The organism is Blautia sp. AF19-10LB, from assembly GCF_003461245.1.
GTDB classification, from domain to species: Bacteria; Bacillota; Clostridia; order Lachnospirales; family Lachnospiraceae; genus Blautia_A; species Blautia_A intestinihominis.
In genome coordinates this window covers 1-57671 of sequence record NZ_QTWS01000023.1, presented here as the reverse complement: position 1 = coordinate 57671, position 57671 = coordinate 1, and the positions used below count along the sequence as shown (strand labels likewise).

Here is a 57671-nt window from a genome sequence, read left to right as displayed (position 1 = left end):
TGTCATTCCCTGTCGGCGATTTTCCGCTACAGCCTGAACATGACGGATGAACTTTCTACCATTCAGAATGAGATGGACCATGTCCGCAATTATCTTTATGTCATGGACGTGCGGAATGGATCTTCGGTGGCATATGAATACCAGATCGACAATGCAACACTGAAGGACAGACTTCCAAGGATCTGCCTTCAGCCGGTGGTGGAGAATGCGCTTACACACGGACTCAGAAATACCAGGCGAAAAGACAAGAAGCTTCTGATCCGCTCCGAGCATATCGGAGAAAATCTTGTGGTCACAATCTCAGATAATGGTACAGGAATGGATGCGGAGGCCATGAATATACTTCTTGAGAAAAATGACCGGAAACGTGTGGAGGCAGGCGTTTCCATCGGAATCCTGAATGTAAATGCACGATTGAAACAGTTATTTGGACCGGAATATGGGCTGTGGATCGAAAGTCAGGCCGGAGAGGGGACAACGGTCACGATCACAGTTCCGATCGTTTCCAGTGAGGAAGAGAATGGGGAAAATATAACAGGAGGTGCCCATTGTGAAAAAGATGAAATATAAAGTACTGGCAGCGGATGATGAGTACTGGAGCAGGGAAAATCTCCGAAGTCTGATCTCATGGGAGGACTATTCTATTGAATTTCTGGATCCTGCCTGTGACGGCGAAGAAGTACTGGAACGTATTGAAGAAGAAAAACCGGATATTATCCTGACAGACATCAATATGCCGTTCTTAAGCGGTCTGGAACTTCTGCAGAAGCTTCAGACAGAACATCCGGAGATCATTACGATCGCAGTGAGCGGATACGATGATTTTGACAAAGTAAAAGGTGTTTTTGTCTCAGGGGGACTGGACTATATTCTCAAACCGGTAGGAAAAGAGGAACTTGTAAAGATCCTCACCAAAGCTCTTGGAATCCTGGAAGAAAGAGAGATGGCGCGAAAACACAAAGAAACAAACCAGATCCAGGAACACAAAATCTCCTCTTTTCTGGAGGACAGTGAATATTCTGCACTGCTGTCAGGAAAGTTGTACGGACAGTTCACAGCACAGCCGCACGTTTCTTCGACAAAAGAATTTTCCGGTGTGGCAGCCCTGCTGGTGAAATTTTATAATATTGCGGAGATCGCAGAGAAGTTTGAATACGATAATCTGCAGATGTCGTTAAGCATCAAGACAAGGCTCAGAAATCTGACCGGCTGCAATGCCGAGGCCATTATTTTTAACAACTGCAATAAAATGAGTGAATTTCTTATCTTTACTTCCTATAGAATCAACTCACTCAGGATCCTGGCAGAAAACATCCTTGAAGAATTTCCGCTGGATGAGTATGGCCCTGTTTCTGTGATCCTTCATGAACAGACAGGATCTCTGGACGACATTGGAAGTATGTACAGAGATATGGTTGCCGTTCTGGTGACACGGCCTTTTACACACAGTCATTGTATTCTGGCATGTTCGCAGGAGGAAGGCAGTCAGTCCGTAGGAAAAACGGTGTCCCATCGAATTGAAGAAGAAGTGTACCATCTTTTGAATACGGGACAGAAGAGTGAGACGGCAAAACTGATCTTTCGAACCTGTGATTTTAAACACTGTGACAATGGAGAATGGTCCTTCCTTGATGTCAAACAGTATGTAAGGAGGATCACGGGAATTCTTTACCGTTACGTACAGGAACAGCATCCAGAGCTCACCGCGCAGGCAGAAGAAGCGATGGATGACATTGATTATTATATGAAATGTCTGGATGCACCTTCCGTTATGGCATCGCTCAGGATCCTGCTGGACAGCCTGTGGGAAAACAATCCGGACAAAAACAGCACGGATTCTGCGGGAAGTCAGGTAGAGCAGATCCGTCAGTATATACTGACTTCTTACCATGAGAATATCACATTGACGGCACTTGCTGCAGCGTATCATATGGATGCGAGCTATCTTTCCAGGATGTTCAGCCAGACTTACGGAGAGACCATCATTGCCTGTCTTACCAGAGTCCGGATGGAACAGGCGATCCGTCTGATGGAGGATGAAGAGAAGAAACTGGAGACGATCTCTTTCCTGGTCGGTTATGATGATTACAACTATTTCAGCCGTGTTTTCCGCAAAAAAGTAGGAGTAAGTCCGAGAGAGTACCGCAATAATATGTACAAATAGGTCAAAAATGTGCAACAAAAAAATCCAAATATGTCCTAACTGAACAAAGCCAGAGTATGTTTTAATAAAATCACAACGAAGCCGGATACGGACGAAAAACATACTCTGGCTCAAAAATTTTAAGGAGGGTTTTTACAAGATGAAAAAAAGAATGAAAAAATTGGTTGCTATCGCAGCAACAGCAGCAATGGTTGCTTCTGTACCAGCAAGTGCAGTGACAACTTACGCAGCAGGAGATGACATTACAATTGGTGTTTCTATCTGGAGTTCCACAGACGTACTTGGAAGCCAGTGCAAAAAGATCATCGACAAAGCGGCAGCAGCACTGGATGTAAACGTAATGTATGTAGACCAGGGACATGTATCAGAGCAGGTTACAGCTTCTGTTGAACAGCTCTGTGCAGCAGGATGCGACGGTATCGTGATCTGTAACTCCGCTGATTCAGAAATGACTTCTGCGATCCAGACATGCGAAGCAAACCAGGTTTACCTGACACAGTTCTTCCGTATCATTTCCGAAGAAAACAGCCCGGAAGTATACCAGACAGCATGCAATTCCCCATACTATCTTGGTGCAGTACACGAAGATGAGGTTACAAACGGATATACACTTGTAAATCTGCTTCTTGAAAATGGCGACAGAAACATCGGACTGGAAGCATGGACCGTTGGTGATGCTACATTCCAGCAGAGATGGACAGGATACAAGAAAGCAGTTGATGAATGGAACGAAGCAAACCCGGATGATCAGGCAACTATGACAGAGCCTGTATATGCAAATACTTCTTCTGAAGAAGGCGCTGCAGCAGCTCTTTCTCTGTACAACTCCAATCCTGATATGGATGCCCTGATCGTTGCAGGCGGCGGCGGTGACCCACTGGTTGGTTCCATCGGTGCTCTGGCAAACGAAGGACTTACAGGCAAAATCGATGTTGTTTCCACAGACTTCCTTGATGACCTGAAAGAACAGCTCGAATCTGGCGGAATGTTTGCAGAATCAGGCGGACATTTCTGTGACCCGTTATTTGCATTCCTTATGACTTACAATGCAGTAAAAGGCAACTATACAAAAGACGAAGGTTCCTTCGGATATGAGATCGAATTCCCATACCTGTATGTATCTTCTCCAGACGACTATGAAAACTATCAGAAATACTTCGTTGACGATGATCCGTACACAGACGAAGAAATCGTTGAGATGGCTGGATACAGCTTCGATGATCTGAACAAAGCAGCAACATCACTTTCCATCGACGACGTTATTTCCCGTCACAGCAACTAAATGACACGACTCCAAAAATCTGCTGCCTTCTTTCCAGGAGGCAGCAATTTAAAAAGAAGCAGTAATATGCGCCCGCCAAAAGCAAAAGACCAACCGTAAGGAGTGTTGGCCTCCTGCTTCTGGCGGGCGAAGAAATGAATAGGAGAATGGTTATGAAAAAACTCAAACAAAGCCAGTATTATGGAATTGGCATTCTGGTACTTATGCTTGTAGTTTTCTGGGCAGTGTTCAAGGTACTTGCTCCAACTACCTTCGGTTCCCCGGACAAACTGGCAACTTATATGAAATCAGCCCTGATCTATGCAGTAGGCGGCTGCGGTCTTTATTTTATCTGCGTTATGGGACCTTTTGATATGAGTGTTGGTGCAAATATCGTACTTTCCTCTATTATTGCATGCAACGCAAGCGTGAAATTCGGCTATGCCGGTCTTGTCATCGCGCCTCTGATCTGCGGTACGATCATCGGTCTGATCAACGGAATCGTCTATATCAAATTACATATTTCTTCCCTGATCGTTACCTGTGCGCTTTCACTGATCTATGAAGCACTGAGCGTTTATGCGACGAATGGAAAGAATGTAATCCTCGCAACAGAATACAGAGCTTTTGGTGATTATCCGGTAAACCTGATCCTTGCGCTGATCGCATATTGTCTCTGTGCATTTATTCTGAAATATACCAAGATCGGTACTTATACCTATGCGATCGGAAGCAACGAAGTTGTTGCAAAGAACATGGGTGTAAATGTTTCCAAATATAAGATCGTGGCATTTACACTTGCCGGATTTTTCTTCGGACTTCAGGCAATCCTGACGATCAGCTTTGGTACTTCCATGACATCTGCTTCCAACCTTTCTTCTATGAGCCGTAACTTTACTCCTCTGATGGGAACTTTCTTCGGACTGGCATTTAAGAAATATGGTCACCCGGTAGTGGCAATTGTAATTGGTGAGATGATCATTCAGCTTATGTTCAATGGATTTGTTGCACTTGGTGCTCCGACTACGATCCAGAATGTGGTTACCGGAGCTGCCCTGCTTCTGATCGTTGCACTGACGACCAAGCCGGTCAAAGGTCTTGTAGTGAAATAGGAGGACGATTATGGGTGAGATATTATTAAGAGCAGAAAATATTGATAAACATTTTGGCATCACACATGCCCTGGACAACGTTTCCTTTACCTTCGAAAAAGGCGAGATCCATGCACTGATCGGTGAAAATGGTTCCGGTAAATCCACACTTACTTCCTGTCTGACAGGTATCTATCAGAAGGATTCCGGTAAATTTATCCTGGAAGGCAAGGAGATCACAGCTACAAACCAGGTAGAGGCAAATCATCAGGGAGTTGCGATCATCGTACAGGAGATCGGAACACTTTCCGGTCTGACCGTAGCAGAAAACATTTTTCTTGGAAACGAAGATAAATTTACAAGACACGGCATCAAGAACACAGCAGCCATGAACAAACAGGCACAGGAATATCTGGACAGCTATGGCTTCAACTACATTGATGCGACCAAAGTTATCGACGATTATAACTTCGAGGACAGAAAGCTGGTTGAGATCGTAAAGGCAACTTATTTCAATCCGAAGGTTCTGGTAGTTGATGAGACAACGACAGCACTTGGACAGAAAGGCCGTGAGGAACTGTTCAAAGTAATGCACAGAGTTCGTGATACAGGAAACTGCGTGATCTTTATTTCTCATGATCTGGAAGAAGTCATCGAGCAGTCTGATAACATCAGTGTTCTCCGCGACGGTGTAAAGATCGGTTCCATCAGCAAACAGGAAGCGACACCGGACAGACTGAAGGCCCTTATGGTTGGACGTGAGATCGGTGATAACTATTACCGTACCGATTATGGCGAAGAAATTTCAAAAGAAGTTGTTCTTTCCGCAAAGAATGTTACTGTCAAAGGCCAGATCGAAGATCTGAACCTGGAACTTCACAAGGGAGAGATCCTTGGAATCGGCGGACTTTCTGAATGCGGTATGCACGAAGTAGGAAAAGCACTTTTTGGTGCATCTTATTTCCGTCAGGGAACTGTAACTTTGGGAGACGGTACTCCGATCAATTCTATTCCGGATGCGATCAAACACAGCATTGCCTATGCATCCAAGGACAGAGATAATGAATCCCTTGTCATTAACGATACGATCGGAAACAATATCTGTCTGCCATCCCTGGAAGATCTCAAGACAAACGGGCTTCTCCGCGGTAAGGCAATGAAAGAGTTTGCCAATAAATATGCAAAACAGATGAGTACCAAAATGACGGGAGTTGACCAGTTTGTTTCCGCACTTTCCGGTGGTAATAAACAGAAGGTTGTTCTTGCACGCTGGGTCGGCAAGGATTCAGATCTGATCATCCTTGATTCCCCTACCCGTGGTATTGATGTCAAGGTAAAAGCAGATATCTATGCCATGATGAACGATATGAGAAAAAATGGAAAATCCATCATAATGATCTCAGAGGAGATCATGGAGCTTCTTGGTATGGCTGACCGTATCCTTATCATGAAAGACGGTAAGATCAATGGTGAATTTTTCCGCTCTCCGGATCTGAAAGATACAGATCTGATTGACAATATGATTTAAGGGGGTAAAAAAATGGATACAACAAAAAAATCATCTGAACAAGTACCATTTCTGGAACGTCCCATTGTGCGTACGATCCTTCCTATCGCGGGATTTGTTATTATCTGTGTATTATTTGCAGTTCTGACTGACGGAAGACTGTTTCAGCCGAAAAACCTTTCACTGCTCCTCAGCCAGTCTTATATGCTTCTGATCTCATCGATCGGTGTATTTATGGTCATGACCATGGGTGGTCTTGACTTTTCACAGGGCTCCATGCTTGGTGTGGCTTCCATCGTAGTATGCTGGCTGTCTCATTACAACATGGTCCTGGCAGCACTTGGTGGAATTGTAACCGGCGGTCTGATCGGACTGATCAATGGATACTTTAATGTAAAGAGAAAGATCACAAGTTTTATCGTTACGATCTGTACCATGTATCTGTTCCGTGGAGTCTGCGCTTATGCAACAACAAATTCTCCGGTTTATGCAGTAAGTGATATTTCCAAATACAATACACTGCCATTTATGCTGACCTTCACAGTTATCATCTTTGTAGCTGCATATCTTATCTTTACATACACAGGTCTTGGATACAGACTCAAAGCGATCGGTGCAGGAGAGACTGCAGCGAGATATGCAGGTATCCGCGTAGAACGCACCAAGATTCTTATTTTCATGGCAGCAGGATGCATCACAGGCCTGGCAGCATTTGTAAATGCGATCAAGGTTGGATCTGTAACATCCACAGCAGGAAACCAGCTTGAGACACAGATCATGATCGCTCTGGTACTTGGTGGAATGCCTGTCAATGGTGGTGCAAAAGTAAAATTCTACAATATCATACTTGGTGTTATGACTTACAAAGTTCTTTCCAGTGGGCTGGTCATGCTGATGATGCCGACACAGCTTCAGCAGCTGATCCTTGGTGTGATCTTCCTGATCGAAGTTGCACTGTTCAGTGACAGAAAGACTGGTATGATCGTTAAATAAGCGGTTTTATGAAAATTTAATACTTCAATATCTTTGCCTGACAGTATATGTGTGGTAAAATGGTCACAATATCTACCGATGTATATGGAGAAATGCTATGGACAAAAATGAATTTCTTGATATTTTACGTAGTCAGCTTTCCGGACAGATGCCGGAGGGACAGATCAATACACATATCCAGTATTATCGCAATTATATTGAAGAGAGGATGCAGTCAGGCAACAGTGAGTCTGAGGTGATGAGAGAACTGGGAGATCCCAGACTGATCGCAAGGACGCTTCTGGATACAGAGACGGGGGCGAATGCACCGTATTCGGACGCAGGTTCTGCTTATGAACAGAAATCCGGCAGTGAGCGTGTGAAACAGAAGTCATTCAAACTGGACTTTTCGACCTGGTATGGCAAGCTGCTCGCGATCCTGATCGCAGCGATCGTTCTGGTCATCCTGTTTGTATTACTTGGAATCCTTATTCCGATCATGGTGATCGCAGGAATCATTATTTATCTGGTGCGTTTTCGCCCCAGACAATAACTTACAAATTTACAGATAGGCAGTAAAATGGAGAAAAAATAAAATTTCCGTTTTACTGCCTGTTTTTTGGGTAAAAATCCAACTTGTCTGAAAATAGCACAACTGGTATAGTATATATCAAAAGATTTACTTGACAATACGAGACATAAAAAAGGGGTGGAGAGATGTTAAAGATTTTTCTGGCAGAAGATGAGGTGATCGTTCGGGAAACGATCAAGAGGATGATCCCATGGGAGAATCTGGGGTTTGAACTTGTTGGCGAGGCTGCGGATGGAGAGATGGCACTGCCGCTTCTGCTCCGACAGAAGCCGGATCTTCTGATCACGGACATCAAGATGCCGTTCATGGACGGGCTGACACTGGCAAAAGTGGCAAAGAAAGAAATCCCGGGACTCAAGGTTGTGATCCTGAGCGGCTATGATGATTTCAATTATGCGAAACAGGCGATCAACATCGGAGTGGAGGATTATCTGCTCAAACCGATCACAAAGAATGCACTGATTGAACGGCTTACCGAGATCCGAAGCCGTTATGAGCATGAAAAGACGCAGAAAGAATACTACGAGAAGTTCCACAGAGAAATGCAGGCATATGAGAAGAACAGCAGCCGGGATTTCTTTGAGGCACTTGTAAGTGGTTCTATGGATATGATGGAGATCTATCGAAGGTCTGAGAAACTGGGGCTGGACATTGTGGCAGAAGCCTACAATGTTCTGATCTTTACGATGAACTGCGAGGAAGATTTTTCCGGACAGAGAGAAGGTTATTCCGAGTGGGAGGCAGAATCGCTGGAACTGCTGGAGGAATTTTTCTCCGAAAATACTTCGGCAATGCTGTTCCGCTGCAATATTTTTTCCTATGGTGTCCTGATAAAAGGACAGAAAGAGACTATCGGAGAAAATACCAGAAGCTGTGTGAGCGAGATCCAGAGGATCCTTGACCGCAAAGAACAAAAAAGACAGTGGTTTGTTGCGGCCGGCGAGCCGGTGGAGCGCTTAAGCCAGATCCAGAAAAGCTATTACAGCGCATCGAGAGCTTTTTCACAGAGATATCTGTATGATGAAAATATCCTGTACTATGATGAGATGGCATCCATGGAGAAAAAGAATGTAACAGAGGATGACAGCACCTATCTCCAGAAAGTAGATGTCAATGCACTGAATCCTGTGATCCTGCAGAAATTCCTGAGCAACGGACTTCTGGAAGAAACAGAAAACTTTGTAAAGGATTATTTTTATGCGATCGGGCAGGAACCGCTGGAGTCACTTGTTTTTCGTAACTATGTGACGTTGAATGTTCGCTTTTCTGTTATGTCTTTCCTCAAGGAGATCGGATGTGACACCAGAACTCTGGAGCAGGAAGACACAGAAGATGTGCTTTCAGAAAGCAGTAAAAGCCTGGAGAATGCGATTGCCTATGCGAAAAAAATAATCTCCCAGGCGATCGCGCTCCGCGATCAGAATTCCGGAAACAAAAACCGCAGCATTCTGAAGACAGCGGTTGATTTTATCGACAGTCACTATATGGAAGAGGATATGTCCCTGAATAAAGCGGCAAACGCTGCAAATGTCAGCGCGAACCATTTCAGTGCCCTGTTCAGCCAGAACATGGGTCAGACATTCATCGAATATCTCACGAATCTGCGCATGAACAAAGCCAAGGAATACCTGCGGTGCACGAGCATGCGATCCAGTGAGATCGCGGGTGAGATTGGTTACAAAGATGCACACTATTTCAGCTACCTGTTCAAAAAGACACAGGGAATGACACCAAGCGACTACCGTAAAGCGCGGGAGGATAAGGCATGAGGTCAGGTACAAAGAAGCGGATGGAACTGGAAGAACGTATGCGAAAAGTCCTTTTCAGTACTATGATCCCAATGGCGTGTCTGATGATCATTCTGCTTTTTATTTTCTGGCAGTATACAGGACAGTACAATAAGCTTTCGGAGAACCTGGCGGTCAGCAGTGAATTCAATCTCCGTTTTAAGGATGATCTGGATCTGGAAATGTACTATATCGCGATCGGTTCCAAGGAGAGCAGCGATCTGGAGGATGTTCTTGAGCAGGTGGAAGATGCGCAGGAGATCATGCAGAAACTGCGAAGGAATACTTATAATAATAATGGGGTTAAATCCCTGAACAGCCTTGATTCGTACCTGGAGAATCTCAGGCAGAGAATGCTCCAGCTTGTAGAGATCAAGGAATATGACAAGCGGATGGAATTCATGGACAGTAACATCCGTATCATCACAGGTCTGATCATGCAGGAGATGCAGAATTATATCTATAATGAATCCATGTATCTTGTACAAGTAGAAAAAAGCCTGACACATAGAGTGAAGCTCCTGATCTCCGGGATGGCGGTGCTTCTGATCGCGACACTTGGGATTCTTATGCGGCGTTCCTTCCGTCTGACAGATGGGATCATCCATCCGGTAAATATTATGCTTGATAAGGTCAAAAAAGTCGGCAGAGGCAAATTCGACATGATCCCGATCGAGGCTGAAATAGAGGAGATTGAGGAACTGGATGAGGGAATCAACAAGATGGCACGCAAGATCAGTGCTCTTCTGGAAAATGTCCGTCAGGAAAAAGAAATGCAGCACCTGACAGAATTACAGCTGATCCAGGCACAGGTAAATCCGCACTTTCTGTACAATACCCTGGACACGATTGTCTGGCTGATCGAGGGCGGGATGACAGACGATGCGGTGGAGATGATCTCCAGCCTTTCTATTTTTTTCCGTACTTCACTTTCCAAAGGAAACGATATCATCCCGCTCTCGGAAGAAGAACGTCATACATTGAGTTATCTGGAGATCCAGCAGTACCGCTACCGGGATATCCTGGAATTTGAGATCAATATACCAAAAGAACTCAGCGGGATCCCGGTTCCGAAGCTTTCCATCCAGCCGCTGGCTGAGAATGCACTTTATCACGGGATCAAGAACCGCCGCGGCAAAGGCAAAATCCTGATCGAAGGAAGGGAAGAAGAGGATGCACTTGTCCTTACGGTCAGCGACAACGGTCAGGGAATGACACCGGAGCGCCTTCATGAAGTACAGGAGGCGATCCGGACCGGGGAACGTGCCGGATTTGGTCTTGCGGCGGTTGCGGAACGAATCGCACTGTACTACGGACCGGGTTATGGAATGAAGATTTTCTCCGAAGAAGGCAAGGGAACTACTGTAGAAATACGCCTTGGAAAAAATATTCAACCAAAATCGTAAAAAAATCAACTTCCGGGATATCGTTGTATAAAAACGAATAAAAGAGTACCCTTTTTTCCGAAAATAATCCATGGAGTTTTTTTCTGAAATTGCTATAATAAAACCATCTTAAAAAACGCGAAAAACAAATGTAAAGGGAGGATTACAAAATGAAGAAAAAAATGGTGACCGCACTCTTAGCAGTATCTATGTTAGCAGGACTTTCTGCAGTGAACGTTATGGCAGCGGATGATGGCGGCGACACGATCACAGTTGGTTTTTCACAGGTAGGTGCAGAATCTGACTGGCGTACTGCAAACACAGAGTCCATGAAATCCACTTTCTCAGAAGAGAACGGATATGAGCTGATCTTTGACGATGCGCAGCAGAAACAGGAAAATCAGCTGACAGCGATCCGTAACTTTATCCAGCAGGAAGTTGACTATATCGTACTTGCACCTGTAACTGAGACAGGTTGGGACACAGTACTTCAGGAAGCAAAAGACGCAGGAATCCCGGTTATCATCGTTGACCGTATGGTAGATGTATCTGACGACAGCCTCTACACCGCATGGGTAGGATCAAACTTCAAACTGGAAGGTCAGAAAGCAATGGCATGGCTGGATGCATATCTGGAAGCCAAAGGTCGTGGCGACGAAGAGATCAACCTTGTTGATATCCAGGGAACCATCGGAGCATCTGCTCAGATCGGACGTACCGAAGGATTTGACGAAGCTGTAGAAGCTCATGACAACTGGACAACACTTGCTCAGCAGTCTGGTGAATTTACACAGGCAAAAGGACAGGAAGTTATGGAATCTATCCTGAAACAGAGCGGTGATGATATCGATGTTGTATACTGTGAGAATGATAACGAAGCATTTGGTGCAATCGATGCGATCAAAGCAGCAGGATATGAAGTAGGCGGCGAAGAAGGACAGATTCTTGTAATGTCCTTCGATACAACAAACGCAGGTCTTACCCAGACACTTTCCGGAGAGATCACATGCGATACAGAGTGTAACCCACTTCACGGACCGCGTGTAGAAGAGATCATCCAGAAACTGGAAGCAGGCGAAGATGTTGACAAACAGGCATATGTAGATGAAGTTGCATTCGCAGCAGACGATACCGTAACAAAGGTTACTATCGATGGAACAGATTATGACATTACTCCGATCACTCAGGAAATCATCGACGGACGTGCATATTAATTATCAGTAAACTGAAATTTCCAACTGAAACGGATTATAAGAAATGAGCCCGGGGCGTGGAACAGGATCCAGATGAGATGGATTTTATGGGCCACGCCCCTTTTGCGCTCAAAAACAGGGAAAATCAAGGAAAAATAAGGGAATGGAGGAAAGAAAATGGAACAGAATATTGTTTTGGAAATGCGTGACATAAGTAAAAATTTCACCGGTGTCCGTGCTCTTTCCCATGTGGATTTTACACTTCGAAAAGGTGAGATCCATGCACTGATGGGAGAAAACGGAGCCGGAAAATCAACACTGATCAAAGTTCTGACCGGTGTACATGAATTCGAAAGCGGTTCCATTCATATGAATGGTGAAAATAAAGAAATTATCAATCACTCTCCACAGGAGGCACAGGCCAATGGCATCAGTACCGTGTATCAGGAAGTAAACCTCTGTCCGAACCTGACGGTGGCAGAAAATCTGTTTATCGGCCGTGAGCCTCGCAATAAGCTGGGAATGATTAACTGGAAAGAAATGAATGCACGTTCTGCGAAGCTTCTGGAAAGCCTGAACATCAATGTTCCGCCAACTCAGATGCTGGACGAGTGTTCGGTGGCGATTCAGCAGATGATCGCGATCGCACGTGCGGTTGATATGAAATGTAAGGTTCTGATTCTGGACGAGCCGACTTCCTCTCTGGATGATGAAGAAGTTGAGAAACTGTTCGTTCTGATGCGCCGACTCCGTGAGGAAGGCGTAGGAATCGTCTTTGTAACACATTTTCTGGAGCAGGTATATGCAGTCTGTGACAGGATCACAGTCCTTCGAAACGGTGAACTGGTAGGCGAATATGAAACAAAGGATCTTCCACGAGTTATGCTGGTTGCGAAGATGATGGGTAAAGATTTTGATGACCTGGCAGATATCAAGGGCGATCACAAAGATAAGAAAGCCTTCTCAGATACACCGGTAATCGAGGCGAGCGGACTTGGACATAAAGGAACGATCAAGCCGTTTGATCTCAAGATCAACAAAGGTGAGGTTATCGGACTTACCGGACTTCTTGGTTCTGGACGTTCCGAACTGGTTCGTTCCATCTACGGTGCGGACAAAGCCGACAGCGGTACACTCAAAGTAAATGGAAAAGAAGCAAAGATAGGCAGTCCTCTGGATGCCATGAAACTTGGTATGGCATATCTTCCAGAAGACCGTAAGGCAGAAGGAATCATCGCAGATCTTTCTGTAAGAGAAAATATCATCATCGCACTTCAGGCGAAGAAAGGTATGTTCCATCCGTTAAGCCGTAAAGAAATGGAAGAAGCAGCAGACAAATACATCGAAATGCTCCAGATCAAAACAGCGAGCCGCGAGACTCCTATCAAGAGTCTTTCCGGTGGTAATCAGCAGAAAGTTATCCTTGGCCGCTGGCTTCTGACAAATCCGGAATACCTGATCCTGGATGAGCCGACACGAGGCATTGATATCGGTACCAAGACAGAGATCCAGAAGATCGTTCTGGATCTGGCAGACCAGGGAATGGCAGTAACTTTCATTTCCTCAGAAGTAGAAGAAATGCTCCGTACCTGTTCAAGAATGGCAGTCCTTCGAGATGGCGAAAAAGTTGGAGAACTGGAAGAGAGCGAGCTTTCACAGGCTAACATCATGAAAGCGATTGCAGGAGGTGACGAGAAATGAGTAACAGCAAATTAAAAAAGATCACAAGCGCGAGACTTTTTCTTCCTATCGTGTGTCTGATCGCAGTTCTTCTGATCAATGTGATCAAGACTCCGGACTTCTTTAATATCACAATTCGAAATGGTGTCCTTTATGGATATGTTATCGACGTTATCAACCGTGCATCTGAGCTGGTAATCCTTGCAGTCGGCATGACACTTGTCACAGCGGCATCCGGTGGACAGGATATCAGTGTCGGTGCAGTCATGGCAGTTGCTGCAGCAGTTTGCTGCCAGATCTTATCCGGCGGTGCATCTTCTGTAACAGCATATCAGAATTCACTTGTTCTTGCAGTTATCGCAGCACTTCTTGCATCAGCACTGTGCGGTGCATTCAATGGACTTCTGGTAGCGAAGCTTAACATTCAGCCGATGGTTGCAACCCTGATCCTTTATACAGCAGGCCGTGGTATTGCACAGCTTGTCACAAATGGTCAGATCACCTACATCCGTGTGGAATCTTTCCAGATGGCAGGTGGATATATCGGTAAATCACCGGTTCCGACTCCGGTACTCTTTGCAATCGTAACAGTAGTGATCGTAGCAATTATCCTTAAGAAAACAGCTCTTGGACTTTATATTGAGAGTGTAGGTATCAATGGAAAAGCAGCACGACTGGTAGGCCTTAATTCTACCATGATCAAGTTCCTGACCTATGTGATCTGTGGTGTCCTTGCCGGAATCGCCGGACTGGTAGCATCCAGCCGTATCTATTCCGCAGATGCAAATAACATCGGTCTGAACCTTGAGATGGATGCCATCCTTGCAGTTGCACTTGGCGGCAACTTCCTCGGTGGTGGTAAATTCAGCCTGATCGGTTCCGTGATCGGAGCTTATACCATTCAGGCACTGACAACAACTCTGTATGCAATGAATGTAAAAGCCGATCAGCTTCCTGTTTACAAAGCAATCGTCGTTATCATCATCGTTACCTTACAGAGTGATGTATTCAAGAAATTTGTAGAAAGCCACAGAAGCAAAAAAGTTTCCGTTGCAGCAGAGGGAGGTCAGAAATAATGAAACAGAAAAAGAAAATGACAAGTACCGGATTTCTGCTGCTGATCACGATCGTCCTGTTCTTTGTAATGTATGCAGCAGGTATGGTGATTTTTGCAGATAAAGGTTTTGCAAAACCACAGATGTTTCTGAATCTTTTTGTATCCAATGCAGGTCTTCTCGTTATTTCCTGTGGTCTGACGATCGTTATGATCACCGGTGGTATTGATATCTCCGTTGGTTCTGTAACAGCTCTTGTCTGCATGGTAATGGCAGACCTTATGGAAAACAAAGGCGTGAGTGCATATGTAGCAGTCCTTGCTGCACTTCTGATCGGCCTTGCTTTTGGTATCGTACAGGGATTTCTGGTAACTTACATGGGAATCCAGCCATTTATCGTAACACTTGCCGGCATGTTCTTCGGACGTGGTATGACAGCGATCATCAGTACAGACATGATCTCCATCAAAAACGAAGTATTCCTGAAATGGGCAAACTACCGTTTCTACATGCCATTTGGTTCTACAAACAAAAAAGGTAAATTTATCCCGGCGTACATCCCGCCGACAGTAGTGATCGCAATCATCGTAGTTCTCATTATCGCAGTGCTTCTGAAATATTTCAAATTCGGACGTAAACTGTATGCGATCGGTGGAAACAGACAGAGTGCCCTGATGATGGGACTTGATGTCAAGAAAACAATGTTCCGTGCTTATGTACTGGATGGCTTTCTTGCAGGACTTGGCGGATTCCTTTTCTGCCTCAACAGCTGTGCAGGCTTCGTAGAGCAGGCAAAAGGTCTTGAGATGGATGCGATCTCCTCAGCCGTTATCGGTGGAACACTTCTTTCCGGTGGTGTTGGAACTCCGATCGGTTCCATGTTTGGTGTACTGATCAAAGGAACGATCTCCAGTCTGATCACTGCACAGGGTACTTTATCAAGCTGGTGGGTACGAATCGTACTTTCCGCACTGCTCTGCTTCTTCATCGTGATCCAGTCTGTACTGGCATCTGCTAAGAAGAAAAAATAACAGGTTAATAATAAGATATAAGAAAAAATATATGGAGGTTTTTGAAGCATGATCACAGGTAAAAATTACAAATTCTGGTTTTGCACAGGTTCACAGGATCTTTACGGAGATGAGTGCTTAAGAAAAGTAGCAGAGCACTCCAGGATCATCGTAGAAGAACTGAACAAATCCGGCGTTCTTCCATTCGAATTGGTATGGAAACCGACACTGATCACAAACGAACTGATCCGTAAAACATTCAACGAGGCAAATGACGACGACGAATGCGCTGGTGTTATCACATGGATGCATACCTTCTCACCGGCAAAATCCTGGATCCTTGGTCTGAAAGAATACAGAAAACCGCTGTGCCATCTGCACACACAGTTTAATGAAGAAATCCCATATGACACGATCGACATGGATTTCATGAATGAGAACCAGTCTGCTCATGGTGGAAGAGAGTATGGACATATCGTTACCCGTATGGGAATCGAGAGAAAAGTCATCGTCGGACACTGGGCTGACAAGAAAGTACAGGAGAGACTGGCATCCTGGATGCGTACCGCAGTCGGAATCATGGAGAGCAGCCATATCCGTGTATGCCGTGTCGCTGATAACATGAGAAACGTAGCTGTTACCGAGGGCGATAAAGTAGAGGCACAGATCAAATTCGGATGGGAAGTTGACGCTTATCCGGTCAATGAAGTATGCGATTATGTGAAGGATGTTTCCAAAGGCGATATTGATGTTTTGGTTGAAGAATATTATAATAAATATGATATTCTTCTTGAGGGCAGAGACCCGGAAGAATTCAAACGTCATGTAGCAGTACAGGCAGCAATTGAGATCGGATTTGAGAGATTTCTGGAAGAAAAGAATTACCAGGCAGTTGTTACTCATTTCGGTGATCTTGGCGGCTTACAGCAGCTTCCGGGACTGGCAATGCAGCGCCTTATGGAGAAGGGATATGGATTCGGCGCAGAAGGTGACTGGAAGACAGCAGCAATGGTACGTCTGATGAAGATCATGACTGCAGACGTGAAGGATGCGAAGGGAACTTCTTTCATGGAAGATTATACATACAATCTTGTTCCAGGTAAGGAAGGCATTCTTCAGTCACATATGCTGGAAGTCTGCCCGACCATCGCTGATGGCAAGATCGGCATCAAGGTATGCCCGCTTTCCATGGGTGACAGAGAAGACCCGGCAAGACTTGTATTTACATCCAAGACAGGCCCGGCGATCGCAACTTCTCTGGTGGATCTTGGCGACAGATTCCGTCTGATCATCAATGATGTTGAGTGCAAGAAGACAGAGAAACCGATGCCGAAACTTCCGGTAGGAAGCGCATTCTGGACTCCACAGCCGGATCTGGCAACAGGAGCAGAGGCATGGATCCTCGCAGGCGGCGCTCATCATACTGCATTTTCTTATGACCTGACTGCTGAACAGATGGGTGACTGGGCAGCAGCAATGGGAATCGAAGCTGTCTACATTGACAAAGACACAACCATCCGCAACTTCAAGAATGAGCTGAGATGGAATGAACTCGCATTCAGAAAGTAAGGCGGATGTGGTAAACACAAAAGTCGGGAGGATTTACAATGAGTGTAAACGAAGCAAAGACAGCTATTTTAAATAACAAAACAGCACTTGGAATAGAGTTCGGATCTACCAGGATCAAAGCGGTTCTGGTAGATGACAAATATAATCCGATTGCATCCGGAAGCTATGAGTGGGAGAACCGTTATGAAAATGGAGTATGGACCTACTCTCTGGATGATATCAGAAACGGTCTGCAGGGAAGCTACAGCGATCTGGTAAAGGATGTTCAGGAGAAATATGGAGTAGAGCTGACAAGTGTCGGTGCACTTGGAATCAGTGCCATGATGCATGGATATATGCCATTTGATAAAGGTGGAAAGCTTCTGGTTCCGTTCCGTACCTGGAGAAACAATATCACAGGAGAAGCTTCTGAGAAACTTCTGGAGCTTTTCCAGTACAATATCCCGCAGAGATGGAGCATCGCACATCTGTATCAGGCGATCCTGAACGGAGAAGAGCATGTGAAGGATATCGACTACATGTGCACACTGGAAGCTTATGTACACCGTATGCTGACAGGAAAACGTGTTCTTGGTATCGGTGATGCAGCAGGAATGTTCCCTGTTGATTCTGAGACAAAAGATTACAACCAGGAAATGGTTGAGAAATTTGACAAACTGGTAGAGCCTTACGGATTCCAGTGGAAACTCCGTGACATCATGCCGGAAGTCCTGGTCGCAGGACAGGATGCCGGAACCCTGACAGAAGAGGGCGCGAAGTTCCTTGATCCGTCAGGCAGGCTCAAAGCCGGAATCCCGATGTGCCCGCCGGAAGGTGACGCAGGAACCGGTATGGTAGCTACCAACAGCGTAAAACAGCGCACAGGAAACGTATCCGCAGGTACTTCCGTGTTTGCAATGATCGTTCTGGAAAAGGCACTTTCCAAACCATACAAAGAGATCGATATGGTAACTACACCGGCCGGTGATGCTGTTGCCATGGCACATTCCAACAACTGTACTTCTGACCTGAATGCATGGGTAAATGTATTTAAGGAATTTGCAGAAGCAATGGGAATGGAAGTGGATATGAACAAACTGTTCGGAACCCTTTACAACAAAGCACTGGAAGGTGATCCGGACTGCGGCGGACTTCTGTCCTACTGCTATTTCTCCGGAGAGCATATGACAGGATTCGAAGAAGGACGTCCGTTATTCGTTCGTTCTCCTGAAAGTAAATTCACACTTGCAAACTTTATGAGGACCAATCTTTACACCTGCCTTGGAGCAATGCGCGTGGGCTTAAACATCCTGATCGACCAGGAGCATGTCAAGATCGACAGACTCTTAGGACACGGCGGACTGTTCAAGACCAAAGGCGTCGGACAGCAGATCCTTGCGGACGCAGTGAATGCACCGGTATCTGTTATGTCAACCGCAGGTGAGGGCGGTGCATGGGGAATCGCACTTCTGGCTGCTTATCTTGTTGATAAGAAAGACGGAGAGACTCTGGATGAATTCCTGGACAACCGTGTATTTGCCGGAAATGAAGGAAGCACCCTCGATCCGAAACCGGAAGGTGTAGAAGGATTCAATAAGTTTATGGACAGATATCTCAAAGGCCTGCCGATCGAACGGGCAGCAGTAGAGTCCAAGATCTGGTAAGAATAAAAAGATAAAACGTAAGCTGCTGGAAACAACGGCTTACGTTTTGTGCAAAGGAGAGAAAATAATGCTTGAGAAATTAAAAGAAGAAGTATACAAAGCCAATATGGATCTTCCGAAATACGGACTGGTCACATTCACCTGGGGAAATGTCAGCGGCATTGACCGTGAAAAGGGATTGTTTGTCATCAAACCGAGCGGGGTAGATTATGATAAGCTCAGACCGGAAGATATGGTAGTTGTAGACCTTCAGGGAAACAAAGTAGAGGGTGAATATAATCCATCTTCCGATACAGCAACACATGTCGTTCTCTATAATGAATTCCCGAATATCGGAGGAATCGTACATACCCATTCTCCGTGGGCAACAAGCTGGGCACAGGCAGGAAGATCCATTCCATGCTACGGAACCACTCATGCAGACTACATCTACGGTGAAGTTCCATGTGTACGCAACCTGACAAAAGAAGAGATTGATGAAGCTTATGAGAAAAACACCGGCGTCCTGATCGCAGAATATTTCAAAAACAGCGACTACGAAGCAGTACCTGCAGTCCTCTGCAAGAACCACGGACCATTCACCTGGGGCAAGGATGCCCATGAAGCAGTCCACAACGCAGTTGTTCTTGAAGAAGTAGCCAAGATGGCATGCCGCTGCGAACAGATTAACCCACAGGTAAAACCGGCACCACAGGAATTACAGGATAAGCATTATTACCGCAAACATGGTGCAAATGCTTATTATGGACAGATTAAGAAATAAATAACCAGATAAAGCGAACGAGCTGACATGTCGTGTAGAATGCCAGCTCGTTTTTGTATCTGTTATGTGCACAAACAGAAACTTAAAAATCCTTTCCGGTAAATACCGCAACCGTTCTCGGGCGCATGATGAAGCTGTGGTCGATGCGCGGGTCTTCGCCGTCCGGGTAGCAGTAACGGCCGTTTTCGTCGCCGTAAGTGTTGACGCTTAAGTGCCATGCACCGTGTCCTTTGAGACTTGGAAGGGTGATCGTTACATCCTCCCAGTAGGTGTTGACTGCCACGTAAACGAGGTCGTCCCTGCCTTTTTCTTTGTCATAGCCGGTGAAGCTTACGCAGAAGGTGCGGGCATCTCTCGGGATATCCACTTCGTCTGCGTTGATGTTGTGAGTGTGGATAGGGTCCATGCCACAGACGGAATCCGGGAGCTTCTTGTGGATAACTGTGTGCTGCTTGCGGAATGCGATCATAAATTTGAAGAATTCAAAGAGATCGCGGTTTTTGTCAAGCATGCGCCAGTCGAGCCAGGAGATCCTGCTGTCCTGACAGTAGCTGTTGTTGTTTCCGTATTTGGTATTTCCAAATTCATCGCCGGAGAGGAACATCGGCGTTCCACGGCTGCACATCAGGACTGCACAGGCGTTGCGGATCATGCGGTAGCGGAGTGCGAGAACTTCCGGATCATCGGTTTCGCCCTCGGCACCGCAGTTCCAGCTTCGGTTATCATTGGCACCGTCCGCATTGTCCCATCCGTTTGCCTCATTGTGCTTATCATTGTAAGCATAGAGGTCATAAAGTGTAAATCCGTCATGACAGGTAAGGAAATTGACGCAGGAATTGTAACCGGCGTAATTGCTCTTGTTATTTCCATAGAAACCACCATAAAGGTCACCGGAACCGGAAATGCTCCAGGCGGCATCCCACGCCTGCCAGCAGTCGCCTTTAAGGAAGCTTCGCAGAGAGTCACGGTAACGGCCGTTCCATTCAGCCCATCGTCCGCTCGCCGGGAAACTTCCAACCTGATAAAGACCGCCCGCATCCCATGCTTCCGCGATCAGCTTGACATTGCTTAAGATCGGGTCATCAGCGAGGGTACGCAGAAGCGGCGGATTGTTCATCGGAGAACCGTCTTCATTTCGTCCAAGGATGCTGGCGAGGTCGAAGCGGAAGCCGTCAACACGGTAATTGATGGTCCAGTAACGCAGGCATTCCAGAATCAGCTGCTGAACGACAGGATGGTTGCAGTTCAGAGTGTTTCCACAGCCGCTGAAATTGTAGTAATTTCCGTCCGGCGTCAGCATGTAGTAAATGTTATTGTCGAATCCCTTGAAACTGAAGGAAGGTCCCTTCTCGTTGCCCTCTGCGGTATGGTTGAATACAACGTCGAGGATGACTTCAATCCCGTTTGCATGAAGTTCACGGATCAGTGTCTTGAGCTCTGTACCTTCTCTGTTGTGCTCGTTGGCAGAAGAGTAGCTGCTGTTCGGAGCAAAAAAGCTCACAGTATTGTAGCCCCAGCATTCGAGTAACTGTGTTCCGTCGACCGTCCTTGCGTTCATGGTCTCATCGAACTCAAAGATCGGCATCAGCTCGACCGCATTGATACCGAGTTCCTTGAGATAGGGGATCTTTTCCATCAGTCCGGCAAAAGTGCCTCGATGCTGAACCCCGGAAGAAGGATGGTGTGTGAAGTTTCTTACATGCAGTTCGTAGATGATAAGGTCGCAGAGCTCCTTCTTGGACTGCGGAACATCGCCCCAGTCGAAGGTGTCCTTGACCACTCGTGCATGGTAGGTATGGTCCCAGCGGATCCCCCAGGTCCTCTGACCGGCAACAGCCTTGGCGTAAGGGTCGAGAAGAACATTGTTTTTGTCGAATAAGAGTCCTTTTTCCGGACAGTATGGTCCGTCCACGCGGTAAGCGTACTCGAATTCGTCAATGTTCAGTCCATATACGATCATGGAATAGACATCGCCGATCTTGTAAGCCTCAGGGAAAGGAAGAACGGCAAAAGGCTCCTCCTGTGCACGGTGGAAGAGAAGGAGTTCGCAGGAAGTTCCTCCGCAGGTGTGAATGGTAAAGTTCACGCCGTTCTGAAGCGGGGTAGCTCCATTCAGGTCAAAAATACCCGGCCGTACCGGAAAACCGTCGATTTCAGCCATAGGTGTTGATTCAAGCGGGTGGTCAGATACAAATTTATGGTGATAAGATTTCATGATGTTTTCTCCGTTCCTGTAGTATAAAAGTGGATCAGCAGCTTACTCCTGGAAAAGTTTCTCACATTTCTGGATGATCTGCTGATTTCTTGTCTCGTAGTCGACATGAAGTGGATGAATCTTGCCGGAAGCATACATTTCCATGCCCTGAAGCACACCTTCTTCACTGTCAGGCAGAAGTGTGCCGCCGTATTCTTTGAGGAAAGATCTGGCTCCATTGACATCACAGGCTGCGACAGGAAGTCCGAGCACATCTGCCTCCGGGACGACCAGAACCTGTCCCTCATAGAAAGAGGAGAGGATAAAAAAGTCGCAGCGTTTCAGTACTGGCATCGGATTACTCATGGATTTAAGAAGTACGATGTGCCGTCCGGATTCCAGGCTTCTGGCAAGACGGCGAAGGCTTTCGTACAGGTCACCCATTCCGCCAATGATGATAAGCCATGTCTTTGGATGGCTGTGCCAGAAGGTGTCAAAGGCACGGATCAGGCGTTCCTGACCTTTCTCCGGGGCGTATCTTCCGATGTTGATAAATTTCGTACCGGAGCAGTCCAGGATTTTCTGGAGTTTCCTAAGAGAGACATTGGACTGGGTTTCCGGGTCAAAGGTCAGTGGAAGTTCTGCTCTGGAGCGGATATTTTCGACATCCATGTAGTTGGCGATCACCTGTATATTGTCTGTGCGTCCACCGATGCGCTCCACGGCAGGACGGATATCCTCGCCGACTGGCACAACATGGTCATAAGTGGCATAGGCATGACGAAGAAGTGGCAGGCTTGGATTTCCCTTGGCCTGGATCTCACGTTCCATGTCGTTATGCACCCAGATCGTTCTGGTGCAGGGAGCCTGTTCAAAGAGTGCGATCATGTAATTCTCGTAGCCGTCATAGTGAACGACCTGGTCAAAGGCTGCGTTTCCGAAATGTTTCTGCCATTCCCGGCGGTATGCTTTCTCAAGCCGTTTCCGGATGCCAAAAGAAGTGATCCCCCATTTCAGATACAGGATCTGTGCCACAGCGGTGAGGACATCGAGGTTCATTTCTGTGGCGAGAGGGTAGTAATGGTATCCCTCCGGCATTCCATTAAGCCGTTCCGGATGCTCCTTGAGGGACGGGGAACGGTAGGAAATATAATAGTCGCAGGCATCCGTATCGAGATGGCGGAGCATGCTGAAGTATGCGGTCGTGATCCCGTTTGGCTTGAGGCTGCCGGCGTAGAGAAGGACTTTTTTCTTCGTTGTGACCGGCATTTTGTGTTCCTGACACAGATATTTGCCGAGAAGTACGTGGCGGCAGATATTGCGTGTCGCTTTCTGTCGGTCAAAGGTACAGTATTTGTCAAGAAATTCTCTGTCAGCACCGCCGCCCGGTTCCTGAAGTTCAGACAGGACTTCCTCCGGTGTTACTGCGATCGGGAACGGGTAGGAGCGGATGTCTTCGTACATGCCACGGTGTCCCATATAATCCTCAAGGTCATAGGCAAAGAGGATGATCTTACGACCAGTATTTGCAAAGTCGTACATGACGCTGGAATAATCTGTGATCAGTACGTCGCAGGCATTCAGTACATCGTAGGTGTCAAGTTCTGACGGGAACGGGCGGATGTGCCTGTAATTGTCGAGATCGAGCCCTTTCTGCACAAGTGGATGCAGCTTGAGAAGAAGAATCTGATCGTCCTGCATGCCCTTATCAATTACCTCAAGATAACTGCGTACCTGCTCTACGTAGGTATCGCCTTCTACATCATCGGTACGTCCGCGGAAGGTCGGCATATAGACGCTGAGCTGACATCCCTGGTAGCCCAGGACTTCCTTGAGGAGCCTGCCGTGTTCCTGGTCGAAGAAAATAGAATTTCGCGGATAGCCCTCGCGGAGAATCGTTCCCCGATAAAGTTCTTTGAGGTTAAAAGCTCCGGACATTTTTTCTTCCATATATAAATTAGGAAAAACGAGATAGTCGGACATCAGGAGATTTCGCATGATATTTCCCATGTCATAGCGTTCTTCCTCGTTGTCCTGTCCCATGCGTTTGAGCGGGGTACCGTGCCAGACGTTGAGATAAACCTGGCCTTTTTTCTTGATATAACGTCCCGGGAAGGTGGTGTCGTTGATGAGGTAGCCGGCCTTTGCCAGATGGTAATAGTAGTCCGGGGTGCTCATATGAACAATCTTATCCACGGAAATGTGATAATGAGCGAGTTTTTTCTCAATCTGTTCACGGGAGCTCTTCTGAACTGCCAGGACTTTTCGGAATTTGCGGTATTCCGGACGGGAAAGTTCTGTAAAGATCGCAAGAATATTGCTTTCCAGGGAAATCCCGCTTCTGGAAGCAAGGAGGATCTCACGGCGGTCGATCGGCACCTTTTCATAAAAGGTATTATAAAAAGGATACCAGGTACCGCTTTTGAGCTTGCGTATCACTTTATTTTTGAATGAATTGTTTGAATCTGCCATAATATTTTACCCTGTAAAAAAATTTATAGTTATCAATGGACTGTTTATATACAGTGTTTTTATATTTTATCACGAATAAATAAACATGAACAGGGATTAATATAAAAAGCCTTCCTCGGGGCGAATAACAGGGCAGATTTCACGAAAGTTATTGCTTTTTTGGCTGGATTATATTATAATCGTACTTGTAAAAAGAATTTACCCTTCAAAAATTTTTTTTACATAACCCCTTATTTAATTATTTATACTCCCCTGGAAATCCCTGGTAGCTCCCCTACCGGGGATTTCCTTTTATATAATAAATTTTGCTGCAAAACCTGCATAATTTTTGCCTTAGGAAGACATACTACCTGATGTAATAAGAAATAAAGATTGTTACTGTTCACAGTAACATGAACTACAGGAGGAATTTTCAAATGGCAAAAAATTATGAAAATGAGAACAAAACAAGCAACTACAGCACTGACAAAGCAACTTCAAAAAATGCGATGGGCAGCCAGGACAGCAGCAAAAATGCTTCCAGAAATTCTTCAAAAAATGCGTCCCGCAATAAGACATCTAACGCATATAATAAAGAACAGGATGACTATTCCGACAGATACTAAAGCGAAAACTTCAGGCAAATTTTCTCCCTTCTTCTTATGTAAAAAATAAAGAGCAGGCTTCGCCAGATAGGCGGAGCCTGTTCTGCGTTATGTGGTGCCAGGGATGGACAGCGGGAGGTTCCGGAAAGCAGGATCCTACATATAATATAAATAAAAAAGGAAGAATCATATGTTTCCTATCGAAACCATTTCTGCAAAAATGCTGGATTATTATGTGGACCGTCCGGACACACTGATCATAGATCTCCGGGAACCGGAGAGTTACCGAAAGAGCCATATCAGAGGAGCGGTAAACATTCCTTATGAAGAATTAAGCGAAAGTCCGCCGCTTCCGAAAGAAAAACTTCTTATCTTTTACTGCGACAGGGGCGGGGCAAGTATGGCTGCGGCACGTGATTATGTGCGGCGGGGATACAGAACAAGATCCGTTATAGGAGGATTTGGGGCATACAGGGGAAGAAATCGCACGTTTTCCGGATAAACAGGAATCCTCTGACTATGGAAAGAGCTTAGCCAGAGGATCTTTTGAAATAAGGCTACCGCAATCCCACTGGCTTTAGACGGTGGGTTAAGGTAGCCAAAAGTAAAAAAATGTTATATACTTGAGATATGCCAAAGGCACAAAGTTATTATCAAATATATGGAAACGGATAAAGATCATATCCATTATATGATAGAAACATAACCGACAATGTCTGTCAGGAAGATTGTGGATCTGATGAAAAGTTATACAACATATTATATTTGGAAGAGATATCCGGATTATCTGCGCAAACATTTTTGGAAAGAACATACATTTTGGACAGATGGGTATTTTGTATGTAGTGTAGGAAATGTATCAGAAGAAATGCTAAAAAATATATCGATGGTCAGGGATGAGAAAGAAGGTGGCAGTAAATGTTAAAAGCATATAAATATAGAATATATCCTAATATGGAGCAGAGAGTACAGATAGCAAAAACATTTGGCTGCTGCCGTTTTGTCTATAACCGTACATTGGCATATCGGAAAGAAATGTACGAAAAAGAGAAAAAGTCTGTCAGCAAAACAGACTGCAATAATTACTGTAACAGAGAATTAAAGAAAGAAAATGAATGGCTGAAGGAAGTAGATAAATTTGCACTGACGAATGCCATTTATAATATGGATTCTGCATATCAGAAATTTTTCAAAGAACATGCAGGTTATCCGAAGTTTAAGAGCAAACATGACAGTCACAGATCATACACAACAAATTTTACAAATGGCAATATAGCAGCAGATTTTGAGAGAAATAAAGTAAAACTGCCTAAACTAAAGGAAGTAAAAGCAAAGCTGCATAGAAACTTTAGCGGGCAGATAAAGTCAGCAGCCGTATCTCAGGTACCAAGTGGAAAGTACTATGTATCATTATTGGTGGAAACGGAACATGAGGAACTGCAGCATACCAGTCATAGTATAGGTTTAGACTTGGGAATTAAAGATTTATGTATTACTTCTGCTGGAAAGAAATACATAAATCCCCAAATTATCAGGAAACATGAGAAGAAACTGATAAAATTGCAAAGGCAGTTAGCACATAAAGAAAAGAGAAGCCAAAATTACTATAAGATCAGGAAAAAGATAGCGTTATGCCATGAGAAGATAACAAATACCAGAAAAGATTATCTGCACAAGATCTCACATGAGCTCATCAGCGAAAACCAAGTGATAGTTTCAGAAGATCTACAGATAAAAAATATGGTAAAAAATCATCATCTGGCAAAATCTATAAGTGATGTATCGTGGTATGAGCTGACAAGGCAGTTAGAATATAAGGCAAAGTGGAATGGAAGGGAATATGTAAAAACAGATACATTTTATGCAAGCAGCCAGTTGTGCTCTGCATGTGGATATCAAAATACAGAGACGAAAGATCTGTCAGTAAGGGAATGGATATGTCCTGTTTGCGGGACGAAGCATGACAGAGATATTAATGCTGCAAAGAATATATTGGCAGAGGGATTAAGAAAAACAGCATAAGAAAATCAAATAATAGGGCAGGAATTGCCCGAATTAACGCCTGTGGAGTTAGTAGGTTACGAGGACGATGAAGCAGGAAGCCCATTGGCTTTAGACAATGGGTAATTCACAGTAGAATAAAAGAATGATATACTGGAAAAAAACTGATAGGAGAAACTTGCTATGAAATATATGTTTGCATCAGATGTACATGGTTCCGCCTTTTACTGCCGTAAAATGCTGGAAGCATACAGAGAAGAGGGCGCAGAGCGTCTGGTTCTGCTGGGCGACCTGCTCTATCACGGACCAAGAAACGATCTTCCGAAGGAATATGCTCCGAAGGAAGTGATCGCAATGCTCAACGAAATGAAAAATGAGATCTATGCAGTTCGAGGCAACTGTGAGGCAGAAGTAGACCAGATGGTACTGAATTTCCCGGTGATGGCAGATTACTGCATTCTGGCGATCGACGGGCTGACTTTTTATGCCACACATGGACATGTCTATAACGAAAACAACCTTCCGCCGTTCCGTGAAGGGGACATCCTGATCCACGGACATACACATGTGCTCAAGGCAGAGCAGAGAGAGGGCTACATCCTTCTGAATCCGGGTTCTGTTTCCATTCCGAAGGAAGGAAATCCGCCGACCTACGCAGTACTGGAAGACAAAGTATTCACAATTAAAGATTTTGATGGAAATATCATCAAGGAAATGAGGCTTGCATGAAATATATGGAACTGATCGCACCCTGTCACTTTGGTATGGAAGCGGTTCTGAAACGTGAGATCCTGGATCTGGGATATGAGATCAGCAAAGTAGAAGACGGAAAAGTTACTTTTCTGGCAGATGCAGAGGGCATCGCACAGGCAAACATGTTCCTCCGCACCACAGAGCGTATCCTTCTCAAGACAGGAGAGTTCAAGGCAGTGACTTTTGACGAACTGTTTGAGAAGACCAAGGCGATCCCGTGGGAAGAATATATCCCGAAGGATGGTAAATTCTGGGTGGCAAAGGCAAACTCCGTAAAAAGTGCTCTGTTCAGCCCGTCTGATATCCAGTCGATCATGAAAAAGGCGATCGTAGAACGACTCAAGAGCGTCTATGGGATCTCCTGGTTCCCGGAAGATGGAGCAAGTTTCCCGATTCGTGTTGCTTTTATGAAGGATGTGGCAACAATTGGGATCGACACTTCCGGCGTCTCCCTGCACAAACGAGGATACCGTCAGATGACCGTCAAGGCGCCGATCACAGAGACACTGGCTTCCGCGCTGATCATGTTGACTCCGTGGAACAAAGACAGGATCCTTGTCGATCCTTTCTGCGGAAGTGGAACTTTCCCGATCGAGGCTGCGATGATGGCAGCAGACATGGCACCGGGAATGAACCGTTCTTTCCTTGCAGAAGACTGGAAGCATCTGGTTCCACGTAAATGCTGGTATGATGCTCTGGAAGAAGCGCAGGACCGTGTAAATCTCGATATTGAGACAGACATCCAGGGTTACGATATCGATCCGGAAGCCCTCAAGGCAGCACGTTCCAATGCAAAGATGGCAGGAGTGGACAAGCTGATCCATTTCCAGCAGAGAGCAGTCAGGGATCTGAGCCATCCGAAGCCGTATGGATTTATCATCACGAACCCGCCATATGGCGAGCGTCTGGAAGAAAAAGAAGCCCTTCCGGCACTTTACAGAGAGATCGGAGAGAGTTTCAGCCGTCTGGACAAGTGGTCCATGTACCTGATCACATCCTACGATCATACAGAAAACGATATTGGCAAAAAAGCGGACAAAAACCGTAAGATCTATAATGGTATGCTGAAGACTTACTACTATCAGTTCCTTGGTCCGAAGCCGCCGAAGAGGAGAAAAGATTCATGAAAAAAGTGATTTTTGCAACAGGAAATGAAGGCAAGATGAAAGAGATACGTGAGATCCTCGGAGATCTTGACATCGAACTTCTTTCCTTAAAAGATGCCGGAATTCACGCCGACATCGTAGAAGATGGAAAAACATTCGAAGAAAACGCCCAGATCAAGGCAAAAGCGATCCGCGACCTGACAGGAGAGATCGTTCTTGCAGACGATTCTGGTCTGGAGATCGACTATCTCAACAAAGAGCCGGGAATCTATTCTGCGCGATATATGGGAGAGGATACCTCCTATCATATCAAGAACGCCAAACTGATCGAACGCCTCGAAGGAGTCCCGGATGAAAAAAGAACCGCCAGATTCGTCTGTGCGATCGCAGCGGCTTTTCCTGATGGAAGCGTCAAGACCGTAAGAGAGGCAATGGAGGGCAGGATCGGCTACGAAGAAAGCGGAGCCAACGGCTTCGGCTACGACCCGATCTTTTATCTCCCGGAGTACGGCTGCACCTCAGCAGAACTCTCCATGGAAGAAAAAAACAAGATCAGCCACAGAGGGAAGGCTCTGCGCGCCATCAAGGACGCACTCCGATGAAAATCCTCGTAGTCAGCGACACCCACGGCAGAGACGAAAACTTCGAACAGGCAGTCATGCAGGAAGCTCCCTTCGACATGCTGATCCACTGCGGTGACGTAGAAGGCAGAGAAATCTTCATAGAAGCCCTCACCGAGTGCCCCTGCCATATCGTTTCAGGAAACAACGACTTCTTCTCAGACCTTCCAAGAGAAGAAATAGTAGAAGCAGGCAACAACCGGATCTTCGTCACCCACGGCCACTACTACGGCGTTTCCATGGATATCACAGGTGTCATCGACGAAGCCAAAGACCGCGGCTGTAACGCCGTCTTCTTCGGCCACACCCACAAACCCCTTTTGGAAACCATAGACGGTGTCCTAGCCCTAAATCCCGGAAGCCTGACCTACCCCCGCCAAAGAGGCCGGCGGCCAAGCTACGCCATCGTAAACCTAGACCAAACCGGTCACCTAACCGCCGAACTAAAACACCTATAACAATTATTTAATAAGCTAAACAAAACTGTACAAAAGAAAGCCCATAAATAAGACCGCAACGCACCTCTTATTTATGGGCTTTCGCCACCAACAATCTGAAAAAAGACCAGATTCCCCTTGCCCACACGGCAACCAGGAATCCGGTCTTTCTTCTACACATTACAAATCTGAAACCCCAAGGCTCATGCTTCCAAAAAAGCCCAGGGTGTGCAGAGGGACTGGCGAAGTCCCTTTGCGAAATATCCCCACGCAGTGGGAAACTGGATCATAAGGCTTCCAAGCCTTATAAAAAATGCGGATAACAGGACTTGAACCTGCACGTCGTTCAACACCAGAACCTAAATCTGGCGCGTCTGCCAATTCCGCCATATCCGCAGGATAGGATAGCATCCAAACTTCCTAATAAAATAATAAAAAACACTATCTAAACGATAGTGTTTCAAGTGAGACATCGGGGATTCGAACCCCGGACAACTTGATTAAAAGTCAAGTGCTCTACCAACTGAGCTAATATCCCATAATATAAGACTGGGCTAGCTGGATTCGAACCAGCGAATGCAGCAGTCAAAGTGCTGTGCCTTACCGCTTGGCGATAGCCCAAAGGCGAAAGGGTGGATACAGGGATTCGAACCCTGGGCCTCCAGAGCCACAATCTGGCGCGCTAACCAACTGCGCTATACCCACCACAGCGTGCCTGAAGGGATTCGAACCCCCGACCCACGGCTTAGAAGGCCGTTGCTCTATCCAGCTGAGCTACAGACACATTTCTCTGCTTCGCTTACAGAGAAGCGGGTGATGGGAATCGAACCCACGTATCCAGCTTGGAAGGCTGGTGTTCTACCATTGAACTACACCCGCAATTCGCTGAAACGGTAAAAGTTGTTTACAGCATCGGGGTGACAGGATTCGAACCTGCGGCCTCCTGGTCCCAAACCAGGCGCTCTAGCCAAGCTGAGCCACACCCCGTTAACGGTATTTAGTTGTTTGCGTTTTTGCTATGTCGCTCAACGCAAGACATATTATATATTAGGCATATCCAAATGTCAACAACTTTTTTGAAAAAAATTGAAAAAAATTTTAAAAATGCCGCAAAGTCTTATTTTATGCGGGTTTCCGGGCAAAAAAATTACGTTAAATACGCTTCTGGTTGGAAAAATCACAAGAAAATGATAAAATATGATACAATGATACAACAAAAAATAATTTCAGAAAAAACAAAACATCAACCATGTTTTTACACAATCCATACTTAATTTTATAGAAGGAGACCTAAAATGAACGTACAGGAATTTCAGAACAAATTAAAAGAAATACAGACCATCGCCAAAGCAAATGGCAATTCCCTTACCACGATCCAGATCCGCGATACCTTCGCAGGAATGGAACTCGACAAGACACAGCTCCTTGGAGTACTCAAATATTTAACCTCCCAGGGAATCCAGATCGAAGGAATGGAAGACAGTGCCACAGAGGAAACCAAAGAGCCGGAACGAAAGATAATCCCGCTGACCCCGGAAGAAGAAACTTACCTCAGGAATTATCTTGAAGAACTTCCGGAACTTTCCATAGATACTGCCCAGGCTTTTGCCGCACTTGCAAACGGAGATCAGGATGCGCTGCAGTCCCTTACTTCTTATTATATGAAAGAAACAGCGAAGATGGCAGCAGACATGAATGCAGAGGAGATTTTTCTTGCAGATCTGATCCAGGAGGCAAATCTGGCACTGATCCAGGCGCTTGGAAGCGCCGGAAACGAAGTCAGAGATGAAAAATGGCTCATGAATGAAGTCCGTAAAGGGATCATCGCAGTTCTGGAAGAACAGACCCAGAGAAAATTCGCAGACGACAGCCTGGTAGCCCGTGTAGAGAAGCTTGAAAGTGCAGTCCGCGAACTGAATGACGATGAAGATGATAAGAATGCTTTCAGCATTGATGAGCTTGCGATCATTCTTGACATGAAAGTAGATGAGATCCGCGATATCCTCCGCCTGACCGGTGACGATAAATAAAAAAGTTTTCCCCTAGATGCGCACAGTTAGTTGAGAAAAACAATCGCCGCGATAACGCCCATAACTGTTGAAATATGTCGATTTTTATGATACTATAAACAACATATGGGAGGTATTTTTATGCAGATTAGAGAATCAGCGGAGGATTATCTGGAAGCGATTCTGGTTTTATCCAAAAAAGGCGGCGGGGTGCGCTCTGTTGACATTGCATCTATGCTGGGAGTTTCCAAACCGAGCGTAAGCCATGCAATGAAATTATTAAGAGAAGACGGTTATATCGCAATGGACCGTTATGGCACAGTCACATTGATGGACAAGGGTTCAGAGATCGCACACAGGATTTATGAGAGACATACTGTTTTGACCAAGATGCTTGAGGGACTTGGTGTTTCACCGGAGGTTGCAAGGGCAGATGCCTGCAAGATGGAGCATGATGTCAGCGACGAGAGCTTCGAGAAGATCAAGGAGCATCTGACAGCCAAGGGCGAGATCTGACAGTATATGAAATACAATAACGAAATACAGAAGGTCATCACGATCAGAGTTTTCTGAAAGTGATGACCTTTTTTGTTGCGTGGAAATAACGGTGAGATTATTTATGCGGCAGGATTTTTCTGCGGGAGCTGTGCAAGGATGATCGCACCGAACATCAGCACACAGCCAAAAATCTCACGGCCGCTTAAGTTTTGTCCAAGGATCAGCCAGCCGGCGAGCACGGAAATGCAGGATTCCAGGCTGAGGATCAGGGAGGCTACGGTCGGGTTCATGCCTTTCTGACCGACGATCTGCAGGGTGTAGGCAACTCCGCAGGACATAACTCCGGCATAGAGGATCGGAACTTTGGCTGCAAGGATGCCTGCGAGATCCGGACTTTCAAAGAGCAAGGCAGGGAGCCCGGAGAGGATACCGCAGACCAGGAACTGGATGCAGGACATTTTTACGCCGTCTACCAGAGGTGAGAAATGGTCGATCACCAGGATATGCAGGGAAAAAAGTACTGCACAGATCAGCACGAGCAGCTCTCCCTTGCCAATGGCAAATCCCTCGCCCGGTGTCAGGCAGAGAAGGTACAGACCGCATAAGGAAAGGATTACGGCGATCCAGATAAACGGGCTGCATTTTTTCTTAAGGAAGATACCGATGACCGGAACGATGATGATGTAGCAGGCGGTGATGAATCCGGCTTTGCCGACGGTGGTGTATTTGATACCGAATTGCTGGAAGTTGCTTGCAAGGCAGAGCAGGATACCGCAGCAGATACCGCCGGTGATCAGAGTTTTGCGGTCAGAAGGTGTCTGCTCACTGGCAGATCTGGTCTTACCAAGTCCCCAGATGACAGGCAGCAGTGCGATCGCACCGATGATATTTCGAACGGCATTGAAGGTAAAGCCTCCAATATAGTCCATGCTGACGCTCTGTGCGACAAAAGCCACACCCCAGATGGTGGCGGTCAGCAAAAGCAAAAGCGAATTCCTGACCGGAACAGATTCTTTTTTCATAATATTTCTCCTCGTAGTGTAAGATACTTACGAATCACTCCGATGCTCTGCATCTTCCGCGATTCTGCAAATATTCGGAATCCGTAGATTTACTGCGTAAATCACTACTTCCTCATATTTGGCGGGTTTCAAATGGATATGCCCTTTCATGCAAGCATGAAAGTCATATCCGTTTGAAACCCTGGTATCACTAGTATACTGCATAACTATGCATTGATAAAGAGTGAAAATAAAAAAATAAGAGCTCCGCATGTGCAGAGCCCTTATGAATAATTATAACTATTTAGATGAAGATATATTTCAGTACAAATAATACGGCGAGAACGTACATCAATGCACTGATCTTCTTTTCTTTGGCTTTGCCGGTGATCAGGTTGATCACTACGTAGGAGATAACTCCCATGGAGATACCTTCGGAAATACTGTACATGAATGGCATTGCGATGATCGCGATAAAGCACGGGATCGCTTCTGTCATGTCACTGAAATCAATCTTAGTGACAGAGGTCAGCATCAGGTAACCTACGACGATCAGAGCCGGTGCTGTCGCAAAGGAAGGAATTGCCAGGAAGATCGGGGAAAGCAGAAGAGAAAGTGCAAACAGGATACCTGCTACTATGGAGGTGAGTCCTGTACGTCCGCCTTCTGCAACACCGGAGGCACTTTCGACAAAGGTGGTAACAGTGGAAGTACCGCACATAGCACCTACAGTTGTTCCGACAGCGTCAGAGAGCAGGGCACCTTTGATATTCGGAAGCTTGCCGTCCTTATCGAGCATGTCAGCTTTGGAAGCCACACCGATCAGGGTTCCAAGAGTATCAAACATATCTACAAACAGGAATGCAAACATGATGACTACGAAATCCAGTGAAAATACAATGGAAAAATCCATCTTCATAAAGGTCGGAGCCATGCTTGGCACAGAGATTCCGCTTGAAAAATCAGGAAGCAGGCTGTAATATCCGAGGTCAGCATTCGGTACATACAGATGTGTAAGCTGACAGATGATCCCGAGAACCCAGGTGATCAGGATGCCCCAGAGGATGCTGCCTTTAACGTCCTTGGCAAGAAGGATGGCTGTAACCAGGATACCGATCAGCGCAAGGAGAACAGTGATGCCCTGTGAGGAAAAAGTTCCTTCTGCAACAGAGGATTTGAAGGAAAAGATGCTTACCAGTGTAGAGTCATTTCCAACAACGATCTTGGCGTTCTGGAGTCCGATAAATGCGATAAAGAGGCCGATACCTACAGATACGGCGTGTTTCAGGTTCATCGGAATGGAGTTGAAGATCGCTTCACGAACATTGGTGAGGGAAAGCAGGATAAAGATGATACCCTCTGCAAATACTGCTGCAAGTGCCTGCTGCCAGGAATATCCCATACCAAGGACTACGGTGTAGGTAAAGTATGCGTTCAGACCCATTCCAGGAGCAAGAACGAATGGATAGTTGGACAGAAGTGCCATCAGACAGCTTGCGATAAATGCGGACAGTGCGGTTGCTGTAAAGACAGATCCGCGGTCCATGCCGGATGCAGACAGGATATTCGGGTTGACAGCCAGGATATAGGCCATTGTCATAAAGGTTGTGATTCCTGCCATGACCTCAGTTTTGACGTCTGTGTGGTTTTCTTTGAGGTGGAAAAGTTTGTCGAGATTCATATAAGTACCCCCTTCGTATGGTGCACAGCCTGTGCACTAAAAGATTTTGTTTCCGGAAACATATTTTCCGGTGATGCATCTGTCATCCGAAAGATAGATCAGTCTCTCAAGTCTTTCACGTGCCGCCAGTGGCTGAGGATGACGGAGACCCCGATCATCCAGGATCAGAGCATCAAACTCATAGTCTTCCAAAAAAGTTCCGACCTTTCCAAAGAAAGCTCCACCGCCCATGGTTGCCATATAGAAAGCTTCTTCCAGGGAAAGCGGCTTCAGGGAATCATCCACAAGCCTCCATCGAAGCTTGGATACCTGAATGGCATCGGCGATCGCGCGGAGCATGGACAGGGAATGACCACCCGCAATATCCGTGCCAAGTCCGATGTGAAGATCTTCTTCGAGATAACGCCGTACGGGGGCGATGCCGGAAGAAAGATTCGTGTTGGACTGAGGACAGTGGGCGACAAAAACTCCCCGATTTTTCATAAGGGCGATCTCAGCATCTGAACTGTAGACACAGTGTGCCATGATCGCAGGGCAGTCAGGACTGCCAAAAAGACCAAACTGATCGTATGCCTCTCCATAAAAAGAAGTATTAGGGCACAGTTCGTGTACCCAGGCAATTTCACTCTGGTTCTCGGAAAGATGCGACTGTACCGGAAGACGGTAAGTACTCTGGAGTTCTGCCAGCGCATTCATAAGCTCATCTGTGCAGGAAGGGGTGAAACGTGGTGTGAGAATCGGCTTGACGTTCTCATATTTTCCGGCAGTGTCAGTGAGCCAGCGGACAGTATCTCCCGCAGAAACAACAGCGCTTTTTTCCTGAAGGTCAGCGGTTCCATTGCGGTCCATATTGACCTTTCCGATATAGGTTTTGAGACCTGTTTTTTCCATGAGATCCATCAGAAGTTCGGTTGCCTCTACATGCAGGGTTGCAAAGATGGAAGCACGTGTCGTGGCACTCTGGCGCAGATCCTCTGCAAAGATAGAATAGGCTTTCTCGGCGTAACTGAGATCTGCATAGCGGGCTTCCTCCGGGAAAGTAACCTGATTCAGCCATTCCAGCAGTTCCAGATCCATATACATGCCGTGAAATGCATACTGCGGAGCGTGAAGGTGGAGATCGTTCATTCCCGGAATGATAAGCTGATCGCCCACATCTTCAACAGGAATTCCTTCAAACTGAGCCGGAAGCTCCGGGAAAACACCGACAGTACGTCCGTCCTGACAGACGATAAATGCATTCTCAAGGCAGGTCAGGTTCTGTGAGTCTGTGCTGAAACATACCGTTCCTCTGATGGCAAAAGTGGTTGGTTTCATATAAGCTACCTCCTTTTTGGTCTGGAACCTTCCGGGCAAAAAAAATACCGGATATTTTGCCCGAAAAGTTACTGTAAACAAAGTAAACAGTAACACTTATAGGCAACTATTACGGTAGTTGGTAGAGACGTCCAACCAATTATGGACCTATATAAGTTTTACACTATTGTTTATGAAATTATTATAAAATAGGAAGTGTTTTCTGTCAAATATAAAATGAAAACTTCTATGTATAATATTGTACAAAAAAATTGCATAAAATTTGGTATAAAAAATCCGGCAGTCTGAAAACAGACCGCCGGAAAATAAAAGCTATGATTATTTGTTGTTTTTGTTCTTTTCAACTTCCAGTAATTTCATTGCACGAACTTTGAGCGGAAGACCGAACAGAGTGATGAATCCGTCTGCATCGTGGTGGTCATACATGTCACCTGTTGTGAAGGATGCAAGAGATTCGTTGTACAGGCTGTATGGAGAAGTTGTACCAGCTTTGATGATGTTTCCTTTGTAAAGTTTGAATTTAACTTCACCGGTTACATATTTCTGAGTGGACTCTACGAATGCCTGGAGTGCCTCGCGGAGTGGTGTGAACCATTTTCCTTCGTATACGACCTGAGCGAACTGGCTGCCGATCTTTTTCTTGGCTTCCATGGTGTCACGGTCAAGGATCAGTTCCTCGAGCTGCTCATGAGCTGCCATCAGGATAGTTCCGCCAGGAGTCTCATATACACCACGGGATTTCATACCAACAACACGGTTTTCTACGATATCAACGATACCGATACCGTTCTCGCCGCCAAGACGGTTGAGCTCTGTGATGATCTCGGAAACTTTCATTGCTTTGCCGTTGAGAGTCTTCGGAACACCTTCCTCAAATGTCATGGTTACTTCTGTTTCTTTATCTGGTGCTTTTTCAGGAGTTACACTTAAAACGAGCATGTCGTCATAGTTCGGAGCCTGGGAAGGATCTTCGAGTTCAAGTCCTTCATGGCTGATATGCCATAAGTTACGGTCACGGCTGTAGCTGTGGCTTGCATCGAATGGAAGGTTGATTCCATGAGCCTGGCAGAATGCGAGCTCATCATCACGGGACTGCATGGTCCATACATCTGTCATTCTCCAAGGAGCGATGATCTTGATGTCCGGAGCAAGTGCTTTGATACCAAGTTCGAAACGGATCTGGTCGTTACCTTTACCGGTAGCACCGTGGCAGATAGCAACAGCGTTTTCTTTACGTGCGATCTCAACGAGTTTCTTGGCGATCGCCGGACGGGCCATGGAAGTTCCGAGCAGATATTTGTGTTCGTATACAGCGCCTGCCTGTACGCATGGCATGATGTAGTTGTCGCTGAAATCATCAACGATGTCTTCGATGTATAATTTGGAAGCTCCGGAAAGTTTCGCTCTCTCATCCAGACCATCCAGTTCGTTTCCCTGTCCGCAGTTTACACAGCAGCAGACAACTTCGTAATCAAATGTTTCTTTCAGCCACGGGATCAGTGCTGTGGTATCAAGACCACCTGAGTATGCAAGTACAACTTTTTCTTTCATAATGTATTCCTCCTGAAAATTTAATGTCCTGCACTTGGCAGATACATGAATATTTGATATTATAAAAGGTAAAGATTCCTGCGCTTTAGTGTGATTGTATGATAAAGCAGTGAATCTTAAGCCCTGTCGTGTTTCGACAAGAGTTAATATACAACAATTTTTATAAATATGCAATACCAATATGCAAAAAAATAAAAGAAATTTTTGCATAAAAATGCATCATTAAATAGGAAATAACATATAAAAATACATAAAATCGCGGAATGCGGATGCGAAAATGGTAAAATTTTGTATTGCATATTATGCAGTATAGATGTATAATCAATACAGTTTATACGGAGAATGTCCCGCGAAGTGTTTTGCCAGATATGGCAAAATCCTGAGACATACGGGGCAAAATCCCATTGCCGCAGGCAATTTGGAATGGATTTTGACCAATTACTGCGAATATATGAGCAGTAATGGTATAATTACAACAGTTTTAAGCAGTTGCACATTATGTAACTGCTAATTTGTGATTCTAGGAGGAATGAGAAATGATCAAAGCAGGAATCATCGGAGCAACCGGTTATGCAGGAAATGAACTGGCAAGACTGCTCCTTGGACATAAAGAAGTAGAAGTTGCATGGTACGGCTCAAGAAGCTATATCGATCAGAAATATGCAGATGTATACCAGAACTTTTTTAAACTGGTAGATGCGAAGTGTATGGACGACAATATGGCTGCACTTGCAGACGAAGTAGATGTGATCTTTACCGCAACACCGCAGGGGCTTTGTGCATCTCTTGTTAATGAAGAGATCCTTTCCAAAGCAAAGGTCATCGACCTGAGTGCAGATTTCCGTATCAAAGATGTAAAGAAATATGAGAAATGGTACGGCATCGAGCACAAATCACCGCAGTTTATCGACGAGGCAGTTTACGGACTGTGCGAGATCAACCGTGAGGACATCAAGAAAGCAAGACTGATCGCGAACCCGGGATGCTATCCGACCTGTTCCACTTTATCCATCTACCCGCTTCTCAAAGAAGGCCTGATCGATCCGAACACTATCATCATCGATGCAAAATCCGGCACTTCAGGAGCAGGAAGAGGAGCAAAAGTTCCGAACCTTTACTGCGAAGTAAATGAGAATATCAAAGCATACGGCGTAGCAACTCACCGCCATACACCGGAGATCGAGGACCAGCTTGGTTATGCATGCGGACAGGAAGTGATGATCAACTTCACACCTCACCTGATCCCGATGAACAGAGGAATCCTAGTAACTGCATACGCTTCTCTCAAGAAAGAAGTTTCCTATGAAGAAGTAAGAGCAGCTTACGATAAATATTATGCAGATGAAACATTCATCCGTGTCCTTGACAAAGACGTATGCCCGCAGACTAAATGCGTCGAAGGCAGCAACTATGTAGATGTCAACTTCAAGATCGACCCGAGGACCAAACGTGTTATCATGATGGGCGCGATCGACAACCTTGTAAAAGGTGCAGCAGGACAGGCTGTACAGAACATGAACCTGATGTTCGGATTCGACGAGGCAGAAGGACTTCATCAGATTCCAATGCTTCCGTAAATAAAAACGGAGATTTTTGTACCAAGGAGGAGTATAGATTATGAAGGTTATTACAGGTGGAGTTACAGCGGCAAAAGGATTCCAGGCGGCATCCACAGCAGCAGGGATCAAATATCAGGGAAGAACTGACATGGCAATGGTCTACAGCGAGAAACCATGCGTGGCAGCAGGAACTTTTACCACAAATATCGTAAAGGCAGCTCCGGTCAAATGGGACCAGGAGATCGTTTATAAACATCCAAGTGCACAGGTGATCGTCTGCAACAGCGGTATCGCCAATGCGTGTACAGGAGAAGAGGGATTCAGCTACTGCCGGGCAACAGCAAAAGCAGCAGCAGAGACTCTGAACGTAGATGAAAACAGCGTACTGGTCGCATCTACGGGCGTTATCGGCATGCAGCTTCCGATCGAGAAACTTTCCGACGGTGTCAAGGCAATGGCTCCGAAGCTCAAGGGAACTCTGGAAGCCGGAAACGAAGCAGCCAAAGCAATCATGACAACGGATACCGTAGAGAAAGAAGTTGCCGTAGAAATCGAGATCGGCGGCAAGACAGTTACAATCGGCGGCATGTGCAAGGGATCCGGAATGATCCATCCGAACATGTGCACGATGCTTGGTTTTGTCACAACAGACGTATGCATTTCCAAGCAGCTTCTCCAGGAAGCTCTGAGCCAGGATGTCAAAGATACTTATAATATGGTATCTGTTGACGGCGATACCTCCACAAACGATACTGTTCTCCTGCTGGCAAACGGAATGGCAGAGAACCCGGAGATCAATGAGAAAAACGAAGACTATCAGAAATTCTGCGAGGCACTGAATTACATCAACACCACACTTGCCAAGAAGATTGCAGGCGACGGTGAGGGTGCGACTGCACTGTTTGAAGTAAAGATCATCGGTGCAGAGAGCAAGGAACAGGCAGTGACTTTGAGTAAATCCGTTGTTACTTCCTCCCTTACAAAAGCAGCGATCTACGGACATGATGCAAACTGGGGAAGGATCCTCTGTGCGATGGGCTACTCAGGTGCACAGTTTGATCCGGAAAAAGTAGACCTCTACTTTGAGAGCAAGGCAGGTAAGATCCAGATCATCGAAAACGGTGTGGCTGTAGATTACAGCGAAGAAGAAGCGACAAAGATCCTTTCCGAAGAAGCGGTAACTGCGATCGCAGACATCAAGATGGGCGACTGCACCGCAACCGCATGGGGATGTGACCTTACCTATGATTATGTCAAGATCAATGCGGATTATCGTTCATAAAAAATTTAAAATCGAGGAGAAATGAAAAAATGGTAAATCAGAAATATCTGGACAAGGCAGAAACTCTTATCGAGGCTCTTCCTTATATACAGCGTTTTAATCGTAAGATCGTAGTAGTAAAGTACGGCGGAAGTGCCATGCTGGACGAAGAACTCAAAGCAAATGTCATCAAGGACGTTGTACTTCTGAAACTGATCGGTTTCAAACCGATCATCGTTCACGGAGGCGGTAAGGAAATCAGCCGCTGGGTCAACAAAGTCGGCATGGAACCACGTTTTGTAAACGGTCTCCGCGTAACAGACAAAGACACTATGGAGATCGCAGAGATGGTTCTCGCAAAAGTCAACAAAGAACTGGTTACACTGGTGGAATCCCTCGGTGTACAGGCTGTTGGTATCAGCGGCAAGGACGGTGGACTTCTCCAGTGCCACAAGAAACTTTCCAAGGGCGAAGATATCGGATATGTAGGCGATATCGAGAAAGTCAATCCGAAGGTTCTGCAGGATCTTCTCGAAAAAGACTTCCTTCCGATCGTATTTCCGATCGGATTTGACACAAACTTTGATTCTTATAATATTAATGCAGATGATGCAGCATGTGCGATCGCAGAGGCTGTCCATGCAGAAAAACTTGTATTCCTTTCTGATATTGAGGGTGTATACAAGGACAAAGATGATCCGAGTTCTCTGATCTCCGAGTTACATGTACACGAAGCAGAAAAACTGATCAGCGACGGTTATGTAGGCGGTGGAATGATTCCGAAACTGCAGAACTGCATCGATGCGATCGAGGAAGGCGTAAACAGAGTACATATCCTGGACGGACGTATTCCGCACAGCCTCCTTCTGGAGATTTTTACAAACAAAGGTATCGGTACTGCTATTTTAAGAGAAGACGGGGAGAAATATTACAATGAGCATGAATGAACAGATGAATCATGCAGAAGAAAGTATTCTGCATACATATAATCGTTTCCCGGTCATGTTTGACCATGGGGAAGGATGCTATCTCTATGATACAGAGGGCAAAAAATATCTCGACTTTGCTGCCGGGATCGCAGTAAATGCACTGGGATATCATTATCCGGGATATGACGAGGCTTTAAAAGCACAGATCGACAAGCTGACTCATATTTCCAATCTTTATTACAATGAGCCGATGAGCGAAGCAGGAGAAAAACTGGTCAAAGCCAGCGGACTTGCCAAAGCGTTCTTCACAAACAGTGGAACAGAGGCAATCGAGGGTGCACTCAAAGCTGCACGTAAATACGCCTATACCAAATATGGCAAAGAAGCACAGAAATATGAGATCATCGCAATGAACCATTCTTTCCACGGAAGAAGCATGGGAGCTCTTTCTGTCACAGGAACAGAGCATTACAGAGAGCCGTTCGAACCACTGATCGGCGGTGTTAAATTTGCGGATTTCAATGATCTTGAGAGCGTCAAAGCACAGATCACAGACAAGACCTGCGCGATCATCACAGAGGTCGTACAGGGAGAGGGCGGCATCTATCCGGCACAGAAGGAATTCCTTGAGGGACTTCGCGCACTCTGTGACGAAAATGATATTATCCTGATCTTTGACGAGATCCAGTGCGGTATGGGACGTACCGGATATTACTTCGCATGGCAGTCCTACGGTGTCAAACCGGATGTGATGACCTGTGCCAAAGCACTTGGCTGCGGTGTCCCGGTCGGGGCATTTGTCCTCGGGGAAAAAGCTGCAGCAGCATCTCTCGTACCGGGAGATCATGGCACAACTTATGGTGGAAACCCGTTTGTATGTGCAGCTGTCAGCAAGGTGTTTGATATCTTTGAGCAGGCCGGTATCCTGGCACATGTACAGGAATTAACCCCATATTTAGAGGAAAAACTCGACACACTTGTGGAAAAATACCCGATCGTCGCAGCACGTCGTGGAAAAGGTTTCATGCAGGGACTGGTGATCGAAGGAGCGACTGTGGGAAGTGTTGTGACAAAGGCACTTGAGAACGGGCTTCTTGTGATCTCAGCAGGAAGCGACGTACTCCGTCTTGTACCTCCGCTTGTTATCACAAAAGAAAATATCGATGAAATGATCGAGAAATTAGAAAAGAGCCTGGCGTAACTGCCAGGCTCCTGCCTTTTGAAACTACTGTACAAATCTGATATCTGATAGAAATATATTATTCCATACTGTTAAGATCAATGTGTTTCTTGATCGCGGCAAAGCTCTCGGTACTGATCACGTGCTCGATCTTGCAGGCATCACTTGCTGCAACAACCGGGTCAACACCCAGTTTCTCAAGCCACTCAGAAAGAAAGAGATGACGCTCGTAAATTTTCTCTGCGGTTGCACGTCCTGATTCGGTCAGGTAAAGGTATCCCTCAGGTGATACGGTGATCTGATCGGTCTCACGAAGCTTCTTCATGGCAACGCTGACGCTGGATTTCTTGAATCCAAGTTCAGAGGCAACATCTACGGAGCGAACGACCGGATGGGATTTGCTTAAGATAAGAATCGTTTCCAGATAGTTTTCGGCGGATTCGTTTGTATGCATTCTTACACCCCAATTCTGCTGAAAGAAATCATGCGTTTGTTTGCATAATCTCGTATTGCTTTGTATTATTGATATCATATCATATTTTCGCGTCCGGAACAAGATGAATGCAGAGAAAACCGCAAAAATCCAATGTTTTTTATAATTGCATATTTTGGCACAAACAGAGACTCCTGCCCGGAAAGGCAGGAATTTTTTTATACAAATTTGCACAATAGTTATGCAAAACGAACGAATATTGTACATAACAAACAAGAGTCACTTGTGACAAATAAAAGTTTTATGATGCAAATTATAGTTATGATTAACGAATGCAGGTTATATAGAACGAAAAAAAGTACTTGACAGCTTACCAACGTTAGAATATACTAACTTAGTAGAAAAAGGAAGTGGTCTGTGACTGCGGTCTTTTTAAACGAAAAAAATTATCATTAGAGAAAGAAGAGTAGATACCATGATGCCACTTACAATGGCCGGAATCGGCGAAGTAAATACAATTCTCAAGATCGGTGGAAATGAAGAAACAAGAAGATTTCTCGCAAACCTTGGATTTGTAACAGGTACAGAGATTTCAGTAGTGTCTGCGATCGGCGGCAATGTAATCGTTAACGTCAAAGATGCCCGTGTAGCAGTCAACTCAGATATGGCAAAGCATATTATGATCTGACAGCCCCAGGGTTTAAAATTGCAGCTACGTTGTATGCTTGCATACATTAGCGGATGAATTTGAAACCCGCCAAACATGAGGAAGTAGCGATTTTCGAAGAAAATCAGCGGATTCCGAATGTCTGCAGAAGTGTGGAATTGCGAAGCAATGGAGCACTTCGTCAGGGGCGTCAAGTATATATAATAAATCAACAAGAGGAAAGGAGACAGAACAATGACTTTAGGTGAGGCAAAAGTCGGAAGTACCGTTGTTGTAACTAAGATTGAGGGAGACGGCGCTTACAAACGACGCATTATGGATATGGGAATCACCAAAGGAAGCGAAATCTACATCAGAAAAGTCGCTCCGCTTGGAGATCCTGTTGAGATCACTGTAAGAGGCTATGAGTTATCCGTAAGAAAGAACGATGCTCAGTGCGTACAGGTAAAATAAGGATTGCTGTTCCCAGCAATGAATCATGTTCTGTACATAAGAATTAAAGTTTTGTTGAGCGGCCTTATGGCTGCAACAAAGAGGGATTAAGGAGGTAAGAAAAAATGGCAATTAAGATTGCACTTGCCGGCAACCCGAACTGTGGTAAAACAACAATGTTCAACGCATTAACGGGCGCTAACCAGTATGTAGGAAACTGGCCGGGAGTTACTGTAGAGAAAAAAGAAGGTAAATTAAAAGGCAAAAGAGGAAAAGGCGAGGATGTTATCGTAACTGACCTTCCTGGTATCTATTCCATGTCACCATACACTCTGGAAGAAGTAGTCAGCCGTGACTATGTCCTGAAAGAGAACCCAGATGTTATCATCGATCTTGTCGATGCAACAAACATCGAGCGTAACCTGTATCTGACCACTCAGCTTGTTGAGACCGGTGTTCCGGTTGTCATCGCGCTGAACATGGCAGACCTTCTTGAAAAAAGAGGAATCAAGATCGATGTTAAGCGTCTTTCCATGCTGCTTGACTGCCCGATCGTTGAGACATCCGCACTGAAGGGCGAAGGTCTTGACAAACTGATCGACGAAGCAATCAAAACAGCAAAGAAGAGCAGCGCTGATCTTCCAAAAGAAGTCTTCTCCAAAGAAATGGAAGCAGCTATCGCTGATGTGAAGGATGTCCTTCCGGAATCTATCACAGAAGACAAGAAGAGATGGTATGCGATCAAATTCCTTGAAAACGATGAGAAAGTAAAGGAATCCATCAAACTTTCCGCTTCTGCACAGTCTACTGTAGACAGCAAACGTCAGGCGATCGAAAAGAAACATGACGATGATATGGAAAGTATCGTAACAGATGAGAGATATACTTTCATCCAGAAGATCGTAAACACAACTGTTAAGAAAGGTAAAGACAAACTTACCGTATCCGATAAGATCGACCGTATCGTTACCAACCGTATCCTTGGTATCCCGATCTTCATCGCGATCATGTGGTTAGTATATTATGTATCTGTAACAACAGTTGGTACATTCGTAACAGACTGGACAAATGATGTATTCGTAGTAGCTATTCAGGACTTCGCAAGCAATATCCTCGGCAGCATCGGCGCTGGCGATATGGTAATGGGACTTGTAGTTGACGGTATCATCGGTGGTCTTGGTGCAGTACTTGGATTCGTTCCTCAGATGGCAATCCTGTTCCTGTTCCTGTCCATCCTTGAAGACTGTGGTTACATGGTACGTATCGCATTTGTTATGGACCGTGTATTCCGTCACTTCGGACTTTCCGGTAAGAGCTTCATTCCGCTCCTTATTTCTTCTGGATGCGGTATCCCTGGAATCATGGCTTCCAAGACCATCGAGCAGGATAATGACAGACGTCTTACTATCATGACAGCAACATTTATTCCTTGTGGTGCAAAACTTCCGGTTATCGCTCTTATGGGTGGTGTAATTGCTGGTGAGACCGCAGGATATGCAGAGAGCTCCTTTATCGCTCCTCTGATGTACTTTATCGGAATCGTAGCTGTACTTGTAGCAGCGATCATTCTTAAGAAAACAAAACCGTTCTCCGGTAAACCGGCTCCGTTCGTAATGGAGCTTCCGCAGTATCATATTCCGCAGGCTAAGACAGTTCTCCTTCACGTATGGGAAAGACTGAAAGGCTTCATCATCAAAGCTGGTACAATCCTGTTCCTTGCTTGTGTAGTAATGTGGTTCCTTGGTGGATTTGGATTCACAGATGGTGGATTCGGTATGGTAGAAGACAGCGCAGACAGCCTTATGGCAGCAATCGGCGGTGTGATCGCTCCGATCTTCGCACCACTTGGATTTGGCGAGTGGCAGCCGGTAGCAGCTTCTATCTCCGGTTTCACAGCAAAAGAAGCTATCGTATCTACAATGGGTGTCCTGGCTAACGTAGCTGGTGATACAGAAGATGCAGTAAACGTTGCAGCAGGTGTTGCAAGCTGGTTCCCGACAGGAATCGCAGCTTTCTCCTTCCTGATGTTCAACCTTCTTGATTCTCCTTGCCTTGCAGCTATCGCAACAATGGCAAAAGAAATGAACGACAAGAAATGGTTCTGGTTCGCAATTCTCTTCCAGAACGTATTCGCTTACATCGTTTGCCTCTGCTTCTATCAGATCGGTTCTTTCGTAACTGGTGGAGCATTTGGTATCGGTACTGTAGTAGGATTCGTAGTACTTATCGCAATGCTGTTCCTGCTGTTCAGACCAGATCCATACAAAGATCAGAAAGTTTATTCCAAACGTTCTGTACAGGCATAAGAAATTATGAAATAATAAAGGGGCTGGATGCAGTTGATGTGTCCGGCCTCTGTTTTCACTTTATATGACTGGCAGTATTTAAAGAGAGGATGAGTGAAATGCTGGCAAATATTATTATCATGGCTTTGATCCTTGGATATTGTGCATACATAATCTACAAAAATGTAAAAAATGCCAAAGAAGGTAAACACATGGGCTGCAGTGGATGCAGCGGCAACTGTGGAAGCTGCGGCGGATGCAGCGGGGCTGCTTTCAACAAAAGTACTGCGCAGTCTTCTAAAAAACGTCTGAAATAGGAGGTGCTGTATGGGAAATTCAACAGGATCCACGATGTATATGTTCGGTGCAGTCATTGTTATCTACATTGTAGGAATGCTGCTCTATCAGGGATTTCAGTGGATCAAGAAAAAAAGAGCACAGAAAAAGGACGAAGAGTTCAGAAACAGTGAAAAATAACAGCAGATATTAAAGTGTATAAAAATACCGAGATCCGTATATGCTGATATTAAACAGGATAAAGAGACTGGAATTGATAAACCAGTCTCTTTTTATTGCATTGCATATTGCGGAGGGATATTACTATGTGGGGATTTCTTGCAGCACTGATCTCAGGTGCATTGATGAGTATTCAGGGAGTTTTTAATACGGAAGTGACGAAACAGAGCAGCCTGTGGGTATCGACGGGCTGGGTGCAGCTCTCGGCTTTTGCAGTCTGCGTTGCCGCGTGGCTTTTTACAGGGCGGCAGAGCGTTTCTGCGTTATGGCAGGTGGAGAATAAATACACACTTCTTGGAGGCGTGATCGGAGCATTTATCACGATCACCGTGATCCAGAGCATGGGCGCACTCGGTCCTGCAAAAGCAGCCATGCTGATCGTGCTCTCGCAGCTGATCGTTGCATATCTGATCGAACTGATGGGGCTTTTTGGCGTGGATAAAGAGCCTTTTGAGTGGAGAAAAGTCCTGGGAATGCTGATCGCGATCGCCGGGATCGTGATCTTTAAATGGCAGAAATAAGGGTAATCCTGGAAGAATAGAAGTTTCCTATTGTAAAACACAGGGGAATTGGGTAAAATAAGACATGGTCAAGTATATACCGGGGGAGACTGCCTTAATATAGAAGGGAGTGAACCGGTATTATCACAAAATCAATAAGAAAATACTGTACAGTGCTTTTGTCGATCGCGCTTTTTACAGGGATTTTCTGTGCGGGATGTGGCGCGAGAAGTGATGAGATATTGCTTGAAAGCCAGGAAGATACTTCTGATACTGTAGAAGAAACAGAGCAGGAGGAAAGAGAGATGACTGACGAAATTCCGTCAGTGACACCTGAACCGCAGGAAATTTTTGTGGATGTCTGTGGCGCTGTGAATCAGCCGGGAGTCTATGAGATGGATCCGGACAGCCGTGTTTTTCAGGCGATCGAGGCAGCGGGAGGAATGACGGAAGAGGCTTCCGGAATTTCTGTCAATCAGGCACAGCCACTCAGTGACGGACAGCAGGTTTATGTACCGACTGTTCAGGAAGCAGAGGAGGGCAGTTTTGTTCCGGCGGTACCTGAGACTACAGGAACGGGAGAAAGCATGGGTACAGAAGATGGAATTGTCAATCTGAATACAGCAGATGCCGAGACGCTCAAGACACTGTCAGGCATCGGAGATTCCAAGGCACAGGCGATCCTTGCATACAGGGAGGAACACGGAGGTTTTTCCAGCATCGAGGAGATCATGCAGGTCCCCGGAATCAAAGAAAGTACCTTTTCAATGATAAAGGATAAGATTGCAGTAAAATAAGGAGAATGGAATGAGCAGAAAAGTTTTAGTAGTAGATGACGAAAAACTGATCGTAAAAGGAATCCGCTTTAATCTGGAACAGGACGGAATGGAAGTGGACTGTGCTTACGATGGAGAAGAAGCGGTGGAGAAGGCGAAGGAGAATAAATACGACATTATCCTTCTGGACCTGATGCTGCCGAAGATGGACGGGCTGGAAGTATGCCAGCAGATCCGGGAATTTTCCAATGTGCCGATCGTTATGCTTACTGCCAAAGGCGAAGACATGGACAAGATCCTGGGACTGGACTACGGTGCAGATGATTATATCACCAAACCGTTCAACATCCTTGAGGTCAAGGCACGTATCAAAGCCATTATGCGTCGTGCCCGTTCTGAACATGAAGAGAAAGAAAAAGCAAAGACAATCCAGGCAGGTGACCTTAAGCTGGACTGCGAGAGCCGTCGTGTATTTATTGCAGACAGAGAGATCAATCTGACAGCGAAGGAATTTGATGTGCTGGAACTTCTGGTATTCAACCCGAACAAGGTTTACAGCCGTGAGAATCTTCTGAATATCGTATGGGGATATGAATATCCGGGTGATGTCCGTACTGTCGATGTACATATCCGCCGTCTTCGTGAAAAAATTGAGGCGAATCCCAGTGAGCCGAAGTATGTACACACCAAATGGGGCGTAGGATACTATTTCCAGGCATAACCCATGGTAACGAAAAAAAAGACAAAATTTTTTAAAAGTCTGCGTTTTCGTATCTTTATTATCCTTATTATTCTGGGAATCGTGCCGGGAATTATCGTGACACAACTGATGATACACTATTACGAAAATCAGGCAGTGGAAGTAAGTGTGAGTGCAGTACGCACAGAATGCGCGATTCTCTGCGACCAGATCATCAAGGAAAATTATCTCAATGACTCCAGCTCCGAGGCTGTCAACAGCAAGCTGGAGTTATTGTCTAATGTCTATGGCGGCAGAATCCTTGTGGTTGACAGAGATTTCAAGATAGTCAGAGATACCTATCATGTGGAAGAGGGTAGAACTCTTGTTTCGTCCAAGGTGATACGCTGTTTTAAGAATGGTGATTCTGACGAGTTTAAAAAGATCGGACAGATGATCGAACTGGTAGTTCCGGTCAAAAGTGCAGATGTGTCTCAGGTTCAGGGAGCCATGCTGGTGAATATTTCCGAAAGTGAGATCGCTGCCATAGCAGGAGATCTGGAGCAGAAAGGAATCCTGATCATCTGTATTATTATTGTATTATCGCTGTTCCTGGCGTATATCCTGTCGACTGTCCTGGTAAAACCGCTTGCGAGAGTTACCAAGGCAATTGAAGATCTGACAGATGGCTATCAGCAGGACGAGATCAGTGTGCCGGACTATACAGAGACAGAACTTATCACAGATGCCTTTAACAAGATGCTTGCCAGAATGAAAGTTCTGGATGAGTCACGATCGGAGTTTGTATCAAATGTCTCTCATGAACTCAAGACTCCGATGACTTCCATGAAAGTCCTCGCAGATTCCCTGGTAGGACAGCAGGGTGTCCCGGAGGATCTGTATCAGGAGTTTATGCGTGACATCACAGCGGAGATCGACCGTGAGAACAGGATCATCACTGACCTTCTGACGCTGGTCAAGATGGATAAGAAAAACGCAGATCTTCAGATCCAGCATATGTCGATCAACCAGCTGCTGGAGGATATCCTGAAGCGCCTGCGTCCGATCGCGGACAAGAGAAACATCGATCTGATCCTTGACAGTTTCCGCCCGGTGGAGGCAGATGTGGACGAGCTGAAATTTACATCTGCGATCAGTAACCTGGTAGAAAATGCGATCAAGTACAATGTAGACGACGGATGGGTAAGAGTGTCGCTGGATGCGGATCACAAGTTCTTCTATGTGACAGTTGCTGATTCTGGAATGGGTATTCCGGAGGATTCTCTGAGCCGTATCTTTGAGAGATTTTACAGGGTGGATAAGTCTCATTCCAGAGAGATCGGAGGAACAGGACTTGGCCTTGCGATCACGAGAAGTACGATCGGCATGCATCATGGAGTGATCAAGGTATTCAGCAAAGAAGGGGAAGGAACTACTTTTTCCGTTCGTGTCCCACTGTCATATATTCCGTAGGAGGTGCCGGATGAAGAGAATATCAAAAGTGCTTCTTCTGGCGCTGATGGTCTGTACCTTGTTTGCAGGATGCAGCATAGAAACCATACAGTCAAAGAAAGAAGACAGTAAATATAATTTTTATTATCTCAATACAAATGAGACTGCGCTCAAGAGTGAACCCTATGAGCCAAAAGAAGAAACAAAAGAATACATGGTAAAAGCTCTGTTACAGAAATTAGGGAACGGAGAAGTACCGGAAGACGGAATCAGTCTTCTTCCGGAAAATGTTTCTGTAAGTTCTTATGATCTGCAGGATAATCTGCTGATCATAGATTTCAGCAAAGAATATTCAGAAATGAGCAAGGTAAGGGAAGTTCTTACCAGAGATGGAATTGTCCAGACATTTCTGCAGATACCGGATATTGCAAAGATCCGTTTTACAGTGGCAGGTCAGCCGCTTAAAGACTCCAGAAACCAGGAGATCGGGGATATGACGGACAGTACATTTGTGGAAGTATCAAAGAAAAATGAGGACAACTATCGATACGATACGTTTACCTTGTATTTTGCAGACAAGAGCGGCAAGAGACTTCTGAAAGAAACAAGAAATGTTTGTTACAGAAGGACGCTCCCAAAAGAGCGTGTTGTTCTGGAACAGCTTGCCAAGGGACCTTTGGAGGACGGACATTATGCAACGATTCCAGAGAATACTATGGCGATCAATGTGATTACGGCAGACAGAATCTGTTATCTTGACCTGAACAGTGAGTTCCAGGATGCAGCATTGGATGTGGCAGAAAATATTTCTGTTTATTCGGTGGTGAATTCCATTGTGGATTCCTGTGAGGCGGATAAGGTACAGATTTCCATTGAAGGAAACAGTGGAGGAAACTTCCAGAAGAATCTGCCGCTCTACAAATTTTATGAAAAAAACAAAGACCTTGTAATTCCGGATGAGGACGAGGAATCATAAGGCATTTCTATACAGAAAGGACAGGGAATGCGTAAAAGACCAGTGTGTTGTGCGTGCGTGTTCCTGATGTTGTGTCTGTGTATTCTGGACCTGGCAGGGATTCCTGTTATAAGAGGGAATCCGCTGCCGCGTGAGGTCCGGGAATATATAGAGTCACATCCATCGGCTGTGATCTGCGGGGAAGTACAGCGGTGCCAGGACACGGAATATTCTCTTTCTGTCTATCTTAAACAAGTCTTTCTGCTCTGTCAGTCAGAGCGAATTCCCATCAGAAATATAAGAGTGTTTTTGGAGAAAAATGCAAAAGAAAATTTGAAAACAGGTATGGTTATCCAGGTCGGTGGTGAGCTGGAGCGGGTTTCTGCACCCAGAAATCCAGGCGAATTTGATTCGCAGCAGTACTATGCCTGCCAGGGAATTTATTATTTCCTGAAAAATGGAATTATACAGAAAAAAGGCAGGAATTATTCAAAGTATGGACAGTTCCTGACAGAACTTCGGGGGCGAATCGGCGAAATCCTGCAGGAAACAGCGGGAGAGGATGCGGGAATCTACCAGGCGATGCTGCTGGGAGAAAAAAGCGGTCTGGATGAGGAGGTGAGGCTGCAGTATCAGATGGCGGGGATGGTGCATATCCTGGCTATTTCCGGACTACACATCAGCGTACTCGGAATGGGACTGTTTTCGTTACTCAAGAAGCTTTCATTTGGCAATGGATGGGCAGGATTTCTTTCACTGAGTGTGATCCTTCAGTATGGGATGCTGACAGGAAGCAGTGTGTCCGCAATGCGCGCTGTCTGCATGTTTGTGCTGGCAGTCGGAGCGCGGATTCTGGGGAGAAGCTATGATTTTCTGACTGCACTGGCTGTGTCTGCGATACTTTTGCTGCTCGATACACCGGCGTACCTGTACAGCAGCAGCTTCCTGCTTTCATTCGGGGCAGTGACAGGTCTGGGGATCGTGGCACCTGCCCTGAACCGTCTGGTGGGCAGTGAGCGTGCGTGGGTCAAAACACTTCTGTCATCCTTTGCCGTGCAGCTTACAACGCTGCCGGTGCTTCTTCGGATGTATGGTGAGGTATCAGTTCTGGGAATCGTTTTGAATCTGGCCGTGCTTCCTACGGTAAGTGTGGTGCTGATCTGCGGATTGTGTTGTGTGGCTGTTGGATTTATGAGTATTTCCGCTGCCGGGATCTGTCTGATTCCGGGAAAAATCCTGCTGATGCTTTACGAGAAACTTTGCGTGCTGGCAGGGGCCGTTCCGTTTTGTACATGGATCGGCGGCGCGCCGGAGATATGGCAGTGCGTGGTGTATTATGTCCTTCTGTTTGGCGGGATACAGATCGCTTTGTTCCTGAAGGAAAAAGGAGCGTACCGTGTGTGGAGAGTCCTGTCGAGAGGAATTTGTGTTGCTGTTGTCTGTGTGAGCATTTTTATTCTGGGATTCCGACAGAAAAATCTGATTTCGATCACCTGTCTGGATATCGGACAGGGGGACGGGATCGTGATACAGCTTCCGGGCGGCAAAACGGTCATGGTGGATGGTGGAAGCAGCAGTAAGAAAAAGGTTGCGTCGTATCAGATCCTTCCATATCTGAAAAATCAGGGGATTTCGGTGGTGGATGCCATACTGATCTCACATACGGACCTTGATCATATCAGTGGCGTACAGGAACTGCTGACGTTGAAGGAAAAACATCTCACAACACTGCGTATAAAAAATCTGCTCCTCCCGGACTGGAAGGCACCGGAGGAGGTCTATTATGAACTGGAGGAGCAGGCGAAGAGGTGCGGGATTTCTGTGCTAAGGCTTCATCAGGGGCAGAAACTGCGGTTTGGGGATGGCTCTCTGGAAATCCTGTCGCCAGAGACAGGTGCGAAGGGGACGGATGTAAATGAAGAAGGGATTGTGATGGAACTACGGTACGGGAAATTCCGGGGGCTTTTTACTGGTGATATCGGAGCGGAGACGGAGAAAAAGCTGCTTCCGAAACTTGATGATGTGAATTTTCTTAAAGTAGGGCATCATGGGTCACGGTATTCTACCTGTCAGGAATTTCTGGATAAGATAAAGCCGGAACTTGCGGTGATCTCCTGCTCGGAATCCAATACGTATGGGCATCCGTCACCGGAAACGACGGCACGTCTTGAAGAGAACGGGATCCGGACGGAATATACGATGAAAAACGGGGCGATCACGGTTTATACAGATGGGCATTCTATACGTATGAAAACTTTTTGTAACGAAAAAACAGCGTAGAATCTACAGATGTTTTGTAGTATGATAAACAGGAAAATAAATCAGAAGGAGGTGGAAGACATGGAGCGTATGCGAAAGACGGTTTTGTATCTGACATCATTCCTGCTTTTGGGGTGTCTTGGGTGGGTGTTTTTTCATGCATTGTGTACCATTCCCCAGGCAAAAAACATACTGAAAAACAGAACGGTGTTTCCACTGATCCTGGCAGGAAGTATATTTCTGCTGCTGTTGTTTGTGAAATTGGCAGACTGGTGCCGCTCATGGAAAAAACATACACTTATGAAGGCAACTGCCATTGTTTTCCTCCTGATTCTGGTATTACAGTTCCTGTATCTGTATTATGTGCGTTACTGGGTAGGGTATGATAACCTTCTGGTTCTGGATGAAGCCTGGTATATGCAGACGGATGGACATATTTCACCGGATTTTTATGATTCGTATTTTCAGCGTTATCCACATAATCATCCGGTTACGATTTTGCTGTACTGGGTTCTCAAAGCTGCGGGAAAACTGGGAGTATCCGGTTTATACTGGCCTTCTCATCTTCTGGGACTAGTAAGCATTGATCTTGCGCTGCTGTTCATGTGGAAACTGGCATGTGAAACTGAGGATATCCATCGGGGATTTCTTGTGTCGGTTCTGAGTCTTTTTGATCCGATTATTTATATATGGATTCCGTGGCATTATACAACTGTATGCCTGCTTCCGTTTCTGAGTGCGGGAATTTATTTCGGATGGAAGACGTGGAAAGCGGTGAATTTACGAAGTCAGATAATCTATGCGGCATGTACGGGGATTTTTACTGCGGTCGGAATGAGAATCCGGATAACAGAGGGAATCCTTCTGATTGCGTTTCTGATCATGGCAGTCTGTGTGAAAGGCTGGAATCGGTGCAGACTGGCTGCATGTCTGATTCCTTTTCTGGTGATATGTGGTCTGACTTGGGCCGGGACAGGCATGCTTCGAAATCATTATGCAGATTTTGACAGTTCCGATAAAGCATTTCCACCGGCTCATTTTGTAATGATGGGAGTTGGAGGAGATGGAACTTACAAAAAGAAAGATGTAGAATTTACAGCCCGGATCCCCGGAGAAGAAGCAAAGACAAAAGCAGATCTGCAGGAAGCAGGGAAAAGAATCAGAAATCTGGGTGTAAAAGGTACAATTTCTCTTGCGGGAGAAAAAATGCTGACTGTCTGGCAGGATGGTTCCTGCGGGTTTCAGTCGGAATGGCTTTATCCATTGAAAGATTCCAGAGCTTTTCAATATATTTGTGGAGAAAAAAATGATCTGTTTCTATACTGGGCGCAGATTTTTTATGTGATGCTTCTGTTTCTGACGCTGGCAGGAACGGCTGCATCTATGATAAGTGGAAGGATGGGCACAGGAATGCTATTGAGGCTTGTGCTGCTTGGAAATATTCTTTTCTATCTGATGTGGGAGGCACAGAACCGTTACAGTATTGGAATGGTGGGAATACTGCTTTTTCTTGCCGCAGATGGATGCCGTTTGCTGCAGAATGGGGAACTGAAAACAGAACATATTGTGCCGGTTTTGATCCGAAAAAGAGGCTGGGGAGCAGTAACTGCAATCCTGGCTGTGATGCTGGCGATTTTGCTGTACAGACCGTTGTTTGTGGAAGAAACGGAGTGGAGAGAGTTTTCTGTCCGGAATATTTACCGGGTGGGACAGAATCTTCAGGATATTGTTTCTGGTGACAGGGTTACGCAGACATTTGTGGCTTCATCGGCGTTTGATCACATTCTGGTACAGGGCTATCTCAAAAATGGTGCAGTACCGGACGGTGGGTGTCAGATGCTGATTCAGGATGAAGAAGGGAAGAAACTGGCAGAAGCATTTCTGAGTGCACAGCAGATTGCAGAAACTCAGCTTGATTTTACATTTGACCCAATTGTGCCGGATGGGGAAACTGTTTATACGATTGTTATTGAGCCGAAAGGAATCAGAGAAAATCATGCGCTGCAGCTGTATCGTTTCAACAGTTCTATGGATCTGTATCCGGCTGGAAAACTGAGTTGTAATGGCAGAGAAGAGAACGGGAATCTTATTTTTTCTGTTTATGAGGAAAGAACAGGGACAATTTTCAGGAGGATTTTTTTGTGAAAAATTTACAGGAAGATATCAAGACAGGGAATTTCAGGCGAGTGTATCTTTTGTGCGGGGATGAAGCCTATCTGAAGATCCAGTACAAGGATAAACTGATAAAAGCTCTGAACCCGGATGACGATACAATGAATTTCAGCAAATATGAGGGAAAGGGAATCGAAGTGAGGGAGATGATCGATCTCTGTGAAACGATGCCTTTTTTTGCGGATTACAGGGTGATTCTTGTGGAAAACTCTGGTTTTTTTAAGAACAAGTGTGATGAACTTGCTGATTATATAAAGACATTGCCGGATTATGTGCGGATGGTTTTTGTGGAAGAAGAAGTGGATAAACGAAGCCGTATGTACAAGGCAGTCAAGGCTGAAGGGCGAATCGTGGAGTTCGCAAAACAGGATGAAAAAACTCTGATGAGATGGGCGGCAGGAATCCTCGGACGTGAGGGACGAAAGATCACGACACGTGATATGGAGTTTCTTCTGACGAAGACAGGGACGGACATGGGAAATATCCGGAATGAGCTGGAGAAGCTGATCATGTTTACGATGGGACGTGATGTGGTTACGGCAGAGGATATTGAGGAGATATGTACGACACGGACGGAGAATAAGATTTTTGAGATGGTCCGTGCAGTTACGGAGAAGAACCAGAGGAAAGCGCTGGATCTCTACAATGACCTCCTGACCCTCAGGGAGCCGCCGATGAGGATTCTGTTCCTTCTGTCAAAGCAGTTCCGCCAGATGACGCTGGCGAAGAAGATGTCAGGAGAGGGTGCGGCGCAGAGTGAGATCGCATCAAGACTTGGTGTGCCGTCGTTTGCGGCACGGAATCTGCTGACCTGTGCACGGGCGTACAGTACGGAGGAGCTTGAACAGGCGGAAGTGGATTTTGTGGATTCGGAGGAAGCAGTGAAGACGGGCAGACTGCAGGATGTGCTGAGTGTGGAGCTGCTGATCGTGAAGTACAGCACCGGAAGATAAAAAAGAACAAATATGTAAAAAGAAAATGCTATACTGAGGCATCAAAAAGAATGGAGGCGGAAAAATGGTATTAGGGATTCTGGGGCTGGCAGCCATGATATTGTGCTGGGCTGCAGGCTCTTACTGGAAGAAGGTTTACTACTTAATATGGTTTTTATCTTTGCCGATGCCGATTTTTTGGTTTTTGTATAGCTTTTCGATGGATGAAGATGGCGATGGCGGGAGTTCTGGCGGGATAGAAGCGGTACTTACGGTAATAATCTTGATTATACTGGTAATAATATATGTAAAGGCAAGAAATCTGGGAGATGTAATTAATACATTTCTGCTGATGAATGTTAATATTTTGTTGATGATTTTATTGTCAGATTCTGGCTTTAGCAGATGGAACATGATAGTGTTTGTGATAACACTTCTGGCTTCGATAATCGCAGCAGTTGCCACATTTCGTGCAAAAGAGTATTCTTCAGTGTTGCCGAGTTCACTGCTTGCAGTAACATGGGGCAGATTCATGCTGGGTGTATTCGCCTTAGATTATGAAGAGATATACAGTTCCCTGGGGCTGACAAGTTTACCGGTGACTCTGGGCCTCGGAATTATACTGACAGCAGCAGGTTGTCTGCTACAGTTTTTTATCCTCAAAAAGACTGACATGGGAAAAAAGAAAAGAAACGTAATAAGTAATTTCTTGAAATAGAAGGAAAATGCCTTGAATAACTGCGTGTCGCATTCTCGTTACTTTCAGTGATGAGTTAGACACGCAAATT

Annotated in this window: 50 protein-coding genes, 7 tRNA genes, 1 pseudogene and 1 riboswitch (1 of these 59 running past the window's edge); of the genes and pseudogenes, 44 read left to right on the top strand and 14 right to left on the bottom strand. The window is 45.6% G+C overall.

Annotated features, from left to right (window positions below):
- The 16 genes from DWX28_RS12995 to DWX28_RS12920 form a co-directional block, all read left to right on the top strand.
- On the top strand, window positions 1-570 hold the end of the coding sequence (locus DWX28_RS12995) for a cache domain-containing sensor histidine kinase (protein WP_118252922.1). 1269 nt of this gene lie to the left of the window's left edge; only the last 570 of its 1839 coding nucleotides appear in the window; its start codon lies beyond the left edge, outside the window; it ends in the stop codon at window positions 568-570.
- A complete protein-coding gene (locus tag DWX28_RS12990; RefSeq protein WP_243002432.1) occupies window positions 560-2164 on the top strand; it encodes a response regulator transcription factor in 1605 nt (534 codons plus the stop codon). The genes DWX28_RS12995 and DWX28_RS12990 overlap by 11 nt, the downstream gene beginning before the upstream one ends.
- Before the next feature lie 139 nt (window positions 2165-2303).
- A complete protein-coding gene (locus tag DWX28_RS12985; protein ID WP_022213650.1) occupies window positions 2304-3446 on the top strand; it encodes a sugar ABC transporter substrate-binding protein in 1143 nt (380 codons plus the stop codon).
- A gap of 152 nt (window positions 3447-3598) precedes the next feature.
- Window positions 3599-4537 (top strand): ABC transporter permease, encoded by a 939-nt coding sequence (locus tag DWX28_RS12980; RefSeq protein WP_022213651.1) that lies wholly within the window; start codon window positions 3599-3601, stop codon window positions 4535-4537.
- A 10-nt stretch (window positions 4538-4547) separates the two neighbouring features.
- Window positions 4548-6044 carry a sugar ABC transporter ATP-binding protein gene (locus DWX28_RS12975; protein ID WP_118252920.1) on the top strand — a complete coding sequence of 499 codons (1497 nt, stop codon included), beginning with the start codon at window positions 4548-4550 and terminating at the stop codon, window positions 6042-6044.
- Window positions 6045-6056: 12 nt separating this feature from the next.
- A complete protein-coding gene (locus DWX28_RS12970) occupies window positions 6057-7016 on the top strand; it encodes an ABC transporter permease (RefSeq protein WP_022213653.1) in 960 nt (319 codons plus the stop codon).
- 97 nt (window positions 7017-7113) lie between these two features.
- Window positions 7114-7548 carry a DUF1700 domain-containing protein gene (locus DWX28_RS12965; RefSeq protein WP_118252919.1) on the top strand — a complete coding sequence of 145 codons (435 nt, stop codon included), beginning with the start codon at window positions 7114-7116 and terminating at the stop codon, window positions 7546-7548.
- A gap of 164 nt (window positions 7549-7712) precedes the next feature.
- On the top strand, window positions 7713-9356 hold the full coding sequence (locus tag DWX28_RS12960; protein ID WP_118252918.1) for a response regulator: 1644 nt from the start codon (window positions 7713-7715) through the stop codon (window positions 9354-9356).
- Window positions 9353-10780: a sensor histidine kinase gene (locus DWX28_RS12955; protein ID WP_118252917.1), complete on the top strand. Its 1428-nt coding sequence runs from the start codon at window positions 9353-9355 to the stop codon at window positions 10778-10780. Before DWX28_RS12960 ends, DWX28_RS12955 begins: the two co-directional genes overlap by 4 nt.
- A 149-nt stretch (window positions 10781-10929) precedes the next feature.
- Complete coding sequence (locus tag DWX28_RS12950) at window positions 10930-11973, top strand: ABC transporter substrate-binding protein (protein WP_022213657.1); 1044 nt, start codon at window positions 10930-10932, stop codon at window positions 11971-11973.
- A gap of 156 nt (window positions 11974-12129) precedes the next feature.
- The gene (locus DWX28_RS12945; protein ID WP_118252916.1) at window positions 12130-13653 is read left to right on the top strand and encodes a sugar ABC transporter ATP-binding protein; all 1524 of its coding nucleotides are present in this window, start codon (window positions 12130-12132) and stop codon (window positions 13651-13653) included.
- On the top strand, window positions 13650-14708 hold the full coding sequence (locus DWX28_RS12940; protein ID WP_022213659.1) for an ABC transporter permease: 1059 nt from the start codon (window positions 13650-13652) through the stop codon (window positions 14706-14708). The genes DWX28_RS12945 and DWX28_RS12940 overlap by 4 nt, the downstream gene beginning before the upstream one ends.
- A complete protein-coding gene (locus tag DWX28_RS12935; protein ID WP_022213660.1) occupies window positions 14708-15718 on the top strand; it encodes an ABC transporter permease subunit in 1011 nt (336 codons plus the stop codon). Before DWX28_RS12940 ends, DWX28_RS12935 begins: the two co-directional genes overlap by 1 nt.
- A 48-nt stretch (window positions 15719-15766) precedes the next feature.
- Entirely contained in the window at window positions 15767-17266 is a 1500-nt protein-coding gene (gene araA / locus DWX28_RS12930; RefSeq protein ID WP_118252915.1) for an L-arabinose isomerase, read from the top strand.
- A gap of 38 nt (window positions 17267-17304) precedes the next feature.
- Window positions 17305-18909, top strand: coding sequence for a xylulokinase (locus DWX28_RS12925; protein ID WP_022213662.1), 1605 nt, complete (start codon window positions 17305-17307; stop codon window positions 18907-18909).
- A gap of 67 nt (window positions 18910-18976) precedes the next feature.
- Window positions 18977-19672, top strand: a complete 696-nt coding sequence (locus DWX28_RS12920; protein WP_022213663.1) for an L-ribulose-5-phosphate 4-epimerase — start codon at window positions 18977-18979, stop codon at window positions 19670-19672.
- Window positions 19673-19754: 82 nt separating this feature from the next.
- Here the strand turns inward: DWX28_RS12920 and DWX28_RS12915 are convergent, their stop codons facing one another.
- Entirely contained in the window at window positions 19755-21887 is a 2133-nt protein-coding gene (locus DWX28_RS12915) for a glycogen debranching protein (RefSeq protein ID WP_118252914.1), read from the bottom strand.
- A 42-nt stretch (window positions 21888-21929) separates the two neighbouring features.
- Window positions 21930-24338, bottom strand: a complete 2409-nt coding sequence (locus DWX28_RS12910) for a CDP-glycerol glycerophosphotransferase family protein (RefSeq protein WP_118252913.1) — start codon at window positions 24336-24338, stop codon at window positions 21930-21932.
- Window positions 24339-24754: 416 nt separating this feature from the next.
- Between DWX28_RS12910 and DWX28_RS12905 the strand changes: the two genes are divergently transcribed.
- The 8 genes and pseudogenes from DWX28_RS12905 (at window position 24755) to DWX28_RS12870 (ending at window position 29860) form a co-directional block, all read left to right on the top strand.
- Window positions 24755-24943, top strand: coding sequence for a hypothetical protein (locus DWX28_RS12905; RefSeq protein ID WP_118252912.1), 189 nt, complete (start codon window positions 24755-24757; stop codon window positions 24941-24943).
- A gap of 169 nt (window positions 24944-25112) precedes the next feature.
- Window positions 25113-25424: a rhodanese-like domain-containing protein gene (locus DWX28_RS12900; protein ID WP_022213667.1), complete on the top strand. Its 312-nt coding sequence runs from the start codon at window positions 25113-25115 to the stop codon at window positions 25422-25424.
- A gap of 108 nt (window positions 25425-25532) precedes the next feature.
- Window positions 25533-25822 (top strand): annotated as a pseudogene (gene tnpA / locus DWX28_RS20795) (IS200/IS605 family transposase); the annotation flags it as partial.
- Between the two features lie 18 nt (window positions 25823-25840).
- Window positions 25841-26944 carry an IS200/IS605 family element RNA-guided endonuclease TnpB gene (gene tnpB, locus DWX28_RS12890; RefSeq protein ID WP_022213669.1) on the top strand — a complete coding sequence of 368 codons (1104 nt, stop codon included), beginning with the start codon at window positions 25841-25843 and terminating at the stop codon, window positions 26942-26944.
- Between the two features lie 162 nt (window positions 26945-27106).
- A complete protein-coding gene (gene yfcE / locus DWX28_RS12885; protein ID WP_118252911.1) occupies window positions 27107-27652 on the top strand; it encodes a phosphodiesterase in 546 nt (181 codons plus the stop codon).
- Window positions 27649-28803, top strand: coding sequence for a THUMP domain-containing class I SAM-dependent RNA methyltransferase (locus DWX28_RS12880; RefSeq protein ID WP_118252910.1), 1155 nt, complete (start codon window positions 27649-27651; stop codon window positions 28801-28803). The genes yfcE and DWX28_RS12880 overlap by 4 nt, the downstream gene beginning before the upstream one ends.
- Entirely contained in the window at window positions 28800-29384 is a 585-nt protein-coding gene (locus DWX28_RS12875) for an XTP/dITP diphosphatase (RefSeq protein WP_118252909.1), read from the top strand. The genes DWX28_RS12880 and DWX28_RS12875 overlap by 4 nt, the downstream gene beginning before the upstream one ends.
- Entirely contained in the window at window positions 29381-29860 is a 480-nt protein-coding gene (locus tag DWX28_RS12870; protein WP_118252908.1) for a metallophosphoesterase family protein, read from the top strand. Before DWX28_RS12875 ends, DWX28_RS12870 begins: the two co-directional genes overlap by 4 nt.
- Window positions 29861-30153: 293 nt before the next feature.
- On the opposite strand, the gene DWX28_RS12865 is transcribed toward DWX28_RS12870, so the two are convergent.
- The 7 genes from DWX28_RS12865 to DWX28_RS12835 all read right to left on the bottom strand — a co-directional run bounded on the left by DWX28_RS12865 (window position 30154) and on the right by DWX28_RS12835 (window position 30826).
- Window positions 30154-30235: transfer RNA gene (locus DWX28_RS12865), tRNA-Leu, on the bottom strand.
- A gap of 69 nt (window positions 30236-30304) precedes the next feature.
- A tRNA-Lys gene (locus DWX28_RS12860) sits at window positions 30305-30377 on the bottom strand.
- An 11-nt stretch (window positions 30378-30388) separates the two neighbouring features.
- Window positions 30389-30460: transfer RNA gene (locus DWX28_RS12855), tRNA-Gln, on the bottom strand.
- Between the two features lie 10 nt (window positions 30461-30470).
- Window positions 30471-30544, bottom strand: a tRNA-His gene (locus tag DWX28_RS12850).
- Between the two features lie 5 nt (window positions 30545-30549).
- Window positions 30550-30623 (bottom strand) — tRNA-Arg (locus tag DWX28_RS12845).
- Window positions 30624-30647: 24 nt separating this feature from the next.
- Window positions 30648-30718: transfer RNA gene (locus DWX28_RS12840), tRNA-Gly, on the bottom strand.
- A 33-nt stretch (window positions 30719-30751) separates the two neighbouring features.
- Window positions 30752-30826: transfer RNA gene (locus DWX28_RS12835), tRNA-Pro, on the bottom strand.
- Between the two features lie 308 nt (window positions 30827-31134).
- Between DWX28_RS12835 and DWX28_RS12830 the strand changes: the two genes are divergently transcribed.
- Both DWX28_RS12830 and DWX28_RS12825 read left to right on the top strand, forming a co-directional pair.
- A complete protein-coding gene (locus tag DWX28_RS12830) occupies window positions 31135-31869 on the top strand; it encodes an RNA polymerase sigma factor region1.1 domain-containing protein (protein WP_118252907.1) in 735 nt (244 codons plus the stop codon).
- 120 nt (window positions 31870-31989) lie between these two features.
- A complete protein-coding gene (locus DWX28_RS12825; protein ID WP_022213599.1) occupies window positions 31990-32364 on the top strand; it encodes a metal-dependent transcriptional regulator in 375 nt (124 codons plus the stop codon).
- 101 nt (window positions 32365-32465) lie between these two features.
- Here the strand turns inward: DWX28_RS12825 and DWX28_RS12820 are convergent, their stop codons facing one another.
- From DWX28_RS12820 to DWX28_RS12805, 4 genes are all read right to left on the bottom strand, one after another.
- Window positions 32466-33368 carry a DMT family transporter gene (locus DWX28_RS12820; protein ID WP_118252906.1) on the bottom strand — a complete coding sequence of 301 codons (903 nt, stop codon included), beginning with the start codon at window positions 33366-33368 and terminating at the stop codon, window positions 32466-32468.
- A gap of 283 nt (window positions 33369-33651) precedes the next feature.
- Window positions 33652-35028, bottom strand: coding sequence for an NCS2 family permease (locus DWX28_RS12815; protein ID WP_022213601.1), 1377 nt, complete (start codon window positions 35026-35028; stop codon window positions 33652-33654).
- Between the two features lie 36 nt (window positions 35029-35064).
- Window positions 35065-36345 (bottom strand): amidohydrolase family protein, encoded by a 1281-nt coding sequence (locus DWX28_RS12810; protein ID WP_118252905.1) that lies wholly within the window; start codon window positions 36343-36345, stop codon window positions 35065-35067.
- 79 nt (window positions 36346-36424) lie between these two features.
- A riboswitch (purine riboswitch) is annotated at window positions 36425-36520 on the bottom strand.
- 143 nt (window positions 36521-36663) lie between these two features.
- On the bottom strand, window positions 36664-37896 hold the full coding sequence (locus DWX28_RS12805) for an argininosuccinate synthase (RefSeq protein ID WP_022213603.1): 1233 nt from the start codon (window positions 37894-37896) through the stop codon (window positions 36664-36666).
- 536 nt (window positions 37897-38432) lie between these two features.
- Here DWX28_RS12805 and argC point away from each other — a divergent pair.
- The 4 genes from argC to DWX28_RS12785 are packed head-to-tail and all read left to right on the top strand — an operon-like array spanning window position 38433 to window position 42846.
- The gene (gene argC, locus DWX28_RS12800; RefSeq protein WP_022213604.1) at window positions 38433-39473 is read left to right on the top strand and encodes an N-acetyl-gamma-glutamyl-phosphate reductase; all 1041 of its coding nucleotides are present in this window, start codon (window positions 38433-38435) and stop codon (window positions 39471-39473) included.
- A 40-nt stretch (window positions 39474-39513) separates the two neighbouring features.
- The gene (gene argJ, locus DWX28_RS12795; protein WP_022213605.1) at window positions 39514-40737 is read left to right on the top strand and encodes a bifunctional glutamate N-acetyltransferase/amino-acid acetyltransferase ArgJ; all 1224 of its coding nucleotides are present in this window, start codon (window positions 39514-39516) and stop codon (window positions 40735-40737) included.
- A gap of 29 nt (window positions 40738-40766) precedes the next feature.
- Window positions 40767-41663, top strand: coding sequence for an acetylglutamate kinase (gene argB / locus DWX28_RS12790; RefSeq protein WP_118252904.1), 897 nt, complete (start codon window positions 40767-40769; stop codon window positions 41661-41663).
- The gene (locus tag DWX28_RS12785; protein WP_118252903.1) at window positions 41650-42846 is read left to right on the top strand and encodes an aspartate aminotransferase family protein; all 1197 of its coding nucleotides are present in this window, start codon (window positions 41650-41652) and stop codon (window positions 42844-42846) included. Before argB ends, DWX28_RS12785 begins: the two co-directional genes overlap by 14 nt.
- A 58-nt stretch (window positions 42847-42904) precedes the next feature.
- Here DWX28_RS12785 and DWX28_RS12780 read toward each other — a convergent pair whose 3' ends face one another.
- Entirely contained in the window at window positions 42905-43279 is a 375-nt protein-coding gene (locus tag DWX28_RS12780) for a metal-dependent transcriptional regulator (protein WP_022213608.1), read from the bottom strand.
- Between the two features lie 457 nt (window positions 43280-43736).
- Between DWX28_RS12780 and DWX28_RS12775 the strand changes: the two genes are divergently transcribed.
- From DWX28_RS12775 to DWX28_RS12715, 14 genes are all read left to right on the top strand, one after another.
- Window positions 43737-43946: a FeoA family protein gene (locus tag DWX28_RS12775; RefSeq protein ID WP_118252927.1), complete on the top strand. Its 210-nt coding sequence runs from the start codon at window positions 43737-43739 to the stop codon at window positions 43944-43946.
- A 213-nt stretch (window positions 43947-44159) separates the two neighbouring features.
- Entirely contained in the window at window positions 44160-44378 is a 219-nt protein-coding gene (locus DWX28_RS12770) for a FeoA family protein (RefSeq protein ID WP_022213610.1), read from the top strand.
- A gap of 104 nt (window positions 44379-44482) precedes the next feature.
- Window positions 44483-46663, top strand: coding sequence for a ferrous iron transport protein B (gene feoB, locus DWX28_RS12765; RefSeq protein ID WP_022213611.1), 2181 nt, complete (start codon window positions 44483-44485; stop codon window positions 46661-46663).
- Window positions 46664-46761: 98 nt separating this feature from the next.
- Window positions 46762-46959: a FeoB-associated Cys-rich membrane protein gene (locus tag DWX28_RS12760; protein WP_022213612.1), complete on the top strand. Its 198-nt coding sequence runs from the start codon at window positions 46762-46764 to the stop codon at window positions 46957-46959.
- A gap of 10 nt (window positions 46960-46969) precedes the next feature.
- Window positions 46970-47119, top strand: a complete 150-nt coding sequence (locus DWX28_RS19575) for a hypothetical protein (RefSeq protein ID WP_022213613.1) — start codon at window positions 46970-46972, stop codon at window positions 47117-47119.
- 125 nt (window positions 47120-47244) lie between these two features.
- Entirely contained in the window at window positions 47245-47679 is a 435-nt protein-coding gene (locus DWX28_RS12755) for a DMT family transporter (RefSeq protein ID WP_118252902.1), read from the top strand.
- A gap of 152 nt (window positions 47680-47831) precedes the next feature.
- Entirely contained in the window at window positions 47832-48455 is a 624-nt protein-coding gene (locus tag DWX28_RS12750) for a helix-hairpin-helix domain-containing protein (protein ID WP_227222800.1), read from the top strand.
- 10 nt (window positions 48456-48465) lie between these two features.
- Complete coding sequence (locus DWX28_RS12745; RefSeq protein WP_022213616.1) at window positions 48466-49155, top strand: response regulator transcription factor; 690 nt, start codon at window positions 48466-48468, stop codon at window positions 49153-49155.
- Between the two features lie 3 nt (window positions 49156-49158).
- The gene (locus DWX28_RS12740; protein WP_118252901.1) at window positions 49159-50586 is read left to right on the top strand and encodes a sensor histidine kinase; all 1428 of its coding nucleotides are present in this window, start codon (window positions 49159-49161) and stop codon (window positions 50584-50586) included.
- A 10-nt stretch (window positions 50587-50596) separates the two neighbouring features.
- Window positions 50597-51541: a GerMN domain-containing protein gene (locus tag DWX28_RS12735; RefSeq protein ID WP_118252900.1), complete on the top strand. Its 945-nt coding sequence runs from the start codon at window positions 50597-50599 to the stop codon at window positions 51539-51541.
- Window positions 51542-51568: 27 nt separating this feature from the next.
- Window positions 51569-53800, top strand: coding sequence for a DNA internalization-related competence protein ComEC/Rec2 (locus tag DWX28_RS12730; RefSeq protein ID WP_118252899.1), 2232 nt, complete (start codon window positions 51569-51571; stop codon window positions 53798-53800).
- A gap of 60 nt (window positions 53801-53860) precedes the next feature.
- Window positions 53861-55924 (top strand): hypothetical protein, encoded by a 2064-nt coding sequence (locus DWX28_RS12725; RefSeq protein WP_118252898.1) that lies wholly within the window; start codon window positions 53861-53863, stop codon window positions 55922-55924.
- A complete protein-coding gene (gene holA, locus DWX28_RS12720) occupies window positions 55921-56904 on the top strand; it encodes a DNA polymerase III subunit delta (RefSeq protein WP_022213622.1) in 984 nt (327 codons plus the stop codon). The genes DWX28_RS12725 and holA overlap by 4 nt, the downstream gene beginning before the upstream one ends.
- Window positions 56905-56968: 64 nt before the next feature.
- Window positions 56969-57601, top strand: a complete 633-nt coding sequence (locus tag DWX28_RS12715) for a hypothetical protein (RefSeq protein WP_022213623.1) — start codon at window positions 56969-56971, stop codon at window positions 57599-57601.
- Window positions 57602-57671: the final 70 nt, after the last annotated feature.

Excerpts from the sequence above, each read along its gene's own strand:
- DWX28_RS12965 (WP_118252919.1), top strand. The coding sequence starts at position 7,114 with ATGGACAAAAATGAATTTCTTGATATTTTACGTAGTCAGCTTTCCGGA.
- DWX28_RS12970 (WP_022213653.1), top strand. The coding sequence starts at position 6,057 with ATGGATACAACAAAAAAATCATCTGAACAAGTACCATTTCTGGAACGT.
- DWX28_RS12945 (WP_118252916.1), top strand. The coding sequence starts at position 12,130 with ATGGAACAGAATATTGTTTTGGAAATGCGTGACATAAGTAAAAATTTC.
- DWX28_RS12730 (WP_118252899.1), top strand. The coding sequence starts at position 51,569 with ATGCGTAAAAGACCAGTGTGTTGTGCGTGCGTGTTCCTGATGTTGTGT.
- DWX28_RS12785 (WP_118252903.1), top strand. The coding sequence starts at position 41,650 with ATGAGCATGAATGAACAGATGAATCATGCAGAAGAAAGTATTCTGCAT.
- DWX28_RS12915 (WP_118252914.1), bottom strand. The coding sequence starts at position 21,887 with ATGAAATCTTATCACCATAAATTTGTATCTGACCACCCGCTTGAATCA.
- DWX28_RS19575 (WP_022213613.1), top strand. The coding sequence starts at position 46,970 with ATGGGAAATTCAACAGGATCCACGATGTATATGTTCGGTGCAGTCATT.
- argB (WP_118252904.1), top strand. The coding sequence starts at position 40,767 with ATGGTAAATCAGAAATATCTGGACAAGGCAGAAACTCTTATCGAGGCT.
- DWX28_RS12955 (WP_118252917.1), top strand. The coding sequence starts at position 9,353 with ATGAGGTCAGGTACAAAGAAGCGGATGGAACTGGAAGAACGTATGCGA.
- DWX28_RS12905 (WP_118252912.1), top strand. The coding sequence starts at position 24,755 with ATGGCAAAAAATTATGAAAATGAGAACAAAACAAGCAACTACAGCACT.
- DWX28_RS12940 (WP_022213659.1), top strand. The coding sequence starts at position 13,650 with ATGAGTAACAGCAAATTAAAAAAGATCACAAGCGCGAGACTTTTTCTT.
- DWX28_RS12975 (WP_118252920.1), top strand. The coding sequence starts at position 4,548 with ATGGGTGAGATATTATTAAGAGCAGAAAATATTGATAAACATTTTGGC.
- DWX28_RS12780 (WP_022213608.1), bottom strand. The coding sequence starts at position 43,279 with ATGCATACAAACGAATCCGCCGAAAACTATCTGGAAACGATTCTTATC.
- DWX28_RS12820 (WP_118252906.1), bottom strand. The coding sequence starts at position 33,368 with ATGAAAAAAGAATCTGTTCCGGTCAGGAATTCGCTTTTGCTTTTGCTG.
- DWX28_RS12775 (WP_118252927.1), top strand. The coding sequence starts at position 43,737 with ATGCCACTTACAATGGCCGGAATCGGCGAAGTAAATACAATTCTCAAG.
- DWX28_RS12715 (WP_022213623.1), top strand. The coding sequence starts at position 56,969 with ATGGTATTAGGGATTCTGGGGCTGGCAGCCATGATATTGTGCTGGGCT.
- DWX28_RS12760 (WP_022213612.1), top strand. The coding sequence starts at position 46,762 with ATGCTGGCAAATATTATTATCATGGCTTTGATCCTTGGATATTGTGCA.
- DWX28_RS12880 (WP_118252910.1), top strand. The coding sequence starts at position 27,649 with ATGAAATATATGGAACTGATCGCACCCTGTCACTTTGGTATGGAAGCG.
- DWX28_RS12770 (WP_022213610.1), top strand. The coding sequence starts at position 44,160 with ATGACTTTAGGTGAGGCAAAAGTCGGAAGTACCGTTGTTGTAACTAAG.
- DWX28_RS12810 (WP_118252905.1), bottom strand. The coding sequence starts at position 36,345 with ATGAAACCAACCACTTTTGCCATCAGAGGAACGGTATGTTTCAGCACA.
- DWX28_RS12870 (WP_118252908.1), top strand. The coding sequence starts at position 29,381 with ATGAAAATCCTCGTAGTCAGCGACACCCACGGCAGAGACGAAAACTTC.
- DWX28_RS12745 (WP_022213616.1), top strand. The coding sequence starts at position 48,466 with ATGAGCAGAAAAGTTTTAGTAGTAGATGACGAAAAACTGATCGTAAAA.
- DWX28_RS12920 (WP_022213663.1), top strand. The coding sequence starts at position 18,977 with ATGCTTGAGAAATTAAAAGAAGAAGTATACAAAGCCAATATGGATCTT.
- yfcE (WP_118252911.1), top strand. The coding sequence starts at position 27,107 with ATGAAATATATGTTTGCATCAGATGTACATGGTTCCGCCTTTTACTGC.
- DWX28_RS12950 (WP_022213657.1), top strand. The coding sequence starts at position 10,930 with ATGAAGAAAAAAATGGTGACCGCACTCTTAGCAGTATCTATGTTAGCA.
- DWX28_RS12725 (WP_118252898.1), top strand. The coding sequence starts at position 53,861 with ATGGAGCGTATGCGAAAGACGGTTTTGTATCTGACATCATTCCTGCTT.
- DWX28_RS12805 (WP_022213603.1), bottom strand. The coding sequence starts at position 37,896 with ATGAAAGAAAAAGTTGTACTTGCATACTCAGGTGGTCTTGATACCACA.
- DWX28_RS12735 (WP_118252900.1), top strand. The coding sequence starts at position 50,597 with ATGAAGAGAATATCAAAAGTGCTTCTTCTGGCGCTGATGGTCTGTACC.
- DWX28_RS12985 (WP_022213650.1), top strand. The coding sequence starts at position 2,304 with ATGAAAAAAAGAATGAAAAAATTGGTTGCTATCGCAGCAACAGCAGCA.
- DWX28_RS12815 (WP_022213601.1), bottom strand. The coding sequence starts at position 35,028 with ATGAATCTCGACAAACTTTTCCACCTCAAAGAAAACCACACAGACGTC.
- DWX28_RS12740 (WP_118252901.1), top strand. The coding sequence starts at position 49,159 with ATGGTAACGAAAAAAAAGACAAAATTTTTTAAAAGTCTGCGTTTTCGT.
- DWX28_RS12900 (WP_022213667.1), top strand. The coding sequence starts at position 25,113 with ATGTTTCCTATCGAAACCATTTCTGCAAAAATGCTGGATTATTATGTG.
- feoB (WP_022213611.1), top strand. The coding sequence starts at position 44,483 with ATGGCAATTAAGATTGCACTTGCCGGCAACCCGAACTGTGGTAAAACA.
- tnpB (WP_022213669.1), top strand. The coding sequence starts at position 25,841 with ATGTTAAAAGCATATAAATATAGAATATATCCTAATATGGAGCAGAGA.
- DWX28_RS12825 (WP_022213599.1), top strand. The coding sequence starts at position 31,990 with ATGCAGATTAGAGAATCAGCGGAGGATTATCTGGAAGCGATTCTGGTT.
- DWX28_RS12925 (WP_022213662.1), top strand. The coding sequence starts at position 17,305 with ATGAGTGTAAACGAAGCAAAGACAGCTATTTTAAATAACAAAACAGCA.
- araA (WP_118252915.1), top strand. The coding sequence starts at position 15,767 with ATGATCACAGGTAAAAATTACAAATTCTGGTTTTGCACAGGTTCACAG.
- DWX28_RS12910 (WP_118252913.1), bottom strand. The coding sequence starts at position 24,338 with ATGGCAGATTCAAACAATTCATTCAAAAATAAAGTGATACGCAAGCTC.
- DWX28_RS12935 (WP_022213660.1), top strand. The coding sequence starts at position 14,708 with ATGAAACAGAAAAAGAAAATGACAAGTACCGGATTTCTGCTGCTGATC.
- DWX28_RS12875 (WP_118252909.1), top strand. The coding sequence starts at position 28,800 with ATGAAAAAAGTGATTTTTGCAACAGGAAATGAAGGCAAGATGAAAGAG.
- DWX28_RS12980 (WP_022213651.1), top strand. The coding sequence starts at position 3,599 with ATGAAAAAACTCAAACAAAGCCAGTATTATGGAATTGGCATTCTGGTA.
- DWX28_RS12990 (WP_243002432.1), top strand. The coding sequence starts at position 560 with ATGAAATATAAAGTACTGGCAGCGGATGATGAGTACTGGAGCAGGGAA.
- DWX28_RS12960 (WP_118252918.1), top strand. The coding sequence starts at position 7,713 with ATGTTAAAGATTTTTCTGGCAGAAGATGAGGTGATCGTTCGGGAAACG.
- argJ (WP_022213605.1), top strand. The coding sequence starts at position 39,514 with ATGAAGGTTATTACAGGTGGAGTTACAGCGGCAAAAGGATTCCAGGCG.
- DWX28_RS12755 (WP_118252902.1), top strand. The coding sequence starts at position 47,245 with ATGTGGGGATTTCTTGCAGCACTGATCTCAGGTGCATTGATGAGTATT.
- argC (WP_022213604.1), top strand. The coding sequence starts at position 38,433 with ATGATCAAAGCAGGAATCATCGGAGCAACCGGTTATGCAGGAAATGAA.
- DWX28_RS12830 (WP_118252907.1), top strand. The coding sequence starts at position 31,135 with ATGAACGTACAGGAATTTCAGAACAAATTAAAAGAAATACAGACCATC.